General features: G+C 62.0%; 49 protein-coding genes (1 of these 49 running past the window's edge). 18 read left to right on the top strand and 31 right to left on the bottom strand.

The window, feature by feature from the left end; all coding sequences use genetic code 11:
- The 6 genes from araA to QRN53_RS12415 all read right to left on the bottom strand — a co-directional run.
- Positions 1 to 1,036, bottom strand: partial view of an L-arabinose isomerase gene (araA, locus tag QRN53_RS12440; RefSeq protein ID WP_285244154.1) — the 5' portion only. Its footprint begins 485 nt before the window's first position; 1,036 of the gene's 1,521 nt are visible here — the first part of the coding sequence; its start codon is at positions 1,034 to 1,036; the stop codon falls past the left edge of the window.
- 88 nt (positions 1,037 to 1,124) lie between these two features.
- On the bottom strand, positions 1,125 to 2,207 hold the full coding sequence (locus tag QRN53_RS12435) for a LacI family DNA-binding transcriptional regulator (RefSeq protein ID WP_285244153.1): 1,083 nt from the start codon (positions 2,205 to 2,207) through the stop codon (positions 1,125 to 1,127).
- 80 nt (positions 2,208 to 2,287) lie between these two features.
- The gene (locus QRN53_RS12430; RefSeq protein ID WP_285244152.1) at positions 2,288 to 3,025 is read right to left on the bottom strand and encodes an L-ribulose-5-phosphate 4-epimerase; all 738 of its coding nucleotides are present in this window, start codon (positions 3,023 to 3,025) and stop codon (positions 2,288 to 2,290) included.
- Positions 3,022 to 4,644, bottom strand: a complete 1,623-nt coding sequence (locus QRN53_RS12425; protein ID WP_285244151.1) for a xylulokinase — start codon at positions 4,642 to 4,644, stop codon at positions 3,022 to 3,024. The genes QRN53_RS12430 and QRN53_RS12425 overlap by 4 nt, the downstream gene beginning before the upstream one ends.
- Positions 4,645 to 5,025: 381 nt before the next feature.
- A complete protein-coding gene (locus tag QRN53_RS12420) occupies positions 5,026 to 7,242 on the bottom strand; it encodes a beta-glucosidase family protein (protein ID WP_285244150.1) in 2,217 nt (738 codons plus the stop codon).
- A gap of 132 nt (positions 7,243 to 7,374) precedes the next feature.
- Positions 7,375 to 8,820, bottom strand: coding sequence for an MFS transporter (locus QRN53_RS12415; protein ID WP_285244149.1), 1,446 nt, complete (start codon positions 8,818 to 8,820; stop codon positions 7,375 to 7,377).
- 286 nt (positions 8,821 to 9,106) lie between these two features.
- Between QRN53_RS12415 and QRN53_RS12410 the strand changes: the two genes are divergently transcribed.
- Positions 9,107 to 10,054 (top strand): SGNH/GDSL hydrolase family protein, encoded by a 948-nt coding sequence (locus tag QRN53_RS12410; RefSeq protein WP_285244148.1) that lies wholly within the window; start codon positions 9,107 to 9,109, stop codon positions 10,052 to 10,054.
- A gap of 80 nt (positions 10,055 to 10,134) precedes the next feature.
- Here QRN53_RS12410 and QRN53_RS12405 read toward each other — a convergent pair whose 3' ends face one another.
- On the bottom strand, positions 10,135 to 11,355 hold the full coding sequence (locus QRN53_RS12405; RefSeq protein WP_502934844.1) for an ROK family protein: 1,221 nt from the start codon (positions 11,353 to 11,355) through the stop codon (positions 10,135 to 10,137).
- Positions 11,356 to 11,486: 131 nt separating this feature from the next.
- On the opposite strand from QRN53_RS12405, the gene xylA reads away from it, so the two are divergent.
- The 3 genes from xylA to QRN53_RS12390 all read left to right on the top strand — a co-directional run bounded on the left by xylA (position 11,487) and on the right by QRN53_RS12390 (position 15,091).
- Entirely contained in the window at positions 11,487 to 12,674 is a 1,188-nt protein-coding gene (gene xylA, locus QRN53_RS12400) for a xylose isomerase (protein ID WP_285244147.1), read from the top strand.
- Between the two features lie 81 nt (positions 12,675 to 12,755).
- Positions 12,756 to 14,174: a xylulokinase gene (gene xylB / locus QRN53_RS12395; protein ID WP_285244146.1), complete on the top strand. Its 1,419-nt coding sequence runs from the start codon at positions 12,756 to 12,758 to the stop codon at positions 14,172 to 14,174.
- The gene (locus tag QRN53_RS12390; protein WP_285244145.1) at positions 14,174 to 15,091 is read left to right on the top strand and encodes an aldose 1-epimerase family protein; all 918 of its coding nucleotides are present in this window, start codon (positions 14,174 to 14,176) and stop codon (positions 15,089 to 15,091) included. Before xylB ends, QRN53_RS12390 begins: the two co-directional genes overlap by 1 nt.
- 126 nt (positions 15,092 to 15,217) lie before the next feature.
- Here QRN53_RS12390 and QRN53_RS12385 read toward each other — a convergent pair whose 3' ends face one another.
- Together QRN53_RS12385 and QRN53_RS12380 are read right to left on the bottom strand one after the other, a co-directional pair.
- The gene (locus QRN53_RS12385) at positions 15,218 to 15,991 is read right to left on the bottom strand and encodes an SDR family NAD(P)-dependent oxidoreductase (RefSeq protein WP_285244144.1); all 774 of its coding nucleotides are present in this window, start codon (positions 15,989 to 15,991) and stop codon (positions 15,218 to 15,220) included.
- A gap of 47 nt (positions 15,992 to 16,038) precedes the next feature.
- Complete coding sequence (locus QRN53_RS12380; RefSeq protein WP_285244143.1) at positions 16,039 to 17,061, bottom strand: Gfo/Idh/MocA family protein; 1,023 nt, start codon at positions 17,059 to 17,061, stop codon at positions 16,039 to 16,041.
- Between the two features lie 671 nt (positions 17,062 to 17,732).
- On the opposite strand from QRN53_RS12380, the gene QRN53_RS12375 reads away from it, so the two are divergent.
- Positions 17,733 to 18,542, top strand: a complete 810-nt coding sequence (locus tag QRN53_RS12375; protein ID WP_285244142.1) for an SDR family NAD(P)-dependent oxidoreductase — start codon at positions 17,733 to 17,735, stop codon at positions 18,540 to 18,542.
- Positions 18,543 to 18,618: 76 nt separating this feature from the next.
- Positions 18,619 to 19,449, top strand: coding sequence for an SDR family NAD(P)-dependent oxidoreductase (locus QRN53_RS12370; protein ID WP_285244141.1), 831 nt, complete (start codon positions 18,619 to 18,621; stop codon positions 19,447 to 19,449).
- Between the two features lie 225 nt (positions 19,450 to 19,674).
- Here the strand turns inward: QRN53_RS12370 and QRN53_RS12365 are convergent, their stop codons facing one another.
- The 4 genes from QRN53_RS12365 to QRN53_RS12350 all read right to left on the bottom strand — a co-directional run bounded on the left by QRN53_RS12365 (position 19,675) and on the right by QRN53_RS12350 (position 28,086).
- Positions 19,675 to 22,089, bottom strand: coding sequence for a glycoside hydrolase family 2 TIM barrel-domain containing protein (locus tag QRN53_RS12365; RefSeq protein WP_285244140.1), 2,415 nt, complete (start codon positions 22,087 to 22,089; stop codon positions 19,675 to 19,677).
- A 48-nt stretch (positions 22,090 to 22,137) separates the two neighbouring features.
- Positions 22,138 to 24,303: a beta-glucosidase family protein gene (locus QRN53_RS12360; protein ID WP_285244139.1), complete on the bottom strand. Its 2,166-nt coding sequence runs from the start codon at positions 24,301 to 24,303 to the stop codon at positions 22,138 to 22,140.
- A 103-nt stretch (positions 24,304 to 24,406) separates the two neighbouring features.
- Entirely contained in the window at positions 24,407 to 26,824 is a 2,418-nt protein-coding gene (locus QRN53_RS12355) for a glycoside hydrolase family 3 N-terminal domain-containing protein (protein ID WP_285244138.1), read from the bottom strand.
- Positions 26,825 to 27,414: 590 nt separating this feature from the next.
- Positions 27,415 to 28,086, bottom strand: coding sequence for a TetR/AcrR family transcriptional regulator (locus QRN53_RS12350; RefSeq protein ID WP_285244137.1), 672 nt, complete (start codon positions 28,084 to 28,086; stop codon positions 27,415 to 27,417).
- 402 nt (positions 28,087 to 28,488) lie between these two features.
- On the opposite strand from QRN53_RS12350, the gene QRN53_RS12345 reads away from it, so the two are divergent.
- Together QRN53_RS12345 and QRN53_RS12340 are read left to right on the top strand one after the other, a co-directional pair.
- A complete protein-coding gene (locus QRN53_RS12345; RefSeq protein ID WP_285244136.1) occupies positions 28,489 to 28,785 on the top strand; it encodes a hypothetical protein in 297 nt (98 codons plus the stop codon).
- 80 nt (positions 28,786 to 28,865) lie between these two features.
- Positions 28,866 to 29,177, top strand: coding sequence for a hypothetical protein (locus QRN53_RS12340; RefSeq protein ID WP_285244135.1), 312 nt, complete (start codon positions 28,866 to 28,868; stop codon positions 29,175 to 29,177).
- A 64-nt stretch (positions 29,178 to 29,241) separates the two neighbouring features.
- Here QRN53_RS12340 and QRN53_RS12335 read toward each other — a convergent pair whose 3' ends face one another.
- Entirely contained in the window at positions 29,242 to 30,117 is an 876-nt protein-coding gene (locus QRN53_RS12335) for an SDR family NAD(P)-dependent oxidoreductase (RefSeq protein ID WP_285244134.1), read from the bottom strand.
- Between the two features lie 105 nt (positions 30,118 to 30,222).
- On the opposite strand from QRN53_RS12335, the gene QRN53_RS12330 reads away from it, so the two are divergent.
- A complete protein-coding gene (locus QRN53_RS12330; RefSeq protein ID WP_285244133.1) occupies positions 30,223 to 30,819 on the top strand; it encodes a TetR/AcrR family transcriptional regulator in 597 nt (198 codons plus the stop codon).
- Between the two features lie 32 nt (positions 30,820 to 30,851).
- Here QRN53_RS12330 and QRN53_RS12325 read toward each other — a convergent pair whose 3' ends face one another.
- The 5 genes from QRN53_RS12325 to QRN53_RS12305 form a co-directional block, all read right to left on the bottom strand.
- Positions 30,852 to 31,511 carry an SMP-30/gluconolactonase/LRE family protein gene (locus QRN53_RS12325; protein WP_285244132.1) on the bottom strand — a complete coding sequence of 220 codons (660 nt, stop codon included), beginning with the start codon at positions 31,509 to 31,511 and terminating at the stop codon, positions 30,852 to 30,854.
- Positions 31,512 to 31,585: 74 nt separating this feature from the next.
- Positions 31,586 to 32,254, bottom strand: a complete 669-nt coding sequence (locus tag QRN53_RS12320) for an MBL fold metallo-hydrolase (protein WP_285244131.1) — start codon at positions 32,252 to 32,254, stop codon at positions 31,586 to 31,588.
- Between the two features lie 107 nt (positions 32,255 to 32,361).
- Complete coding sequence (locus tag QRN53_RS12315) at positions 32,362 to 33,147, bottom strand: amino acid ABC transporter ATP-binding protein (RefSeq protein WP_285244130.1); 786 nt, start codon at positions 33,145 to 33,147, stop codon at positions 32,362 to 32,364.
- Positions 33,147 to 33,881, bottom strand: coding sequence for an amino acid ABC transporter permease (locus QRN53_RS12310; RefSeq protein WP_285244129.1), 735 nt, complete (start codon positions 33,879 to 33,881; stop codon positions 33,147 to 33,149). The genes QRN53_RS12315 and QRN53_RS12310 overlap by 1 nt, the downstream gene beginning before the upstream one ends.
- On the bottom strand, positions 33,881 to 34,723 hold the full coding sequence (locus QRN53_RS12305) for a transporter substrate-binding domain-containing protein (protein ID WP_285244128.1): 843 nt from the start codon (positions 34,721 to 34,723) through the stop codon (positions 33,881 to 33,883). The genes QRN53_RS12310 and QRN53_RS12305 overlap by 1 nt, the downstream gene beginning before the upstream one ends.
- A gap of 219 nt (positions 34,724 to 34,942) precedes the next feature.
- On the opposite strand from QRN53_RS12305, the gene QRN53_RS12300 reads away from it, so the two are divergent.
- The 3 genes from QRN53_RS12300 (at position 34,943) to QRN53_RS12290 (ending at position 42,337) form a co-directional block, all read left to right on the top strand.
- Positions 34,943 to 35,812 carry an Lrp/AsnC family transcriptional regulator gene (locus QRN53_RS12300; protein WP_285244127.1) on the top strand — a complete coding sequence of 290 codons (870 nt, stop codon included), beginning with the start codon at positions 34,943 to 34,945 and terminating at the stop codon, positions 35,810 to 35,812.
- A 2,195-nt stretch (positions 35,813 to 38,007) separates the two neighbouring features.
- A complete protein-coding gene (locus QRN53_RS12295; protein ID WP_285244126.1) occupies positions 38,008 to 39,192 on the top strand; it encodes a hypothetical protein in 1,185 nt (394 codons plus the stop codon).
- A gap of 106 nt (positions 39,193 to 39,298) precedes the next feature.
- Complete coding sequence (locus QRN53_RS12290; protein WP_285244125.1) at positions 39,299 to 42,337, top strand: CHAT domain-containing protein; 3,039 nt, start codon at positions 39,299 to 39,301, stop codon at positions 42,335 to 42,337.
- A 138-nt stretch (positions 42,338 to 42,475) separates the two neighbouring features.
- Here QRN53_RS12290 and QRN53_RS12285 read toward each other — a convergent pair whose 3' ends face one another.
- Both QRN53_RS12285 and QRN53_RS12280 read right to left on the bottom strand, forming a co-directional pair.
- Positions 42,476 to 43,714, bottom strand: coding sequence for an ABC transporter permease (locus QRN53_RS12285; RefSeq protein WP_285244124.1), 1,239 nt, complete (start codon positions 43,712 to 43,714; stop codon positions 42,476 to 42,478).
- Positions 43,715 to 43,716: 2 nt separating this feature from the next.
- Positions 43,717 to 44,646: an ABC transporter ATP-binding protein gene (locus tag QRN53_RS12280; protein ID WP_285244123.1), complete on the bottom strand. Its 930-nt coding sequence runs from the start codon at positions 44,644 to 44,646 to the stop codon at positions 43,717 to 43,719.
- Positions 44,647 to 45,148: 502 nt separating this feature from the next.
- Between QRN53_RS12280 and QRN53_RS12275 the strand changes: the two genes are divergently transcribed.
- Positions 45,149 to 45,532 (top strand): hypothetical protein, encoded by a 384-nt coding sequence (locus QRN53_RS12275; RefSeq protein ID WP_285244122.1) that lies wholly within the window; start codon positions 45,149 to 45,151, stop codon positions 45,530 to 45,532.
- A 92-nt stretch (positions 45,533 to 45,624) separates the two neighbouring features.
- Positions 45,625 to 46,293, top strand: a complete 669-nt coding sequence (locus QRN53_RS12270; RefSeq protein WP_350224168.1) for a hypothetical protein — start codon at positions 45,625 to 45,627, stop codon at positions 46,291 to 46,293.
- 235 nt (positions 46,294 to 46,528) lie between these two features.
- On the opposite strand, the gene QRN53_RS12265 is transcribed toward QRN53_RS12270, so the two are convergent.
- The 4 genes from QRN53_RS12265 to QRN53_RS12250 all read right to left on the bottom strand — a co-directional run bounded on the left by QRN53_RS12265 (position 46,529) and on the right by QRN53_RS12250 (position 50,096).
- Positions 46,529 to 46,735, bottom strand: coding sequence for a hypothetical protein (locus QRN53_RS12265; protein ID WP_285244120.1), 207 nt, complete (start codon positions 46,733 to 46,735; stop codon positions 46,529 to 46,531).
- A gap of 68 nt (positions 46,736 to 46,803) precedes the next feature.
- A complete protein-coding gene (locus QRN53_RS12260) occupies positions 46,804 to 48,036 on the bottom strand; it encodes a hypothetical protein (protein ID WP_285244119.1) in 1,233 nt (410 codons plus the stop codon).
- 30 nt (positions 48,037 to 48,066) lie between these two features.
- The gene (locus tag QRN53_RS12255) at positions 48,067 to 49,704 is read right to left on the bottom strand and encodes a relaxase/mobilization nuclease domain-containing protein (RefSeq protein WP_285244118.1); all 1,638 of its coding nucleotides are present in this window, start codon (positions 49,702 to 49,704) and stop codon (positions 48,067 to 48,069) included.
- 2 nt (positions 49,705 to 49,706) lie between these two features.
- A complete protein-coding gene (locus QRN53_RS12250) occupies positions 49,707 to 50,096 on the bottom strand; it encodes a MobC family plasmid mobilization relaxosome protein (protein WP_285244117.1) in 390 nt (129 codons plus the stop codon).
- A 460-nt stretch (positions 50,097 to 50,556) separates the two neighbouring features.
- Here QRN53_RS12250 and QRN53_RS12245 point away from each other — a divergent pair, with 460 nt between their 5' ends.
- A complete protein-coding gene (locus QRN53_RS12245; protein ID WP_285244116.1) occupies positions 50,557 to 51,135 on the top strand; it encodes a hypothetical protein in 579 nt (192 codons plus the stop codon).
- A gap of 29 nt (positions 51,136 to 51,164) precedes the next feature.
- Complete coding sequence (locus QRN53_RS12240; RefSeq protein ID WP_285244115.1) at positions 51,165 to 51,467, top strand: hypothetical protein; 303 nt, start codon at positions 51,165 to 51,167, stop codon at positions 51,465 to 51,467.
- Positions 51,468 to 51,988: 521 nt separating this feature from the next.
- Here the strand turns inward: QRN53_RS12240 and QRN53_RS12235 are convergent.
- The 5 genes from QRN53_RS12235 to QRN53_RS12215 all read right to left on the bottom strand — a co-directional run bounded on the left by QRN53_RS12235 (position 51,989) and on the right by QRN53_RS12215 (position 54,260).
- Complete coding sequence (locus QRN53_RS12235; protein ID WP_350224167.1) at positions 51,989 to 52,255, bottom strand: helix-turn-helix domain-containing protein; 267 nt, start codon at positions 52,253 to 52,255, stop codon at positions 51,989 to 51,991.
- A gap of 25 nt (positions 52,256 to 52,280) precedes the next feature.
- Complete coding sequence (locus tag QRN53_RS12230) at positions 52,281 to 52,547, bottom strand: ParB family protein (protein ID WP_285244114.1); 267 nt, start codon at positions 52,545 to 52,547, stop codon at positions 52,281 to 52,283.
- 56 nt (positions 52,548 to 52,603) lie between these two features.
- Positions 52,604 to 52,966 carry a hypothetical protein gene (locus QRN53_RS12225; protein ID WP_285244113.1) on the bottom strand — a complete coding sequence of 121 codons (363 nt, stop codon included), beginning with the start codon at positions 52,964 to 52,966 and terminating at the stop codon, positions 52,604 to 52,606.
- Positions 52,967 to 53,091: 125 nt separating this feature from the next.
- Entirely contained in the window at positions 53,092 to 53,988 is an 897-nt protein-coding gene (locus QRN53_RS12220) for a single-stranded DNA-binding protein (protein WP_285244112.1), read from the bottom strand.
- A 5-nt stretch (positions 53,989 to 53,993) separates the two neighbouring features.
- Positions 53,994 to 54,260 (bottom strand): glutaredoxin family protein, encoded by a 267-nt coding sequence (locus tag QRN53_RS12215; protein WP_285244111.1) that lies wholly within the window; start codon positions 54,258 to 54,260, stop codon positions 53,994 to 53,996.
- 539 nt (positions 54,261 to 54,799) lie between these two features.
- Here QRN53_RS12215 and QRN53_RS12210 point away from each other — a divergent pair.
- Both QRN53_RS12210 and QRN53_RS12205 read left to right on the top strand, forming a co-directional pair.
- A complete protein-coding gene (locus QRN53_RS12210; RefSeq protein ID WP_285244110.1) occupies positions 54,800 to 55,414 on the top strand; it encodes a helicase associated domain-containing protein in 615 nt (204 codons plus the stop codon).
- A 157-nt stretch (positions 55,415 to 55,571) separates the two neighbouring features.
- Entirely contained in the window at positions 55,572 to 55,799 is a 228-nt protein-coding gene (locus QRN53_RS12205) for a DUF2188 domain-containing protein (RefSeq protein WP_285244109.1), read from the top strand.
- A 318-nt stretch (positions 55,800 to 56,117) separates the two neighbouring features.
- Here the strand turns inward: QRN53_RS12205 and QRN53_RS12200 are convergent, their stop codons facing one another.
- Positions 56,118 to 57,470 carry a ParB/RepB/Spo0J family partition protein gene (locus tag QRN53_RS12200; protein ID WP_285244108.1) on the bottom strand — a complete coding sequence of 451 codons (1,353 nt, stop codon included), beginning with the start codon at positions 57,468 to 57,470 and terminating at the stop codon, positions 56,118 to 56,120.
- Positions 57,471 to 57,671 lie beyond the last annotated feature (201 nt).

The following is a 57,671-nucleotide window of genomic DNA, read 5'->3' as shown; positions in this document are numbered from 1 at the left end:
GTTCCAGGTGGTAGGTGTAATCCTCCATCAGGGACGCCCCGCCGGGCAGGCCGGCACCCATCATCTTCGCGGCGCGGACCAGGATGGCGGTCTTCCAGTCGCCTTCGGCGCCGAAGCCGTACCCGGCGGCCATGAGCCGCTGCACGGCGAGGCCGGGGAGTTGGCGGAGGGCCCCGAGGTCTTCGAAGGAGGTGGTGAACGCGGCCGAGCCGTTGGCCTCGAGGAAGGACCGCAGGCCAAGTTCGATCCGGGCGCCGTACCGGAGCGATTCGTGCCGCGCCGCGCCCGCGCGGAGCTCCGGCACCACGTCGTAAAGGTCCTCGTACTCCGCAACCAGGGTGTCGACGTCGGCCTCCGCGGCGCCGTGCACGGCGTCGGCGAGCTCGTTGACGGACCAGGTGTTCACCGCGACGCCGAACCGCAGCTCGGCCTCGGTCTTATCACCTTCGGTGACGGCGACGTTGCGCATGTTGTCCCCGAAACGGGTCAGCTTCAGGCTCCGGACGGCGGCCCACCCGGCGGCGGCGCGCTGCCAGGACCCCACCTGGCGTGCCACCTCGGGGTTGGAGACGTGCCCGACGACGGTCTTCCGGGCGATGCCCAACCGGGACTGGATGTACCCGAACTCGCGGTCGCCGTGCGCGGCCTGGTTCAGGTTCATGAAGTCGAAGTCGATGTCCGCCCACGGCAGGTCGCGGTTGGCCTGGGTGTGCAGGTGCAGCAGCGGCTTGCGCAGCAGGTCCAGGCCGGAGATCCACATCTTGGCCGGACTGAAGGTGTGCATCCAGGCGGTCACGCCGATGACCGAGTCATCCGAGTTCGCCTCCAGCGCGGTCCGGCGGATGGCATCCGAATCGGTCAGGACCGGCTTCCACACAATCCGCACCGGCACGGCGGAGGAGGCGTTCAGCTGGTTCGCGATCTCCTGCGACTGCGCGGCCACCTGCTTGAGGACTTCTTCGCCGTAGAGGTGCTGGCTGCCGGTGAGGAACCAGACCTCGTAGCCGTCCAGGGTGGTGTTTGCTGCGGTACTCATTAGGTTCTCCAATTGAGATTCGATAGTGGATAGTGGGGTCGGCTGCGGACCAATGACTAACCCAACGGACGTTCGGTTGCGCTGCGTGCTATTCGGGGAGCGTCCGGACCGTCGATGGTCTGGGGTTCGGGGAGTGTGAGCTCGATAAGTGGGGTGCCGGTTGGTAGTGTGCCGTGCTTGCGCGGATGTGAAGTGCTGGGGTGATCACCGTTGTGCCCGCGGGCATTCCGGAGTCGAGCTCCTGAAGCATCGAGTCAACGGCATGGCGGCCCAGTTCTTCGAAGTCCTGTCTCACTGTTGTCAGTGGCGGGATGAAGTAGGCGCTCTCCGGCTGATCGTCGAAGCCGACAACGCTGACGTCTTCCGGTACCCGCACCTCTGCTTCAGCAAAGGCTCTCAGGACTCCCAAGGCCATTTGGTCGTTGGCGACGAACACAGCAGTTATCCGAGGGTCCTGGGCAATTTTTCTGCCGATGGTGTATCCACTGCCGGCGCCCCAGTCACCTATAAACAGGTGTTCATCGGGGAGGCCGGCTCCGCGCAGAGCTTCCCGCCAGCCCGCTTTACGTTCGGAGCTGTCGGGCCACCCCGGCGGACCCGAAAGGTGAGCTATCGCGCGGTGGCCCTGCTGGAGAAGATGTTGCACTGCGGCACGTGCGCCCTGTCCCTGGTCCACTATTGTCCCGCTGACATTGCTGTTGGTTGGCGATCCGACAGTTACAACAGGAACGGACAGCTCCATGTCATCCAAAGCTGCAAGAGCTTCCTCGTGGGGTACTACCACGGCAATGCCGTCAACGGACTGGTCCATAAAATGGTTGATGGCCTCGCATATGCTCGCCCTGTTCACTTCACGCAGCGCAGCGATGCTGACGGAATAGCCAGCGTCCCTGGCTGCCTGTTCTATGCCCATCAGCGTGTTGGCTGGACCGTACTGGGACAACTCGCTCGCCAGTACCCCGATCCTCCGCGAACGGCGGGTGACCAAGCTCCTGGCTGCAGTGTTGGGCCGGTACCCGAGCTGGGCGATCGCAGCCTTGACCTTTTCTCTTGTGCCGGTGCGGACGTTCGGGTGACCGTTGACGACCCTTGACACCGTCTGATGTGAAACACCGGCGACGGCAGCGACGTCCTTCAGCCTTGGTGCCTTGCCATCAGAGGTCCTGCCCATGGTTCACCGAGCCACTGTGTCGTGTATGGATACCGGCCGCATGTTTGACTCGCCGTCACGCCCGTGGCGGACGGGCTCCCTCAATTTATGGCCCCTGTGGGTTCTTGCCCGTAAACGTTTTGATAGCGGTTGAACAGGGCATCAACCGCTGCTGGTGCAATTGAGTGCGGTTCTCCTAACTGTCGCGAGAACAGCACTGACCTGGCTACATCTTCAACCATGACGGCTGCCTTGACAGCGTCACGGGCATCTTTGCCGATGGTGAACGGGCCGTGATTCTTCATCAGTACGGCACGGGAGCGGTGGCCACTGAGGGTATCGACGATTCCACGCCCAATGGAATCATCGCCGATGATTGCGAAGGGGCCGATAGGAATCTCGCCGCCGAACTCGTCTGCCATCGCTGTTGTCACGCAGGGTATGGGTTCGCCGTGCGCGGCCCAGGCTACGGCATACGGAGAATGGGTGTGAACCACTCCCCCGACCTCGGGCATATGGCGGTAAACGTACGCGTGTGCAGCCGTGTCGCTTGAAGGTGTCCTTTCTGAACCGGGCACGTCAGGGACGACCCGGCCATCGAGAGTGCAGAGAATCATGTTGTCGGCGGTCAGTTCGTCGTACAGGACGCCGCTGGGTTTGATCACGAAGTAATCAGTCCCTGGAACGCGCCCGGAGACATTGCCACCGGTCCATACAACAAGGTTGTACCGCACAAGTTCCGCATGCAGCTTGGCGACGTTGCTTCGGACTGTTCTAATAGCCTCGGCTATCTCGGTTGGCACTTGGCTTGATGGCTGGCTGGTCGTGCTAGATCTCATGGCTGGCTTCCTTTCGGAGAGATTGAGTCAACGGCTGCGCGCTGGACCGCAAGCCCAGCGGCATATCGGTCCAAGTACGTCGAGAACCCCGTTACGTCGGCAGGGTCAGGATTAGTCGTTTCAAAGGCCGCGCCACCAAAGACGCTGTTGCGGAGAAATTCATTGAGGTCTCCTGAGGGGTGGGTGGCGAAGGCCGCAAGCACGGCGATACCCCAAGCCCCACCTTCGGAAGCGGATTCTGCGACGGAAACGGGCGCGTTTAGAGCGCCGGCAAGAAAGCGTTGAGCGATTCCTGCGGTTCGAAACATGCCGCCGTGCGCGAACATCCGGTCGACCGCAACCCCTTCGTCGGCAAGGACGCGCATGCCAAGTATCAGCGTTGCGAACACGCCGTACACCTGGGAGCGCACGAAGTTTGCAAGGGTGAACGTGCTGTCGGGTGCTCGTACAAGGAGTGGCCGGCCATCGCGCACGCCAGCAAGAGGTTCACCGGCGACGTAGTTGTACGCGATTAATCCGCCGGCATCTGGGTCGCCTTCGAGCGCTTCCTGAAGGAGGGCAGTGAATACGGTGTCCTGGTCGATAGGGGAGTCTGCTTTACGCGCGAATTGGGTGAAGACCTGTACCCAAGCTGCAAGTTCACTTGCGCCGTTATTGCAGTGGACCATTGCTACCGGAGCGCCCGCCGGAGTCGTTACGAGATCGAGCTCGTGGCGGACCTGAGCCAGCGGCCTTTCAAGGACGACCATGGCGAAGATGCTCGTGCCGACACTGACGTTGCCCGTCCGGGGGGCTATGGAGCATGTGGCGACCATTCCAGTACCGGCGTCACCTTCCGGCGGGCAGAAAACTGCCCCGGGCTGCAGGGCACCTGACGAGTCAAGCAACGCTGCGCCGGCATCCGTGAGTGTGCCGGCGTACTCACCCGCCACCAGCACTTCGGGGAGCACCTGGCTGAGGTCGAGCGCGGGAGCGGCATGAGCAACAAGTGCTTTGTAACGTGCCAAAAGGTCCGAGTCGTAGGTGTGGCTCGCAGAATCGATCGGGAACATGCCGGAAGCATCACCGATTCCAATTACTTTCCTTCCAGTCAGACGCCAATGAACATAACCGGCAAGGGTGGTCATGAAATTAATGCGTGGAACGTGGTCTTCGCCGTCGCTCACCGCCTGGTGTAGGTGGGCAATCGACCAGCGGAGGGGGATGTTCAGGTCGAATGCCTTTGTAAGCTCGGCAGACGCCGCGCCCGTAGTGGTGTTCCGCCAGGTCCTGAATGGCACGAGTTGTTGGTCATCGCAATCGAAGACCAGATAGCCGTGCATCATGGCGGAAACACCAATCGCTTGAAGAATGCGTGGTTGCACCCCATAGCGCTCTTCGCAGTTCGCAACGAGATCTGCATAGGCTGCCTGAATACCGGTCCAGACGTCTGTCAGCGAGTAGGTCCACACCGCGTTTTGAAAGCTGCTTTCCCAGCTAAAGCTCCCCAATGCGAGCACGTGCCGGGGATCATCCCCGATAAGGCACGCCTTGATGCGGGTTGAGCCTAGTTCAATCCCCAGACGAGCGCGTCCGGAACGTATGGCATCGGCTGCAGATGACGTGCCGGGAAGATTCACAACAATCCTTCTCTTGCTGGCTCAGGCCAGGTAATTTTTCGACATGTGAGGGGACAACCAAAGGAGCCCTAGGCTTCAGATCTTGGTTAGCGCTAACAATATTGAAGCGCGCAGTCTCAAGGATGGTCACTATTCCTCACCTTGCCGCTTACTTAATCCCGGGCCCAATGACCTGGGCCCTTGAACTGATGCGTTCGCCAAAGATTATTCCCGTCTGGGGAAAAAGGCAAGGCTGGCTTCTATATTTGGGCGAGCACGTCGTTGTTCCGGCTCTGTGCTTCTATTGGTTCTCGGCGTGTACGAGTTCGAGCGGAGCGAGAGGAGCTTCGCACATGCTTGTCATTCGAGAATCATGAGTGCATGCGGTGGTCCGTTCCGGTTCTAAAGCAAGCGAAGGCTTGTTTCTGACGCTTTTGGATCACCGGAGTAGGCGCCCGCTTCCAAGACCACGTCCGCCGCAGCCCACTCGAACCGCCCGTTGGTGCGGCGCTGAAGTGGGCGAAGAGAACCGGCCACCTCCATCGTCTTGGTCTCCCCTGGCGCCAGGTTCACGGGCTTGAAACCCAACAAAACCCGTCGGGGAAAGTCCTCTGCCTCGATCGAACCGTAAAGCTGTACGACGTGACGGCCTGCGCGTTCTCCTGTATTGGTGACTCGTGTTGTCACCGTCACGCTATCTGCGGCGATCTGCGTGACAGTCAGGTCGCTGATGTCGAAGGTGGTGTAGGAGAGGCCGTATCCGAGTGGGAAGGCAGGGTTGTGGCCGTCGCGGTCCAAGAGGCGCTGCCCGAACCAGCGGTCGTACGTGATGCTGGTGGCGTCCCGGTCGAAGTAGGGTAAGTGTTCCTCTGTTGTTGGGATGGAGTAGGGAAGCCGCCCGCTGGCATCGGCTTTCCCGTAAAGGACGTCCGTAAGGGCATTTCCCCCCTCGGATCCTGAATACCATCCCACGAGCATCGCCGGGACGGTGTCGCGCCAGGATTCTGTGATGACGGCTCCTGCGGTGACCACAACGACCACGGTTTTGGGGTTGGCAGCCGCGGTTGCCCGGATGATTTCCTCGTCGACAGGCCTTAGCCGCAGGCTGGCCCGGTCGCCGCCAACGGTGCTGCCCATGGCGCCTGCGGCTCCCATGAGGTTGCTTGGGTCCATGCCTTCGGGGAAAGGAGGGAACAGGGCAAGAATGTCCGGTTCCAGCATGCTGTCCCCGCCGATGTATTCGCCTTCATCTTCTGCGGTGTAGCCAACGACGACGATGGCTACCTCCGCCTTTTTCGCTGTGGCGGCGGCTGCTTTGGGGTCGTCTTCGAATGAGGTGAAGAGCTGTGCTTCTGGAACGTTGTTCCGGAGTCCTTCGAGTGCAGTAACTACCTCCGGGGAGCGGACTGATGACGATCCGTGGTCGCCCGTATTGGGTAGATTGGCCAGCCTGCCGATCAGCGCGACCGAATTCGTCTTCTCCGGACCGAGAGGCAGTACCGGTGTGCCGTCAACTGCATCGTTTTTCAGCAGGACCATGGACGTGGCCGCTGCTTCCCGCGCCAGATTCCGGTGTTCGCTGCAGAAAATGACTTCCTTTGCGGGCTCTTCCTCACGTGCGGAGGCATAGTGTCGAAGCTGGGTGCGCAGGACCCGCTTTGCTGCCCGGTCGACGTGCTCCCAAGTGACCCGGCCGGATTCAAGGTCTTCGGGTAGTTGCTGGGCGCGCTGCTGACGCATGGGCGCTTCAACGTCGAGACCTGCGCGCAGCGACAGGCCGGCGTCCCGGAAGCCGGACACAAAATCGGTGATGGTGACGCCCTCGAAACCCCATTCACTGCGGAGGGTGCCTTCCAGGAGGGTTTCGTTCTGGCCGGCCCATTCGCCGTTGACGGAGTTATAGGACGTCATGATGCCGTCCACACCTTCCTCGACGACCCGGCGGAAGTGCGGGAGGAAGGCTTCGTGGAGCGTCTGTTCGTCGGCCAGCACGTCGACTTTGAAGCGTGCATTTTCCATGGAGTTAAGGGCGTAGTGCTTTGCGACGGCCATGGCGTTGCGTTGGACGCCACGGACGAGCGCTGCGCCGAACTCGCCCAGGAGAATGGGGTCTTCGCCGTAGGTTTCCTGTGCCCGGCCCCATGCGGGGTGCCTCGGAAGATTGATGCATACGCCACCGAAGAAGTTCCCTCCCTGGACTCTCAGTTCACGGCCAATGGCGACGCCGATGCGCTCTTCCATCTCAACATCCCACGTCGCGCCACGCGCCATGGACACTGGAAACGCTGTGGACGCGCCCATCACTACTCCACGGGGACCATCACTGAAACGGAGGCCGGGAATCCCAAGTCGCTTGATCTCGCCCATCACGATGGGTTTCAGGTTGTAGCCGGCGCTCATCTCTGCGATCCCGACCCAAAAATCCGAGTCACCATCGAGCAGCCACAGCTTTTCATCCTGTGTGAGCTGGCCGAGAAGCTGCTCTGTGGCCGCGTCCAGGTCAGCTCCTTGCCGAATGATGTTGACCGCTTCGTAGAAGCTATTGGTTGTTTTGTGGAAGCTATCGGTCTGGCTGGTCGGCATGATGCTGGTCTTTCTGGTGATGATGGGAGATGACATGCCTCCGTCCGAAGGAGAGCCGGGTGGGCGTTCTACGGGTGGGAGGGGTACGTAGCGGACGCGTAATTGGGCAAAAGTGCTTGTGCTCCGGCCGTCAGGGTTGGGGGTGACGGCCGGAGCGGTGGGTGGTGTTTAGCGGGCGCGGCGGATTGGCAGGACCAGGAGGCCTGAGATGATGACGATGATGAAGGCGATTGGCCAGACGATGCCGTAGGAGCCGCCGACGAGGGCGACTGCGGTGCCGGCGGTGACGGGGGCGATGGCGTTGCCGAGGTTTTGTCCGACTGAGGACATTCCGAGGTCGCGGCCTGCTGCTTCGGGGTCGGGGAGCAGGTCGATGAACAGGGCCTGGTCAACGACGAGGAAGACGCCAAGGCCGAGTCCGCCCATGGCTGCCTGGATGAACATGGCAGGAAGAGACGGCCAAACCCAGGGAACGATGAAGCCCAGTGCGATGATCACGGCAGCTGCGATCACGAAAGGCTTCCGACGGTGCAGTTTGTCGGAAAGCTTTCCCGAAACGGCCATTCCGAGCATTGTGGCAGGTAGTGCGACGACCTGCAGGAGGGGACTCATCTGGGCTGCTTCTGCCGCGCTGAGTGCCGGGGTGATGTAGCTCTGGAGCATGTAGATGCTGTAGGTGGTGCCGATGCCGAACCCGGTCCAGAGCAAGACCTTCGAGATCCAGGCCCACCGGTAGTCCCGGTCGCGCAGGGCGACGATGAACGAAGCAAAGATGGTGCCAATCCGGATTTTTCCGTGGGGCAGGTGCTTGGATGACCGGTCCCGGGCAAGGAAAAGCAACGGTACGGTGAGCAGCAGAAGCGTCACGGCGAACGGGTAGTAGCTGGCAAGGCCGATGGCAGCAAAAAGCGCTCCGGCCACCACTGCGCCGAGGATGGCCGCGAAGTACACCACAACTCCGGTGACCGCCGATACCGACCCCAGGCGCTCTTTGGGCACCCGGTCCGCTACCGTGGCCACGAGGGGGCCCTGGGCATTTCCGGCGACCTGGATGACAGACCAGGCAAGAACCAGGAAAAACAGGTTCGGCGCCAGCGGCATCAGCGTGATGCCGGCTGCTCCGACGACAGCGCCGGCAGCGATATAAGGGGCGCGCCGGCCCCACTTTGTCCGGGTCAGATCTGAAAGCGTCCCGATGATCGGGGACAAGACCATGCCCACGACCACGCCTACCGACGTCACCAACGACAGGCCGGCAGCACGTGAAGAGTTGAACTGCGCCAAAAGATCGAGCTGCTGCTGCTGCTCTGAGGTCGGCGTCACGGCGCCGGAAGCAACCTGGCCGCTCAAATTATTCAGTGCGGTCAGGTCAACACCACTGTCGGGCCCGAAGATCCGGGCGAACTCCAGGTTTTGAACCTGCAGCGGGAGCAGGACCGTGAGCACCGCTCCCCACAGCAGGGAAAAGGCCACGCTTGCCAGCGCGTACGTGCTGACATAGCGGCGGTAGGGCCGCGTTTTCGGTTCATAGACGGGGGACAAATCATCCTTCGCCGGCCGGGGCTCCACCGGCGGAGCACCGGCCGCTCCCTGGGCTGCATCAACAGATCCCATGTACAACTCCTTCGTTGATCGCCGCGGGCATCCACCCGCGGAAGCATTCGCAAAACAATATTCCCGCACCGGGAAAAATGGCAATAGCCCGACCAATAAATGTTTAAATGCTTCCTCGAATGAAGTTCTGCCCGCGCCAGCGGCCGTTGGGTTCGACGCCCATGGCCACCGGGGCGGCCGGCTCTTGACGAAGCCGCAAGCGAAAGCTAAATTTTTCCCACCCGGGAACAATCTGGATCGCGAAGTAGCGACTGGAGCCCGGCAAAACCCCCAAGGAGATTGATCTATGCCCGCATGCCTCGGTGCTGTCCGCAAGGTGGCGGCAGCTTGCGCCGTCACCGCCCTTACAGCGTTTTGCACAGCTCTGCCCGCCAACGCCGCGCCTCTTCCTGCACCCGAGCCTGGTGCCCACTACGTTGCCCTTGGCAGCTCCTACGCCGCCGGAGGTGGTCTCGGACCCGCGGATCCAGCGGACCCCGGTGGCCGATGCGGGCGGACCACCATTGCCTATCCATACCTTGTGGCCAGTCAGCTTCATTTGAACCTGACGAACGCGACATGCGGCGGCGCCTCGATCCCCAACATCGCGACGACGCCCCAGCAGATCTGGAGCTGGGATGGCTCCAGCCAGACCGGCGAGCTGCAGATCAACGCCGTCACCGCGGACACGGATCTGGTAACCATCACCATTGGCGGCAATGACGTCAACTATGTCGGCAACCTCATGGCCGAAGCCTGTCGAGGAGACCTTGCGGCAAACCCGCTGAGCGTGATCAGCAACCAGCTGAAGCTGTACGGGTTGTGCACTCCTGTGCCGGACTCGGTCGTGCAGGCCCGCCTCGCCGGCATCAAGGATGCCTTAGCAGCGACCGTGAACGCTGTCCAGGAGAAGGCTCCACACGCGCGGGTGGTCCTGGTTGATTACCTGTCAGTCCTCCCGGACAATGGCAAGCCCTGTGCATCGGTTCCCATCCCGCAGCAGCGTCAGAAGTTTCTTCTTGACGTTGCCCGCGGGATGAGCCTTGCCACCAAGCACGCCGCCCAGCAAACGGGAGCCGAACTTGTCACCGCGTCCAAGGACAGCCAGGGACACGATGCCTGCTCAGCTGATCCGTGGGTCACTGGGTATGACTTTTCCCGCGGTTTTGTCATGATGCACCCGAACGAAGCCGGCCATGCAGCAGTAGCGAAAGCCCTGGTGGAACAGCTGACGCACCCCGGCGCCAGCTCCTGACCGAATCACTCCAAAGACGGTGGCGCCACGAAAATCAGGCGTCACCGTCTTGATCATGTACACGAAAGAAGGCCTGGGGATCACCGTCGCAGTGTATGCGGTGCCTCCAGCACTGACCTAAGCGCGAGGCCCGCCGCACCCAACAAAGCCCCTGTACTCCCCAAAGCCGATACCAGCACGTTTCCGGAAGGGAATCTTCCCGCGGAATACCTCTGGAGGCTATCCATAAGCGAAATTCTCAGCCACGGATCAAGAACGGCAAGGTGCCCGCCAAGGACCACCAACGTAAAAGGTACGATCCGCGCCGAGGACGCCAGGGCCAAGCCAAGACAGAAACCTGCGCGCTCAACCGCCGACAGGGCCCGTGCGTCGCCTTCCTTCAACAACCCCAGCAGCACGGACAACGTTAGTGAGCGGCTGCTTCGGGCTGGATGTCCTGTGAGCCCGGCGGCGTCGGCGATCGCGTCCTGGCCGGCCACCGTTTCCAGGCAGCCCCTCCCACCGCACAAGCAGTCAGAACCGTAAGGATCAACCACGACGTGGCCCACCTCCCCCGCATGACCATCAGCGCCAGTGAAAAGTTCACGGCCGACAACGAGCCCGCCGCCGACACCCACCTCACCTGAAACAAACATGAAATCGGTGTCGGATTGATGGTCCATTTCGGCCAAGGCTGCGGCGTTGGCCTCGTTGCAAAGGACTACACCCAGCGGAGAGCCCGGAAGCAGTACGCGTAGATCCGGCCTGGCATTTTTCCAGCCCAAGTTAGGGGCGCTCACCACAACCTGGCCGGCAGCATCGATCAGTCCCGGCACCGCAAGGCCACCCCCAAGAACATCGATGCCCTTCTTCTCCGCCGCCACGGCTGTCACAGCACACTGCTGACTCAGGGCGGCCATCACTCGTTCCACCCCATCGGAGCGGTTGTCGCGCTCCCGAACCTCGTGCATGAGCAGGGTCCCGGCCAGACTGACCACACCAACGGCAAGGTAGTCAACGTTGATTTCCGCGCCGAGGACCGCTTTGTTGGGGTTCAACTCCAGCTCCACTCCCGGTCGGCCCCTCGACTGTTGATTCAGCCCCACCTCAGTGACCAGGCCGCTCGAGATGAGGTCGAGCACAAGGCTTGATACCGACGCCTTTGTCAGCCCGGTCAGTGCGGAAATCTGAGCCCGGCTGCGACGACCGGCAGGTGAGGTTTCAGCGATTCTGCCCAGCACCAGCGCCAAGTTCCCCCTCCGTACAGCCTCCATATGTCCAGCCCCGGTGACACCTTGGATGTAGGGAGGCACGGCCGTCATCACCACATCTACTCCTTCACGTCACGGGGGCTTTGCCCGGACTGATGTTGACCCGCACCGGGGTCATCCTTATAGTTCAGAGCATAAACTATTTGGCTGCCGCAGCAGCCCCTTTACTGCAAGGACGCATCATGACTCTCTCCCCCACCCCCGCGGATAAGTTCACTTTCGGCCTCTGGACCGTGGGTTGGACGGGTGCCGACCCGTTCGGTGTCGCCACCCGCGCCGCCCTCGACCCCGTGGAAGCAGTGCACAAGCTCAGCGAGCTGGGCGCATATGGCATCACCTTCCATGACAATGACCTGGTTCCGTTCGGCGCCTCCGCCTCGGAGCGGGAGCTGATCCTGAAGAACTTCCGTGCAGCCCTCGCCGAGACCGGCCTAAAGGTTCCCATGGTGACCACCAACCTGTTCAGCCACCCTGTCTTCAAGGACGGCGGCTTCACCTCCAACGACCGCTCGATCCGCCGCTTCGCCCTGTCCAAGGTCCTGCGCAACATCGACCTCGCCGCCGAACTCGGTGCCGAAACGTTCGTCATGTGGGGCGGCCGCGAAGGCAGCGAATACGACGGCTCCAAGGATCTCTCCGCGGCGCTGGACCGCATGAAGGAAGGCGTGGACACCGCCGCCGGCTACATCAAGGACAAGGGCTACAACCTCCGCATCGCCCTGGAGCCCAAGCCAAATGAACCCCGCGGCGACATCTTCCTGCCCACCGTCGGCCACGGCCTGGCCTTCATCGCCCAGCTCGAACACGGCGACATCGTGGGCCTGAACCCCGAAACCGGCCACGAGCAGATGGCAGGGTTGAACTTCACCCACGGCATCGCCCAGGCCCTGTGGGCGGGCAAGCTCTTCCACATCGACCTCAACGGCCAGCGCGGCATCAAGTACGACCAGGACCTGGTCTTCGGCCACGGCGACCTCACCAGCGCCTTCTTCACCGTCGACCTGCTGGAGAACGGCTTCCCGAACGGCGGCCCCAAGTACGACGGCCCGCGGCACTTCGACTACAAGCCCTCCCGCACCGACGGCTACGACGGCGTGTGGGAGTCCGCCAAGGCCAACATGGCCATGTACCTCCTGCTCAAGGAGCGTGCCCTGGCCTTCCGCGCAGACCCGCAGGTACAGGAAGCCCTCAAGACCTCAGGCGTCTTCGAACTCGGCGAGTCCACCCTCGCCGCTGGTGAAAGCACCGCGGACCTGATCGCAGACGCCGCAGCGTTTGAGGACTTCGACGCCGACAAGGCCGCCGAACGCTCCTTCGCGTTCGTCCGGCTCAACCAGCTGGCCATCGAGCACCTCCTGGGCGCCCACTAGCCACTTAGTACCCGCTGCGGGGCCTTGGAGATAATCCAGGCCCCGCAGCGTTTCCATTCCTGCACAAAGAAAAGAACAGCCATGCCGCTCGTAGCCGGAGTCGACAGCTCCACCCAGTCCTGCAAAGTAGTCATCCGCGACGCGGACACCGGAGAACTCGTCCGCCAGGGCCGCGCCACCCACCCCGAAGGCACCGAAGTCCACCCGGACCACTGGTGGACTGCCCTCCAGGAGGCCATCGCGCAGGCGGGCGGCCTCGACGACGTCGCCGCCGTCTCCGTCGCCGGGCAACAGCACGGCATGGTCTGCCTCGACGCCGATGGTGCCGTGGTCCGGCCCGCGCTGCTGTGGAATGACACCCGCAGCGCTGGAGCCGCATCGGAACTGATTAAGGCCGCCGGTGGAGGTGACCCGATTGCCGGAGCGGGATACTGGGCCGGTGCCACCGGAACAGTCCCCGTCGCATCCCTCACACTCACCAAACTGCACTGGCTGACCCAGAACGAACCGGAGAATGCTGCGAAAGTTGCCGCTGTGTGTTTGCCGCACGACTGGCTGACGTGGAGGCTGGCTGGTTACGGTCCGGGTTCCGGTGCCGAAGGTCTTCAGGCCCTCGTGACAGACCGTTCCGATGCGTCAGGCACCGGCTACTATTCGACTGCTGCCGGTCAGTATCTTCCTGCAGTCATCTCGGGTTCGGTCGGCCACCTGCCCGTCTTGCCGCGAGTACTTGGTCCCCTTGAAGCGGCGGGAAAGACCCCGGACGGGGTCCTCCTGGCTGCAGGAGCTGGAGACAACGCCGCCGCCGCCATGGGAGCCGGCGCCCGGCTGGGGGACGTCGTCATGTCACTGGGGACCTCCGGCACGGTCTTCGCGGTCTCCGAAGCACCATCCTCCGACCCCTCCGGTCTGGTGGCCGGATTTGCCGACGCAACCGGCCATTACCTCCCCCTCGTATGCACTTTGAATGCCACCCGGGTTTTCGACGCCACCGCGGCGCTTTTGGGGGTCACCCTGCAGGAATTTAATACCCTGGCGCTCTCTGCGGCCTCCGGTTCAGGCGGTTTGACCCTAGTCCCCTACTTCGACGGCGAACGCACCCCAAACCTGCCGGCCGCGACAGGCTCCTTGCATGGCATCACCCGAGCCAATTACACCCCCGAGAACCTGGCCCGTGCCGCCGTCGAAGGAGTCGTGTGCTCACTCGCGGACGGATTGGCCGCCCTGCAGGCCCAGGGCGTCAAGGCTCGAAGAATTATCCTGGTAGGCGGTGGCGCCCAGTCACCTGCTGTTCAGGACGTGGCAGTTCAACTCCTGGGTATCGACATCACCGTCCCCCAACCCGGCGAATACGTCGCGGACGGGGCCGCCCGCCAGGCTGCCGCCGCCCTGACGGGGAGCTTTCCTGACTGGCCACTGAATGCCGTGGAACGTCCCGCGGCTGCAGACACTGCGCAGGTGCTCTCCAGGTACCGCAGCTATGCAGGCCTTTACGCCTGATGGATGCGTTGGACGCACCGGTGAGCGAGTACGCGATCAGGTCCGGCAGCTACACTGCCACCGTCAGTGCAACAGGAGCTATCCTGCTGAACTTGCAGTTCGGTGAAAGGGATTTGGTCCTTCCGTCGCGCACGGGACATCCCACTCCGGACTACAGGGGCATCATCGCAGCGCCCTGGCCAAACCGCATCGCGGACGGGCGCTACACCTTTGAGGGCAGCGCCCTGGAGCTGCCGCGCAACGAGCTGGCCCGCGGCAATGCACTGCATGGCCTGGTGTTCGACAAGGGTTGGGAGCCGGTGCTCCACGAGGACACGACGGTGATCCTCGAGACGACTGTTTCAGCCTCTAAGGGATATCCGTTCAGCCTGCAGTTGACTGCCGAGTACCGGCTGACACCGGAGGGCCTGAGCATCACGCTGGCCGCCAGGAACACGGGTACATCGGCAGCTCCCTACGGCGCATGTCCCCACCCATACCTGGTGGCCGGCCCGACTCCCTTGGACCAGTGGATCCTTCAGTTCGGTGCCGAGCGGTTCCTCGCCGTTACCGCAGACCGGTTACTTCCGACCGGGGAGCGCGACGTGCACGGCCATGCCTTTGATTATAGGGATCCCCGGCCCATCGGTTCGACGGCCATGGACCACGCGTTTACAGGACTTGCCTTCGACGATTCCGGCCGGGCCGGGCTGACGCTCTGGGACCCTACCGGTGTTGGGGTAGGAATGTCCTGGGACTGCAGCTGCCCTTGGCTTCAATTGCACACGGCCGACCGCACGCCACCCCTGCCCACCAGGTTGGGTCTCGCTGTGGAACCAATGAGCTGCCCTCCGGATGCCTTCAACAGCGGTAAGGACCTCATCCGCCTCTTGGCTGGGGAGGAACATCGGCTCAGCTGCAGTATTTTCGCCCTATGACTGAGCGAGTAATGCTCCTCAGCCCCCGGCTGCGCGGTACGCCACGTTTTGGTGCCGACCAGGCATTCCAGCGGCCCCGGGCCTACCCCGTCCGGGGCCGGTGGTTTCCGCGCACCAGCGCCTCATTTATATCGTTCTCCAGGCGCCATCGGTGTGGACGAGGGCTCCATTCACCTCACAGCTTTCGTCGCTGAGCAGGAAGCTGATGCACTCGGCAACCTGCACGGCGGTTGGAGCCAGCGACGGAGTGGCCGTCCTTGATGCGCCAAGTCCTTCCAGAAGGCCAGGTGACCGCCACTTTGAATCCCCTGGGAGGGAAGGTCTGGGCACTACTGCGTTGAAGCGCAAGCCCCGGGCGCCAAAAGCCAAGGCCGAGTTCTTAGTCAACCCGAGCACAGCGTATTTCGAGGCGGTGTAGGCAGCCCCCGCCGCGGATTCGATCGATCCTGCCTCGGAAGCGAGGTTTACGACGGACCCCCGGCCACGAGCGAGCATCATCGGCAGAACTGCACGGGTGAGATGCATCGGAGCTGTGACGTTCACATGAAAGACGCGTTCCCACAGCTCATCGTCGATGGCGTGAATGGGGGCGAAGTTATCGACAGCACCGGCGATGTTCGCCAGCCCGTCCACCTGCCCGGCACTAGCAACGGCCGCAGTGACGGTTTCAGTGCTGGCTACATCGCCCGGGACGGGCACCAGGTCCAGGCCGGGATTCTGTGCCACCAGGTAGTCGAGACGTTCCTCGTTGATATCCACGGCTATGACGCGTCCCCCCTGGCTGGCTATATGCAGTGCGGTTGCCTGACCGGTCCCCGCTGCAGCGCCAGTGACGATGATGGTCTTGCCTGCAAACTGTCCCTTGCCGCATGGCTTTGCGCGATCAGCTGGCGTGTCCACGGTGGCCTCCTGCTGTGGGCTAAGGGTGCTTCGGGCAGCCATGGGGGCTACTTGAGTGCCCTGACAGGGCTGGACGGTCTTACTGGAAGTCCCGCTGCCTCGTAAAGGGCGTCGATTGCCCGCAGCTGGGCAACAGCTTCGCGGGCGCCCGTCTGAACCGCCCCGCCCCGTATTGCATCTCTAAAGGCTTCCAACTGGTAGTCGTATGTGGAACGCCGGTCCGGACGTTCCGTACGTGAGCCGCAAATACCTTCTATACGGATTTTTCCGCCCAATTGCGGGTGGGTGGGGGTGCCGACACGCATGCGGCCCTTGGAGCCTTGAACTTCGAGTCGCGAGGCCAGCAGGGTCTTGGACCAGATCGAGGACATCAACGTTGACGTGACTCCCCCGACATGGGTCAGCTGCGCTTCCAGCCGGGCGTCGATGGCTCCCCGCGTCCTTGCAGTGGCCTGTACCTCGCCGGTCTCGCCAAACAAGTCGCGAAGCAGCCTCAACGGGTAGTAGCCGAGGTCGAGCAGGCCGCCACCGCCTAAAGCGAAGTTCCACCGTATGTCCCGCCCAGGCGGAATGGGGGCACAGGCGTAGGCATTTGCACCCCAAATTTCCCCCAACTCGCCTGATTCAAGAATCTCGTGCAGTCTTTTCCGCAGCGGGTGGTAGTGCGAGTGGTAAGCCTCCATCAGGACGAAGGAAGACGTGGCAGCAACTGATGCCACTTCCTCCGCAGCCGTTGCGTTGCTTGTAAACGGCTTCTCGCAGAGCACATGTTTTCCCGCATTTAGGGCTTCTACGATCCATTGAGCGTGCAGAGCAGAGGGAAGAGGGATATATACGGCATCGATGTCCGGATCATCCAACAGTTGCGCATATGAAGAATGCACCCTGGCAATGTGGTGTTTGGCCGCGTAACGGGCCGCCCGTTCCGGGACCCGCGCCGCTATGGCAGTTACCTGGATCCCGTCGACCCGTGAACTTGGGCGGAGGAGTGCCTCCTTCACGATGGTGGCCGCTCCCAGCACACCGACGCGGATCGGGTCCTGCGATGCATTCCGCGACTCTGTCGTCATGTCCGCTCCTTTGGGGGTTTGAGTAGAGGCAGGTGTTAGCGCTTCAGTAATGCCGGACAATCCGCAACACGGGTCGGCCTCGTCCGTGTGGTCCCTACATGAGTGACCTTCGTTGATGGAGGTTCACCCGCAGAGTGTCCGACCGACCCCGGCGGCTATGTCACGCCGCCTTGGGAACCAGTTCCCCACACCGGTCCCGGTCACGGAGGCGGAGCCATCAAAGGGCGCATTGGCTCCAGGCGCATCCCAGTCGCTCTGAGTTACTCATGCCCAGTTGGTAATTACTCTCTTAGGAATCGCCCGGCAAGTTTTTCCCATGCGGGAAAAACAGTAGACCCGCCCCCTGATTTCGTCAAGGCCCAGCAGCCCCGGCGGCGTGGGCTCCGCGGCGCCCCGTCGGTTCACCGCGTCGGGGGTTGACTTGCACGGTCAGCACGGCTAAATTTTCCCCAGCCCGGGAAATATCCGCGTTCCGTCCTGGCGCTGCACCCACTGCTTCAAAAAAGGTAAGCGCGATCTCGGCAACTTCAAGCCAAACCGGCAGCGGCTAGGCTGCGGAAGGCTCAGCACAATCGTCCTGGCAGCGATCTCGAAACCGGGCGCTACGCGACTCAGAAGCGACCACCCGGTCGAAGTGACATGCCCGGGAATCTTCAAAGGGGATTTGATCAATGGAACTAAAGAACAAGGTTTTCGCGGTTACCGGTGGCGGCAACGGCATCGGGCGCGAAGTCGTTCTCGAGCTGCTGCGGCGGGGAGCGCGCGTCGCGGCTGTGGATCTCAATCAGTCCGCTTTGACCGAAACTGCCTCGCGTGCCGGCGCACCCGTCGGCGCACTGTCGCTGCACACCCTGAACATCACGGACCGAGCAGCCGTGCAGACACTCCCGGAAGACATTCTCAAGGAGCACAACCAGATAGATGGCCTGATTAACGTCGCCGGGATCATCCACCGGTTTGTTCCCCTCCTGGAACTCTCGATCGAGGAGATTGAACGGGTCATGTCCGTCAACTTCTGGGGCACCGTGTACATGGTCAAGGCGTTCCTCCCCGCGTTGCTCGAACGTCCGACCGCGAGTCTTGTCGACGTCTCCAGCATGGGAGGACTCGTTCCCTCCCCGGGCCAAGGCGCCTATGGGGCAAGTAAGGCTGCCGTGAAGTTGTTCACCGAGACGCTCTACGCGGAACTGCGAGATACCAACATCAACGTCACCGTCGTCTTTCCCGGCGGTGTCGGAACGGACATTCTGGGGAACTCAGGAGTCACCCTCGACACCTCAAAACTGACGCTACCGAATGGGAAACCACCGAAAACTACGTCACCCCAGGATGCCGGACGGCAGATCGTCGACGCGGTGGCGTCCGAATCGTTCCGTGTGCTCATAGGTGCCGACGCCCGCGGTGTTGACCGCCTCGGACGTCTTTCCCCAACCCGGACCATTGACATGGTCGCTGACCGGGTCAAGACACTGATCGGTTGATAACGGCTCGAACGGGCGGTGGCGGGTCCGCTGAAAGGGTCGGCCGGGTCCATAACTACTTTAAAAGGAGCTTTGGATGAATACAGCAGCAACCACCGGTTTGGACCTTGCTGGCAAGGTCGCCGTCGTTACGGGTGCGACGTTGCGGCAGCTTGGGGTAGGCATTGGTGGAGCCACCGCGCGCATGATGGCCGGGAGGGGGGCAAAGGTGGTTGTCGCGGACCTCGAAGAAGATGCTGCGCAGGCGTTGGCGGAAGAGATTGGCGCCGCAGGAGGCGAAGCGATCGCACAGCGTCTGGACCTTAGTGATCCGGGCAGTATCAAGGCTTTGTTTGAGCGTGCGGTTTCTGCCTACGGTACGGTCGATATCCTGCACAACAATGCCGCCGCCGTTCTATCGAAAGACACCACCCTTATCGATCTGGAGATCGACGTGTGGGATGCAATGTTCGACATCAATGTCCGGGGTTATGCCCTTGCCTCCCAGCACGCCGTGAAGCTCATGCTGCAGAACGGAGGAGGGGCGATTGTCAACACTTCCTCCGTGTCCGCCCTTGGCGGTGACATCACCCGGGTGGCCTACGGCGCCTGCAAAGCGGCAATCAATGCACTCACCATTTACACCGCAACCCAGTACGGCCGACAGGGAATCCGATGCAATGCCGTGTGCCCGGGCTTTACACTGAGCGCATCAGCCAAGGGTGGAATTACCGACAACGCACTCGAGATTCTGGGCCGGCATACCCTGACCCCGTATCTGGGCACACCGGAGCACTTGGCCGAGGTTGTCACATTCCTTGCCTCCCCCGCCGCTGCCTACATCACCGGCCAGATCATTTCTGTCGATGGCGGCCTTTTGAGCCACCACCCCCAAACGCACGACCAGCTTGTAGCCGCCGGCGCCTGAGGAGAACCCTGCAGCCAATAGGAAGATATTGATTGTGCAAGGGGCCTGGGATCCGGCTGTACCGGATCCCAGGCCCTTTTGTTTGAGGCTTTGGGTCAGAACCCCTGGTCCTGGCAGGCGGGTGGCGGAGTCCAGGGCATAAGGTCCCGGATCTTCCCGTGCGTCAACGCTAGCGGCGCTGCCTGGTCCTGTTTCCCTGGCCCAGGCAATGCCGCCCGCTGCAGCTTAGATGGCCTTGATGACTGTTTCCACCGTCGCGAATTTTTCAGACTCGATGCTGACCTTGATCTCTCCGGGACCGGTCGGGCGGATGACGGCAAGCGCCTGACCGAGGAAGGTTGTGCAGACCGATGACGCGTAGTCGTCTTCTGATTTTGGATCGGCACTGCCAAGACCCTGGAGGACGCCGTTGCCGCTGACTGTCACTGTCACTGCCGTATTGTTCAGAACATCAATGATGCCGGCATTGTCGGCAATACTGATGGTCACGAAAGCGAGGTCGTTGTCGTCGGCGCGGATTTCGGTCCGGTCCGGGGTTGCTGTCAGCCCGGTAGTGGCCGCAGCGGACCGCAGAACTTCGCGGGCTGTCTCCTGACCGTTGCGGTAGGCGACAGCGACGAGCTCACCGGGCTGGTAGTCCACCTCGAAAACTGCCATGAACCGGTTTGTCTCCCCGGCCGGGGCGCGGCCTACGGTCTGACCGTTGAGGAGCAGTTCGATTTCCTCGGCGTCGGAGTACACCTCGATGGTCATCGGGGTGCCTTCGTAGCCTCCCCAGGTCCAGCTGCTGACGCTGTCACTCCAGGTGTAGAGGGAGGCTTTGAGGCTTTCCTTGTCGGTGATGTCGGGGCGGTGGACTGCGATGTACGGGGTGGTCCGCAACCCCCAGACCACTTCACGCCAGTAGGAGAGCGTACGGCGCTGGCCGGTGACGCCGTGGTCGGCGGTCATGGACAGGCGCCAGGGGTAGTTCCCGAAGAAGGCTTCTTCGGCGGGCTTGTCCGCCCCGAGGCCGGCTTCGCCGATGTATTCCCAGGCAGTCCAGCTGAACTCTCCGATGACCTGCGGGTGGCGTTTGACGTAGTCCCATACTTCATCGAGTTTGTTGGGCAGGCCTTCCGTGCCGACCAGCAGCCGCTGAGGGTGCTGTTTCATGTCCAGCTCGTACCTGCCGTAGGCGTAGTTGTAGCCGGGGACGTCCACCTGGGACATCGCTTCTTCAAGCCGCTCTGTGGCGAGGTCGGATGCGACCAGGTCTTTTGTCAGTTCTCCGAAGTCGCGCATGAAGGAGTTGACTCCGCCGGCATCGTCGGCCTGCTGGCCAACCTGGGCTTTGAGGTCGTGGAGGACGGTCATCATGGGGTTGATGGCGTTGGTGACGGGGCGGGTGTCATCGAGGGTCTTGATGAAGTCGACCATGTCCCGACCGTGGATGGCGCCCCAGGTGTTGCCGGTATCGGAGACCTCGTTGCCGATGGAATACATGATGACGCTTGGGTGGTTGTAGTCCCGCTCCAGCATTTCTGTGAGGTCGCGGCGCCACCATTCATTCATGTCTACGCCGTAGCCGAAACCGAGTCCGGAGGAGGTCCAGCCGTCGGTGAACTCGTCGAGGACCAGCATGCCAAGCCTGTCGCAGGCATCGAGCATTGCAGCGCTGATGGGGTTGTGGGCGGAGCGGATGGCGTTGTAGCCCGCCTCTTTGAGGAGTTCAACGCGGCGTTCTTCCGCGCGGGCGATGGTGGCAGCGCCAATCAAGCCATTGTCGTGGTGGATGCAGCCGCCGCGCAATTTCACTGTTTCACCGTTGATTCGCATGCCGTGCCGCACGTCCCACTCCAGCGTTCTGATACCGAAGCTGGTTTCAACGGTTTCGCCAGCGCTGTTGCTGGGTTCCAAACGGGTCCGGCAGGTGTACAGCGACGGGGAGTCGACGCTCCAGCGCTGAGGGGCATCTACGGTGAACTGCTGGCGCAGCCGCGCGGACTCCAGCGGGCGTACCGCAAGGGAAGCCGATTCGGCCGCAACGATCGTGCCGGTCTTGTCCACGAGTTCGGTGACGACCTTGACGGTGTGCAGTTCTTTGGAGTCGTTTTGGAGCTCGGTGATGACCCCGACGACCGCTGTTTCTGCGTCGGCGCTGATGGTGCGGATTTTGACGCCGTTCCGTGCCACGTGGAGGGGCGGGCCGACAAGCAGGTGGGTGTCCCGGTAAATTCCCAGGCCGGAGTACCAGCGGGCGTCGAAGTGGTTGCGGCACTCCACCCGGATTTCGTTGTCGCCGTCGTGCAGGTAGGGGTCGATCCGGACCGAGAAGGGGATGTATCCGTACGGACGCTGGCCGACGAAGGCGTCGTTGACGAAAATCATCGCCCCACGGTAGACGCCGTCGAACTGGATCTCGACCCGCCCTTCCCGGAAGCCCTCCGGCGCGTGGAAGGTCTTGACGTATTCGATGACGTCTTCGCCGTAGTATCCGGTGAGGCCCCCCGGCTGGTTGTCGGCGGAGCGGGGCTGGGAAATCAGCCAGTCGTGGGGCAGCGTGACAGGAACCGGCGCCTGTGCCTGGCCCATGATCTCGAGGAAAGGGCTGGTTTGGCGGCGGACACCCCAGCCGTGATTAAAGGATGTTTTCTGCATCGTTGTTTTCCTTGCGTGTCGTTGTTCCGTCGGTCGTTGACGGGTTGGTCAGGGCAGGTGAAGTGCAGCAGTCGAAGCGTTCGGGTCGCCGGAGAAGGCGCCGGCTTCCAGGGTCGCTTCGGCAGCGGCCCAGGAGAAACCCCCGTCTGCCCAGCGCTGCAGGGGGCGCAGGGAACCTTCCAGCGTGACGGTGGCGGTTTGGCCTGGTTCCAGGTGGACGGGCGTGAAACCGATCAGAACCCTTGTGGGGAAATCTTCCGCCTTGGTCGTGGCGTAGAGCTGGACGACAGGACGGCCGGCGCGGCTGCCGGTGTTGGTAACGCGGACGGAGGCTGCCAAAGACTCCCCGGATACACCAGTCACGGACAGTTCAGTGGTCTCGAAGCTTGTGTAGGAGAGTCCGTAGCCGAGGGGGAAAGCGGCGAGGTGCCCGTCGCGGTCCAGCAGCCGCTGGCCGAACCAGCGGTCATACGTGATGCTGCTGGCATCACGGTCGAAGTACGGCAGGTGCTCCTCTGTGGTGGGGATCGAGTAAGGCAGGCGGCCGCTGGCATCCACTGTGCCGGTCAGTACGTCGGCAAGGGCGTGTCCTCCCTCCACGCCGCTGTACCAGCCGATCAGCAGGGTGGGTACCTGTGAGCGCCAGGCCTCGGTGATGACAGCGCCGGCAGTGACGACGACGACGATGGTGCGCGGATTAGCCTGTGCCGTCGCCTTGATGATGGCCTCGTCGATGGGGCGAAGCCGAAGGCTTGCGCGGTCGCCGCCCTCGGCGGTGCCCATGGCCCCGGCTGCTCCTGACAGGTCTGACGGATCTACACCCTCGGGCAGGGGGGGGAACACGGCGAGGATGGCGGGGTCAGACATGCCTTCCGAACCGATGAACTCGCCTTCGTCCTGAGCCGTGTAGCCGACGACAACGACGGCGATATCAGCTTGGGCTGCAGCTGCTGCGGCTGCGTCGGCATCATCGTCCAGAACGGATAGGATGCTGGCTGCCGGGAGCGCAGTTCTGATGCCGTCCAGGGCAGTCACAACCTCGGGCGAGCGGACGTTTGAGGATCCTTGGTCCCCGGTGTTGGGCAGGTTGGTGAGCCGCCCGATCAGGGCCACGGACGCAATCTCGTCTGCCTTCAGGGGCAGCAGGGGTGTTCCGTCGACGGGCTCGTTCTTTAGTAGCACCATCGATGTGGCGGCGACTTTTCGGGCCAGGGCGCGGTGTTCCTCGCTGAGGATGACGTCGAGGCCAGGTTCCTCGGTGTTCCTGGCCGCGTAATGGGCGAGCTGGGTACGGAGGATGCGTCGCGCTGCCCGGTCCACCTGGTCCCAGGTGACGCGGCCGGATTCCAGGTCTGCGGGCAGCCGGTGGGCGCGTTGTTGACGCATGGGCGCCTCGACGTCCAGGCCGGCCTGCAGCGACAGTGCGGCGTCGCGGAGCCCGAAGACGAAGTCGGACAGGGTCACGCCTTCGAAGCCCCACTGGCGCCGGAGGATGTCCTCCATGAGGGTTTCGTTTTGGCCGGCCCATTCGCCGTTCACGGAGTTGTAGGAGGTCATGATGCCGTCGACGCCTTCTTCGACGACCCGGCGGAAGTGCGGAAGGAAGACCTCGTGCAGTGTCGCGTCATCGGCCTTGACATCGACCTTGAAGCGGGCGTTCTCCATCGAGTTCAGGGCATAGTGCTTGGCAATGGCCATCGCGTTCGGGTGGATACCCCGGACGAGGGCGGCGCCGAATTCACCCAACAGGTAAGGGTCTTCACCATAGGTTTCCTGCGCCCGGCCCCAGGCTGGGTGGCGGGGAAGGTTGATGCAAACCCCGCCGAAGAAGTTGGCGCCCTGTGCGCGCATTTCCCGGCCGATGGCGGTGCCGATTTCCTCCTCCAGCTCCGGGTCCCAGGTCGCTCCGCGGGCCATGGAAACGGGAAAAGCGGTGGACTCGCCCATCACGACGCCGCGGGGGCCATCGCTGAACCGCAGCCCGGGGATTCCGAGCCGGGCGATTTCGCCCATGACAATGGGCCTGCGGTTATATCCCGCGCTCATCTCTGCCATGCCGGACCAGAACTCGGCGTCGCCGTCGAGGAGCCATAGTTTCTCGTCCTGCGTCAGTTGTCCCAGAAGCTGGTCAGCCTCTTCCGACAGGTGGCCGCCGTTGCGGATGCGTGCGACGGCCTCATTGAATGTTTCCGTTTGGGTTGCTGTTGTTGGCATGTTTAGTCCTTGGGTTTCTTATCTGCCCCCGGTCTTGTGGTGGCGGGCGGACGAGTGCGGGACACGCGGGCGTCCTGCCCGGCGTGTCCCGCACAGTGTGGAGTCAGGAGACGGTGGTTGTGGCGTAGAAGCCGCGGTTTTTTCCATCAATGACGGCGGAGTTCTCGATGTCGAACGATCCCGTCAAGCGGATATCAGCTGAGGAAGCCCCGACGTTGACGGTCATCTGGCCGGCTTCAACAACCCAGCGCATGTCGACGTCAAGGAAGGCGAACTGGTCAGCCCGCATCGAAAAGTGAACGGTTTTTGTTTCCCCGGCTTTGACGAACACCCGGTTGAAGCCTGCCAGTTCCTGCACCGGACGGACCATGCTGGACAGCTCGTCACGGACGTACACCTGGACGACCTCTTCGCCGTCCTGCTGCCCGGTGTTGGTGATATCGCAGGACAGCTGCACCGCGCCGTCGGCTGTAACCGTCGGGGTCAGGTTGAGGTTGGAGTACTCAAAGGTGGTGTAGCTCTTTCCCTCCCCGAAGTGGAACAGGGGGACCTTGGAACCGTCCACGTACCGGTTCATGATCATGGTCCCGGCGCTGCTGAAGCTGTTGCTGCGGCGGTGGGCTGCGTAAAGGGGGATCTGGCCGGCGTCCCTGACCGCCGTCATCGGCAGACGTCCCGCAGGGTTGTAGTCGCCGAAAAGTACGTCAGCCAGTGCCTGGCCTCCGGTTTCACCCGGGAACCAGTTTTCGATGATGGCCGGGAAGTGTTCGGCGACGTAGACGCTGGAGAGCGGCTTGGCGTCCATGTGCACCATGACAGCGGGTGTGCCGGTCTCGAAGATGCGCTGGGCAAGTTCTTCCTGGATCCCGGGAAGGCCGACGTTGGCCGTGTCGATGCCTTCCCCGGAGGTGCAGGAACTGCCCCAGCCGTACTTACCGCCGAGGGTCAGAATGACAACGTCCGCCTCCTTGGCGGCGGCAACAGCAGCATCGAAACCCGTGCGGTTGGTGCCGGCAATGTCGCAGCCCTTTTCGTACACGACTTCGGCTTCGGGGCACTTGTCCTGGATGGAGGCAACGATGGTCGGGGTTTTGTGCCCCAGCGCACCTTGAAGCGCCTGCTCGACCGCTGCGGGCTCCGAGCGGACGTCGCTGCCCTCAAAGAGCGGCGCCAGCGGGGGCTGTTCATATGAGGCGGTCAATTCAGGAAGGTCGAGCATTCCCGCCATTTCCGACATGGTCCCGCTCATTGCCAGATCGATTGAAGCCGGGTAGGTGTAGCAGCCGAAGAACAGCCGCAAAGAGTTGGCGTGGGGGCCGATGACGGCGATCTTCTTCGTAGCCTTGCTTAGCGGAAGAAGCCCTTCATTTTTCAGCAGAACGATCGATTCGCGCGCCGCCTTCAGGCTGTGTGCCTTGGTGGATTCCGGCTCGTAGGCGGCTGCGATCATTTCTTTGCGTGCTGCGTTGTCTTCAAGGAGGCCGAGCTTAGCTTTAAGGGTCAGCATGCGGCGTACCGCGCGGTCGATGAAACGCCCTTCGAGCTCTCCGCGCCTGACTGCCTCGACCAAGCCGTCAGTGAAGCCGTAGGGCGTGGGCAATTCAACATCGAGCCCGGCTTTGAGTGCCTTAATGCCACCGTCGGTGGGGTCTGCTCCGACGTTCAGGTCGACGGCGAGGTTGATGGACATGTAGTCGGAAACGACCAGGCCTTCGAAGCCCATTTCTTCGCGCAGCAGATCATCGAGGATGTGCCTTGAGGCGATAATGAGTTCACCATCGATGGTGCCGTAGGAATTCATGATGCCAGCGAGGTTGGCCTCGGTGATGGCAGCCTGAAACGGCTTGGCGTAGACCTCGCGTAGCTCGCGCGGGGAAATCGGGTTGGATGTCATGTTCAGACCGCCTTCCCCGAGGCCGAAGCCGAGAAAGTGCTTTCCGGTGGCGGCCACGCCGTCGGCAAGGTTCTGCCCCTGCAGGCCCTTCACGAAGGCAACGCTCATGGCAGCGCACAACGTGGGGTCCTCGCCGTAGGTCTCGCCTACGCGGCCCCAGCGGGGATCCCGGGCGACGTCCATGATGGGGGACAGTGCCTGTCGCACCCCAACGGAGAGCATCTGCTCACGGACGATGTCGGTCATGCCTTCGACCGTGTCCGGTTGCCACGTGGCCCCCAGCCCGATCGCCGAGGGAAATACTGTCCCTCCAAGTCCCGTCCAGCCTGAGACAGCCTCGCCATGGAGCAACGGCGGCACGGACAGGTCGGTTTTGGCCATCACGGCGTCCTGGACCTGGTCGTAGTGGTCGGCGTCGGCCTCGATGGATACCCCGGTGCTGATGCTTCCCGAAGCGCCCAGACCGTTGGGGAACTTGGCCAAGCCTCTGTCGAGGTGGCCTGTGATGGGGATGGTGCACTGGAGCTGGGCGACCTTTTGCTCCAGGGTCATGCGCGAGATGAGGTCTTCGACCTGGTCTGCGACGGGAACCGCCACATCAGGGGTGGACAGTACTTGGTTTTTCACTGGGTCTCCTATTCCGCCAGCCCGCGACACCGCGGGCGTGGCAAGAGGGGGGTCAGTCCCTCAACGCTTTACTGGTGTGCCTGACGACGCCGGAACAAAGCTGGTCTGCGGTGCAGACCCGTGGGTCTGCAGGCTGTCCTCGCCACGGTTGTCCTTCACCGTTGAAGCAGGCCGCTGGTGTTCCCACTGCGGCGCCCGTTTTTTCCCGGGGTGGGAAAAACCCTAGATGGCCCAGCAGCGTGAGTCAAGTCGCACGCCAAAGTCAGCTTGCGGCATCGCATGGCGGGAGCTTGGCCTGGCAGTTGGGCCGGGCGGCCAGAAGCAGTGCTTGGGTCGGCGAAGGGGCCGACATGTCCAGCGATGCACGATGGGGTGACCGGAGGGAGCGCGGGCAGGAAACGGACTTGACCTTGGAGAACCCCGCAGCGCTGGCGCAGTCAGGAGAAGGCGGAGGTCGACAAAAGTCACGCGTGGAACCAGCAGTCAACCGGCATGCAGCTGTGGCAGTCCCTCCCGGCCTGTCACCCGAGGGAGGTGCCTAAGTGGTGCGCCGTTGACCCTAATGGTGCAAATCGTGACGAAGCTCCGCCTCACGGCCGTTCGAGCAGGCGCTCCACGCCAAGAGTCACAATGTCGAGATTGAAGGCAAACTGCTCTTCGGTGCCGAGTTCCGTTGACCGGCCTCCAACCAGCTTGCGGAGAAGTGTGAACTCCTCTTGCGGGGCCTTCTCAAGCAGGTGTTCAAGGACGGGTTCCTGAGGGTGTCGGCCAGCGGTTTTTGGGATGGAGCGGTCCGTGGCGGACGTGAAGGCAAGGCCTGCCAGCATTGCGATCAACCGTCCGGCTTCAGCTTCGGCCAGACCCGCGGCAACGAGCGCCTCCGCAGCCGCCTCGGCCGGTCGGATAGCCTCAAGATCGGCCTCGGTTTCGTAGCCGACATAACTTGCCCATGCACCGGCAGCCATGACGGCATCCCTGGTGATATGGGCAAATGCGCGTATGGCCTTCCTCCAGTCCTTCTCGGGAGTGAAATCGTGGGCCGCAACTGCCTCACGGAATGCATCGGCAGCAACCATCCGCAGCAGCGAGTCGCGGTTGTCTACGTGGTAATGCAGAGTCTTCCGGTCCACGCCAATCTCCTCAGCGAGGGCCTGCATTGTCAAAGTTGCTGGGTCAAGTACCTTGGCGGCCTCGATGATTCGTTCGCGATCAACCCGCCGCGGCCGGCCCCGGCGTGGCTTCACGCTCTCCACGCTTGTCATAGCCACTCCTTTTCGCGTCCGACCGCACTCGCCTTAGTCCACTTCTGCTCGCGAAGGGCCGGCCTGGAGCAGTGACTTGACCTTACGGGTATCCCCGCATATCTTTTTTACCACGCCGGGAAAAAATCCCGAAAAGAGAGGTCTCACAGACTCTACCTGAGTCCCTGAGGCCTTACCAGCCTGCAAGATCTCGAAATGTGAGACCGATTGTTGAGGCACGGCGAATGCCAAGCGTGGCCTCCGCACCGCTGGCCCAAGCCGGGAAGCCGCCACACTCTGAAGCCCGTAGCCCCGAGCTCCCCTGCCCTTGGAATAACAAGTTCCCACGCAAGGACGCCGTGGCCGTCCTGCTATCAACGCGGTGCCCCTGCATTTGCCCAACCGCTAAAAGGAAAAGTTGACATGGAAGTACCTAGCAATGGAATTGGCCGCCTGCGGCTGACCATAGACAGCCGCAGGCAGCTGGAGGAGGCGTTGGACTCCGCCGTCGCCGAACTCATGTCCAGGCAAAACTCGAACGCCCGGGACGGGATCCTGGTGACCCGCCACGACCACAGGACGTTCACCGTCCAATTCTCCAGTGACGTCCAGCGCGGGATCGTGCTGGAACAGGACTTGCGCCTTCGGGCAGCCCCGGAAGGCGGCCCTCGTAGGCGCGAAGACGCTAACCTCGCCCCGGCGCTATCGGCCCTGTGTTGAAACGTGCAGCTCAGGGCACGCATGCTCCACCCGCCGCACTCTCCTGCCACCTACCCCCCCGGTTTCGTAAAGGCCTTCATATGAGCATTCACGCCGCAGGCTTTTCTGATCGGACGGTGCCGTCCGCAGTCGACGATTGGACGGCGGCCGCAGGACGGCACGTCGCAATATATCGAAACGGTGTGCAGGTTGACCGTGGCCAGGTCGAGGCGATAACTGCCGACGGAAAGATCCTGTGGCTCATGCAGGACGGTGCTCAGTACAGGCGCATCATTGAGAAGGTTCCGGGAATTGAGTTGTGCTTTCTAGAGGAAGCGGGCGCCTGCCAGCTGTGCATCGAGGGGTGGGCGGGCGTCCCAGCATCGAAGGCTGCCCTGCTCCCTGAACCGTGAGGTCAGCAGGAGGATGGTGACCTCCTGCTGACCTCACACCCCCTATGGAGTGGGCCTGGGGGCGTCACCCCATCCACTGCCCGCCCGCTACATCGATTGTCTGGCCGCACATATAGTCAGCGGCCTCTGTGCTGAGGTAGGCGACCATGTTCGCAACCTCTTCCGGGATGGATACCCGACCGAGCTGGATATAGCGGTCAACCGCTTCCAGCATCGAACCTTTCGCGGCCAGAGCCTGCTCGTCGGAGGCATTGGCCAGGATGTCCCTCAGGAGGGGGTTGATCATGAGCCCGGGAGCTACCCCCAGGACATTGATCCCCCGTGAGGCGAACTCATGGGCAAGATTGCGGGTGAAGCCAATAACACCCGACTTTGCCGCGTTGTAGACGGTAAGTCCGCGGTGCTGTATCCGTCCACCAACAGACGCGATGTTGATAATGCGGCCGTGGCCCTGGGGCAGGAAGTGCTCGACCGCGGCATGTGCGCCGTAAATCAGCATCGTCAAGCTCCCGTGGACTGTGTAGTCGATGTCCGCCTTGGTGTGGTTTTCGAACCTGTCGGAGACCACCTGAACGGGGTTATTGATCATGATGTCCAGGCCCCCGAGAGCCTGCGTGCTTTCCGAGACAACAGAATGCACCTGATCCCAATCGGACAGGTCTGCCTGGAACGGGATGGCTCGCGTGCCCCATCGGCGTTCGATGGTCTCTGCGTTAGCGACGGCGCCGTCCTTATTCAAATCAATGACAGCGACGTCGGCCCCCAGGCCGGCAAGCCGGTTGGCGATGGCCTGGCCCAGACCGCCTCCCCCTGCTCCGGTGACTACTGCCTTTTTTCCTGTGAGATCCATCAGGTCGGTGACCCGCTTTTCGACAATGTGCGTCGGCAGTCGGTCGAAGCCCATCGTCTCGGCGAAATCAACGTTTTGTGTGCTCATCATGCTCCTCGTTGGTTATGGAGGGCGCCGGGCTCCCGGACGACGGGGCTCCATTGCCTAAAGGCAACATACTGTTGCCTTTTCTAAAGGTCAATAGAATGCTGTTCCATGGCCGATTCAATGCGCAGAACACGGGGAGTCCAGAAAGGTGCGCGCAGTTCGCAGGTAGTTGATGCCGTTCTAAGTGCTACCACCGCGGAACTGTCACGGGGAGGTTATGCCGGCCTCACGATTGAGGCCGTAGCCAAGCTTGCAGGCGTAAACCGCACGACGGTATACCGGCGTTGGCCTACGCGGGCGGCCTTGCTGGCTGCCGTCCTGGAGCCACTCCTGGCCCGCTATGACGTTGTTCCTGACACCGGCTCGAGCTGTCATGATTTGTCCGTGCTGTTACAAACTGTGCGCGACAATGCAGAGCTGCCCGAGGGTCAGGCCTTCACGGAGGCGGCAAGATCCACGTCCGCCGAGCTGCAGGATTTGATGTCAGCGGCGCTGCACAGAGCCCTCGCCCCCTTCCACGCCGTGCTCACTCGCGCAGTCGAGCGGGCCGAGATCGAACCGGAGCAGCGTGACCTCATAGCCCAGCTCGCTTTCTTTGGCGCCGTTATGTGGACGCAAACGCATCCCGTGCCTTTAACGGACGCGGAGTGCGACGACATGGCTAAGCTGCTCTTGCCTGCCGCAGCCGATGCCGGAACAAGATGAGATCCTGGTGCCCTTACGCTCCATCGGGCCTTCTATCCACCGTTGGATTGCCGCACTCCATCGGCGAGGGCCGTGAAGCCGTATATGAATCCTCCATCCTTGCCACTGACGGTCATATAACCTTCCGTGGTATCTGGCCTGATGGCGATGTTGGTTGCTGATGAAACGCCGTCCTTCCCAGGTGCGGCGATGGTGGCAGTCAGTTCGCCATCGGGCCGATAGACGAGGACAGTCGCCCGGTTGTGCAGCCCGACGTACGTGTTCCCTGCTGCGTCGACGGCCAAGGAATCCACTTGGCCGACGCCTGCGCTTACATGTACGGCAGGATGAGCTGTCTGCACCTTTCGGCCGTCAGCGCTGAGGCTCAGGTAGTCAATCTGATTGCCGGTATTGTGGCTCACCCCTAGCCCGTCATAAGCGGCGGTGAAGGCAATAGCGTTCGGCGCCGGCAAGTCTCCGGCAAGAACGATCCCTTCAGCGGTGTCCCTGTCGATCCTGACCAGGCGGCCGGTAGGTTTCCAGTAAGGATCCTGCGACCCGGCGGCATCCGTGACGTAGCACGCGGCCTCTGCCCTCGTCCAGCCAGCCCCAGAAATAGGACGCGTTGTGTGCAGAGGTCTATCGCGCCTTCGCGGGGCACTTCTCGCGGCCGTTGTACTCTGACCCTGTTTCCGGGCTTCAGGTCCGTCCACTCTTCATAGGTCAAACGGCAGGGGGCCGGGGGTGTGGATTGGGAAGTGTCAGCAGCAGCATGTTTTCCTTACTGCTACGAGCGGGAGAGGTAGTTATCCGCGATGGTTTTCAACGAGCCGGGACCCAGACCGGGTCCGTGTCCTGGGAAGACCGCACTTACTTCGAGGCGTGATAAAAGGTTCATGGTGCGCCGGTAATCGGCTTGGTCAGCTCCGTGGATTGTGTCAAGGAGTTGGCCCTGGTAAATGGTGTCTCCGGTGAAGAGCCATCGGCGCTGGTGATCGTACAGACAGATGCTTCCGGGGGAATGTCCTGGGGTTGCGAGGACCTCCATGGGGGTTCCCAAAGTAGTGATCTCATCTCCGTCTTTGAGTCGTCGTGTTGGGGTGGCCGGCACCAGCCCGTATTGGGTTGGGTCGTATCCAGGGTTCGGGACGCGGCGGAGCATTGAGGGCTCTTCGTTCGGTAGAACGTCTATACCGAGGATGCCGTACAAGGTGTGGGTGTCCAGCGAGACGGGTCCCGGTGTTATGAGGATGTGGGCTTCCTCATCGTGGACTGCGATGTCTTTAAACTCATGTGCTCCTCCGACGTGGTCCAGGTGGGTATGGGTGATGATCAGGAGTGGATCCCGTTCGAACATTTGGGGAATCTCGCGGTGCAAGGGGACGATGCCGAGGCCCGCGTCGATGACCACGTCCCGGTCCTGGCCCTGAAGCCACCAGATGTTCGATCGGAGCATCGGATGGACATGGGGTTCGGTAATCTTTGTCAGTCCTGGGAGGACTTGTTCAATGGCATACCACTGCAGGGATGTGCGGGGTGCGGCTTGTTGGGGGGCGGGTGCGCTCAATGTATGTGCCTCAGGAAGTTGCGGGTGCGTTCCTGCTGGGGGTTGGTAAAGAACTCCTCCGGCGGTGCCTGTTCAACGAGCACGCCCTGGTCGAAAAGGGCGACGTCCGTCCCGACTCGCCGAGCGAAACCCATTTCGTGGGTGACCACGACCATCGTCATGCCATCTGCCGCAAGTTGTTCCATGACGGCCAGCACGTCGTTGACCAGCTCGGGGTCCAACGCCGAGGTCGGTTCATCGAAGAGCATCACGGAGGGGTTCAGGACCAGTGCCCGGGCGATGGCGACCCGTTGTTGCTGGCCGCCGGAAAGCTCGCTGGGAAAGTGGTGAAGGTGGGAACCGAGCCCGACGCGGTCGAGCATTTCAGCTGCCCGGGCTTTGGCCTCGGCAGCGCCGGCTTTCCTGGTCAGGCGTTGGGCCAAGGTGACGTTTTGCATGACGGTGAGGTGGGAGAAGAGGTTGAAGCGCTGAAAGACCATGCCGATCTCGGAACGCTGGCGGGCCAGGGCACGTTCGCGTACGGGCCGGTTGTTGGCGTCGACGCCGATCCTTTTGCCCTTGAAAATAACCTCTCCGGCGTCGAGGGGTTCCAGCAGGGCCATCAGACGCAGCATCGTTGATTTCCCTGATCCGGACCGGCCAAGGACTACTTTGACTTCACCCGAGCCCACGGTGAAATCGACACCTTTTAGGACTTCTTGATTCCCGTACGTTTTGTGGAGGTTCCTCACTTCGAGCACGGTCTTTACGGTTTGACGAGGAGTTGTGGTGGTCTCGGACATCAGAGTCCCTTCAGGGTTGCGGGGACGCGCTCGACGCGGGGCCGGGTTTTGGCGGGTAGGGAAACCCACCGGTATCGCTTTTCGACCTGGTGCTGGAGCACCATGACGGCGCTGACAATGACCAGGTAATAGACGAGCGCGGCCGTATAAAATTCGGCATATCGGAAGGTGGTCGCTACCTGGACCTGGGCTGTTGTCATCAGCTCTTGCAGTGAGATCACAGAGGCCAGCGACGTGTATTTGATCATTCCGATGAACTCGTTGCCCGTGGGAGGCAGGGCGACCTTGATGGCTTGTGGCAGTTCGACCCGAAGGAAGGTTTGCGCGGGGGTCAGCCCCAAGGCCCGGGCGGCGAGTTTCTGTCCGCTGTCTACGCTCAGCAGGGCTGAACGGAGAATTTCTGCCATGAAAGCGCCTTCGACGACTGAGAGACCAACAAACCCGGCAAGGAAGGGTGAGTACCAGTTGTCCCGGAGCGCGGGAATTATCTGCGGTGCTGCGTTCCAGACAATGAGGAGCAGCAGCAGTGTTGGCACGGAACGGAAGAACCATACATAAGCCCAGGCCAAGCTACGAAGAGTCTTGCTCTTCGATATGCCTGCCAGGGCAACAAAGAGGCCTATCAGCGTAGCGGCCACTTGGGAAACGGCAGCCAATTCAAGGGAAAGCACCGCCCCCGATAGGAATTCTTTGGAAGTCAGGGCCTGCAGGAAGATGCTCTGATCAAAATCCATTACTTCGCCGAATCAGTCAGCCGGCTGGCGTCCAACGCGTAGTTCTTGGCGATCTCGGCCAGTTTTCCCTCGGTGGCGAGTTTCTTCAGTCCGTCACGGACCTCCGCGGTCAGGGGTGAACCTTTCTTGACGTAAACGCCGAATACAGCGTCGGCCTCGAAGATTCCAGGGACCGGCTGCAAGTTCCCGCCTGTCTTCTCAACGATCTCACCAACAGAGACGTCGGTATCGATCAAGGCGTCAGCCTTGCCGTTCGTCACCGCCGCAGAGGTCTGGGTGTTCTGCGGGTATGACTGCTGGATCAGATCAGGAAGGCCTTTGCTCTTCAGCGCCGTTGACAGTTCCTTCAAATTGGACTCATACGCGCCTCCGGCAAGTACAGCTACTGTCTTTCCCGCCAAGTCCTCAGCGCTCTTGATGTTCGAGTCCTTTGGGGCGATGATCACCGATCCGGTTTTCAGGTACGGCACGGCGTCGGCGACCTGCTGGCGGGCTTCATTGACATATAGGCCCGACCACACCACATCGCAGCGCCCAGCCTGAAGCGCCGGCATCAGCCCGTCGAAAGCCACGTCAGAGAAGCGGGCCTTCACACCCCACGAGTCCGCTAGTGCAACCGCCGCGTCGGCATCAAAACCGATGGGCTGGGTCCCCGTGTTGCCGTCCTTATAGAACTCCATGGGCTTGTACTGCGGCGTCATACATACACTGAGCTCACCGGATTTCAGCAAACCATTGGGGCCAGAGGCACTTTCCGATGAGGAAGCGCCGGCTCCCCCTGAACATGCGGTCAGCGCCACCACTGCGGCAGCAGCTACGGAACCAAAGACAAATTTCTTCATGACAATCCTTCTCGTCGACCAGCCCACGGGTGTGGCGCTCCTCACATGCTAAGACGCAATAAATTTCGGAATGTCAGCCTCTAAGTGTGTGAAAGCAGATATGTAAACGCTCACTACGTAAAATGATGACAATCGGCTAGAACGACGGCTTTCTTTTATAAATCTGTAGGACCTAAGGGCACAGAAAATTTCTCGTAACGAATCCGGGAAGGATGACATATGGATGAGCTCGACGAGCAGATACTGCAGGAACTGCTCGCCAACGGCCGCATCACCGTGACAGAGCTTGCCGACAAAGTCGGCCTTACCCGCATCTCGGCCTCTCGTCGAATGACCACGCTCTTGACTGAGTCCGGTGTCAGAGTGATCGGATTGGCACACCCCGCCGTCGTGGGGCTGCCTGTCATGGCCCACGTTTCGATTGACGCTGCGACCCCGGTTCAGGGGCTTGCCGAAAAAATCGCGCAGGATCACCGTGTTCTCTTCGTTTCCATCACTGCCGGGATCATGTCTCTGATAGCAGAAGTCAGGGCCCAAAACCATGAGGAACTTCAGGCATGCATCGAGGACATCCGTAACATTCCCGGAGTGACCTACATGCGCACCAGCATCTATACCGATCTCCTCATTGACATCCTGCATCCGGCTCAAATCAAGGACCTCGTCCTCGACAGACTTGATCTAGCTCTCATCGAGATTCTGCGCCAGGACGGCCGTGCTAGCTACACAACCATGGCCTCTGTCCTTGGAATATCAACCGGAACCGCAAGAACCCGCGTCCTGCGTCTCTTGGACAGCGGAATCGTAAAAATCGGACTCACTTGGCGGCCCGCCTCCCAAGAACGAGTGACCCGCATGGGGCTTGGACTGCGCATCCAAGGGACAGCTGCGGAACTAGTCAAATCACTCGAGGCCATCCCGGGCTTTACCTTCTTGGCCTCCAGCATCGGCCAGCACGACATCATCGCCACCGTTCACGGAACGGACGCAAGCTCAGCACTCCGCACCGTTGACCAAGTCCGGGCGATACCTGAAGTTATTCACGTCGAGACATGGATTCACCTCAAAGTCGTAAAAGAAGAACACTAGCGACAGGGCGCGAGCCTCCACCGTCTACCAGACAAATCAGGGTGAGCCACACCCCAACCTGACGTCAGGGAAAAAGCTCAGCAGCGTCAGAATAGGCTCCGAAACTTGCATTTTAGGCATCCCCTGGTGGACTTCAGAGACCCAAGCCTGACAGTTGGGAAGTATCCGCTCACGGACGCAACGAGGGCCCTCCAGAAGTGACTTCTGGAGGGCCCCGTTGCGTCATGCTTGCCTAGCGTTGGTTAGGTCCGTTAGGTCCGCAGGCCCGCGTGTCCACGCCGACCCGCGACCCTGGTTGGTTACCGCAGGGCGTATCCGCAGCTGCTCTTGATCCAGCCGAGATACCGGGCGGCAGTTCCTCCTACGGAAGCGGGAAGCGCTCCGCCTTTAGCCACCCAGGACCAAACGGCCGGGTTGAAAGCAACTTCCCATGCGACTCCAATGGGTACTCCGACAAGGAAGATGCAGCGGGCAAAGGCTGCTGTCTTCGAGGCCGTGTAGGTCCATGCAGACGTCGTTACCCTGGCCGCTGGGGCAACCTTTGCCGGAGCGGACGCGGTAACGGGAGAGATAGCTGCCACGTTTGCTGCAGCCGAAGTGCTGTGGAGTGCAGCCAGCGAAGCGGTAGCGGGGACTGCGGCCGAAGCTGCGGGGACGGAACCGAATGCGAAAGCCGATGCGATCGCAAGGGCCGGGATGACTGCGGTCAGTCGGCGCACTCGGGAAGGGCCAGAGGAGCTGGACCTTCCTTCTGGACGAGAAGGCCGGCTGCCCGTGCCCAATTCAACGCTTTCGCCCGTCGGAGCCGCCTTGCCCTTGAGGTTGGTGTTCATTTTGGAGCCTCCCTAGTTGTTGTGTGGTTGCCGTGTTCCTCGCTCGGCGTGGAAACAGGTTCGCATAGTTTCTTATAGCTGTCTATAGAAAAATCATGCAAAAAGATTTTATTCATCTGCTAAGAGTTTCTATTGCTGTTCTTACGCTGATGTGAAACGCTTCACTAGTTACGCCCCTGCAAAGAAAGTGGCCTCATGGAGTTCTTGATGCCCGTTGTTGTTCCTGAGCGCGCTGGAACTAGAAGTCAGATCATCTCTGTTCGACTTGCTCAGAAGGTTGCGGCTCTTTTCGGGGTGCGGCCTCACTGGCAAAAGGACAGCCGAGTTTGGTTCTGCAACTTCAGTGCATTAACGCTTGCAGAAGTTGGTCGAGGAGCGCCCTTACCCTCGAGGGCGTGGCACGCAAAGGAGCGCGCCCATGGCGGCCCCATCGCGTTGGGCCAGTCGAAGCGGATTGCCGCAGGTACCTGGCGGATTGTAAATGAAGCACTGATTGAAGGCGTCGGTCCTGCAGACGCCGGTCTGCCGCCAGGAGAAGCTGTCGCAGGAGTAGACGAACTTGCACCAGCGACACTTAACCGGTTTGGCCCTGATCGGAAGGCCGCCGCAGTCCTCCTCGGCGCGAACGAGTTGTTCGAATCGCTTATGCCCGTATTCCGGGACGTGATGGGGACTATCGGAACGTTGGACAGCGGAGAGCCGCTTGCTGATCACACCAAAGTCATCATTTGGGCAACGTTGGTCCAGGAGACCTTCCGGTCCCAGCCTGCCCTGTTCGCGGCAGCCGTTCAGGGACGTGCAATTCAGCGGGCTCTAACCCAGACATGGGTGCCGCTCCCTGCTTTAGGCCTCCCGGTCGCCCGCAGCGAATTCGGATCGACGGAAGCCACTGACTGGTCGAAGATGGAGGAAACTCTCGCCCCTAGGCGCATCAACGTCCTGGATCAGACTCTGACGGAGTTTCCTCTGGCGACGATCTCACGGGCCACGCAGGGATATGTGGACACCATCATTGACGGATGGTGCTCCCACTTGCTCGGAGACGCGCCCTCGATCAGCTGGCTAACCGACAAAGGCCCCCAAGGGCGTCGAGTTGAAGTGTATGCGCCGTTAGCCCGGAGCCTGGCTGGCTTCCTTGCCACAAAAGGCGAAATCTTGGCTCCCGCTCATCTTGGAAAAGACGCAGCCCAAGGTGCGGCCGTGTTGCCACGCATCCCGAGTGAAGGTGAACTGCGTAAGCTGTCCCCAAGCTCCCAGGCCGCTCTGATATGGACCCTTTTACAGACGTACCGAGGCCTGCGACGAGAACCGGGACTCATATTCTCAGTCAGTCATGGGTCGGTTCGGGAAGAAGCTGCCAGAGTGGCGAGCCTGGCACAAGCGGTCCTGGGTCCCGGAAATATGCTGACGCTATGGGCACGCAACCGCCTGGGCAACATGACGTACTGGGACTTCCAGCGTTCCGATCCGCAAGCTTCATCGGAAGGTGCGGCGCTTGTTCGCGCCACCCTGCTACGTCTCAGCGACCAACATCAGTCAGGCTACATAGCGGACGGTACGTTTTTGGAGTTCCTAATCAGCTCGGGGTCCTGCCTACACGGACACATCATGGAGCAGCGCACCACAAATCCGTCATCCGAAACCGCCGAGCAACTTCGCCGGGAGCTTCTCCTCCTATGGAGGAAAACGTTCACGACTATTGGCTTCGATCTCGACGCAGAGCTAAACCAAGCGACAACTACGTCGAAGCTTTCTCCACTCGCCCAGGCTATGGTTCCGCTGCTCCACCACTACGCGGCACTGCTCACCATGGGCAAAAGCGAAGCTGACATATTGCAAGGGATCCACCTGTTGGAGGACTTCCTCATCCCCTACGTTGATCGTCCCGACGAACTCCACGAGAGCAAACAGACCCTTGGCGGGGCCCTGCGTGCTGCGATCGTTGGATACAAGGAACTCACGTCCTTGCTGCAAAGCGCCGGTCGTCACAAAGAGGCTGAACTCTGGTCAAGAAGGAATGGTGAAGCTACCAGTCGTCTGCTGGAACTTGAACCAGCGCACCCGGTCTTAGGTCTGGAAGTCCCTGCACTAATGAGTGAAGCGGACCCAGGTGCCGACCGTTTGCTTATGCACGCCCACTTCGACTTGATTGTTGAAAGACTCCAGAAAGAGGAACTTGTCCGCGCCGAAACGCCGAAGGCTGCGACAAACACGGCCATCAAACCGCTTGAACACGCAGCTCTATTTCAAATGCTGCGGGGACATGAGCGCGTAGACAATCAGGGCTGGCCGGAACTCCGCTTTTCTAGGGGTACCGCTGATGGTGAATCGGCGTTGAACGCCTCTATCGTCCTTCCGGAGAGAAACCCTAGTGCTGCAGATATCATCCTGCTGGTCGTCACCCCTACTCAAAAATTCAAAATGGTTATGGTCTGGGAAGAAGTTCCCGGAGACGTAGCCAGATTGGTAGGCCGGATTTCACCATTTCCGTTCTCCGTTGAGGACATCCAATCAGTAGAGGTAGAGGTACATGGGCGAAAAGACTGAAGATCTCTCTGCTACGACCACGTGGTCCAGTTGGTATGAGAACGCGGTGCGAAATATGAGTGCCCGCCTCCTAGCAGAACTCCTCCTAGCGGAGGAGTCACATTTCATGGCGACAGGGACTTTGGTTCACCAAGACCTGGCAGGGCGGCTTCCCGCAGGTCAGCCTCCTAAAGCGATGCTCCGACGGTCTGCCGAAAAACTCCTGGCCTGGGCGGACAGCGAGACGGACGCGGATGCAGCGAGAGTTTGGCGAATTCTAGGGCTGTTGTGGCGGTGGAGTTACCCTCAGCACGGTGACGATAACCACGACGGAGAACTTCGCCTGTCGCTTGAGGACACCTCGAAGGCTGCTGATCTTGCCGAAGGCTTTGATGAATTCCTTGGATTGCTCGCACTGGTAAAGCTCACGGTGCGGCACCGAGATATGTTCAATTCCGCCGATGCGCTGGCCGCGGCAGACCGAATGATCAACATTGCTCGCGGCCCGGTCCCGACTGCTGAATCGTCCAAGTTGCACCAGATGCTGCCGGATGCGTCGTGGATGGTCGAACCTGGGGTTTTGATGGCACGGTTCAAGGTGCGTTCTCACCAAAGGGCAGCCGCCATTGCTCGCTTTTCACGGCAGTACGAAAGGGCCGTCCAGGAGCGCGACCTGCAAATTGTTGCAGCCGAGCAGTTGTCTGACGTCCAGCCCGGACTTCTTGCCGATGCTCTCGGCCAACGCGCCAGCCTGGCTCGCTCGTTGGGTGATGTTCGGTCCAGCCTTGCCCTCTTGGCACGCCAGGCAGATTTCACGAATAATGCACATTCGAATGTCGCTGAAAGCATTGCTCTCAGGAGCATCGCAGCCAATGCCGGTTTCTTCGCCGATTGGGGTGAGATGAGGGCTGCCAACTTGGCCCGGCTGGCGAACCGTCTCTCTGCAGGCGGTCATGACGGTACTAACGAGCGGGACCCGGATCAGGTCCGCCTCGCCGTTGAGGACATTTATGCCAAGAACCAGCAACGCCTCAATACAGCCATCGGAAACATAGCTGACGACTTAGCGCGCAACCTACTCGATTCCGGCGCCGCAGCGGCTTCCACGGACGCTGCTGTCGAGGCCCGGAAATGGCTCGACGTGGCAGACGCTGCATGGCGAGATATAGCCATGAACGGCAAAGTTGCCATCTCCTTCCGTCGTCTGCAACTCGACGTTATCGAAGGAAGAGCGCCAAAACCTCTTGACGTAGGCCGCACGATGGTCGGGCTCAGCCGCGAATGGCGCCGAGCGGTGGGTCAGCGTAGAGCGGCGCTCGAAGCAGGACGCTGTGGTTCTCCGGGCGACCATACGGTACTCGAGCGGCTGATGGAGCTGCGTAGTTCTGCGCCGGCATTGGATGCTGCGCATCTGGATGCAGGGATTGCCCAATGGTATTTAAATGCAGGAGACCAACATCATGAAGATGCCCAAAAGGAGCAGGCAATAAGTGCTTGGACCCTTGCCTGGCGTACGGCTGAAAGCGCTGCAGAAGGCTTAGTCCTGACGCCATCGGAGGGTGCCCCGTTCATTCTCGACCCCAAGCGCTACATTGAGGCTATTCAGACGGAAGTTTCTGCCCTTGAGAGTCTCTACGAATTGGGTGGGAAAGACTTCCCCGGGCCGAGGGAAGCGCTGTCAGTTCGCATTCGCTCTCTGCCGGCCATAGCACGTCTATATTCCTCATCCGTCTCCCGTGAGCAACGCGAACTGGTAACAAGCCGTTACAGCAACTGGCTGAATGCGACCGCAGAAACAGCAGCGAATCTGGGCGCCCCCGCTGAAGCTGATTTCGTAGCTGAGGTGGCACGACGTGACCTTGTCGGAACGGTGCTGTCCGCCCTCTCCAATGACGCCGACATACCAGAGCACCTTGCAGCCCTTGCGAAGCAGTTTACGGCCACCCTAAAGGTAGCCATCAGCGAAGTCGATGACGAAGGAGAAGACAGCAAAGCTGACCTGGAAAACCGGGCGGTCGAAGTCAACTCCCAAATGGAGGAAACTCTCGATGTGATTGGCGCCGTGCTCGGCCCAGTTGCCCAACGGCTGTTCGATCCGACCGATGTCATCAAAGTTACTGCGGAAGACGTACTCAACCGTCTGCATGGGGATGAACCAGGAGCAGTTCTATCCCTGTGGCTAACCGGGCCCGAAAAGCGCCGACGAATAGTCCGCAGGCTCGCCTACCGAACGCACCAAAAGTCGGCAGCGCTCAACCACATCGACGTCGTCGATGCCCCAGATTGGCTCGCGGGCTTCGACCCCAGTATCGACTCGGACTTGTTCAATTCCCGGTTGGAACTTCTAACCACTCGGCTGCTGCCCCAGCCGCTCCTGGAATTTGTTTTGACCAGAGACCCCGAAAATCCCGTCGACATCACCATCGTGCCGACGGGCTTGCTAGGGATCCCTTTCAGTGCCCTGGCCCTTGACAGGCAACACCTGCTTCTAGATCTGGCCTCCGTCACCGTCGTGCAATCCCTGAACACGGCGATGGCGCTCTCCTCAGCCGGAGTTCAAACCGAGGAAGAAACATCGCCTGCAAAGCTGCCGTTCGCGCTAGCCGTCTTTGACACGGAGGAACTAACCCACACTAAAGCCGAAATGGAGGAACTCATCCTCCATCACCCCCAAATCAAGGAGGTCAAAACCCTCGAAGAAATAGGGGAAGCCTGCGGGGACGCCTCCCTGCAAGGCGCCGCTGGACTGCTAGCTCTAGCGGTACACGGCTTACGTGGACTCGACGGGTGGTCTCAACGGAAAAAGCTGCCCAGCGGCCAATACCTAACGACGGCTCACATCCTCGAGTGGTACTTTCCGAAACTCATCGTCGCGGGCTCGTGCAACACTGACATCCGCGCAAATGATCTAGGTGAGCTCGGAGGTTTTCCTATGGCCTTCCAACTCAGGGGTGCGGCCACGATTATCGGGAGTCTTCATGCAATACCCGACGAAGCCACGGCCCAAATCATGGGTCTGCTCTACGCCTCACTCGCCGCCGGTTCACCGCCGAGTCAAGCGCTCAGACAGGCCCAAAGGAGCTGGATCGCAGCCGACCGCGAGAATCGCCGCTCGAAGATACATCGATGGTCCTACCTGATTGCATACGGCCTCGCCGCCAGGTAAAGACCCGATCGCAGAAGGACAACAGCTCCTGCCCACTCCCCCGGTATCCGCGACGACTTCACCCAATTGTGCAGACACTGTCTGCACAATTGGGTGCTGCTGCCTACTCCTCGTTTAGGTCCAAGGCGGTCACTATGGTCACTTGGCGGCGAGTTCGCTCTGGCGGAAGGTCCCGGCGATGTTAAGTTTGCGGCCGTATTCGATGGACCCGTAGCGGAACAGGTGGACGGCGAGGCGCAGGATGAGGACACCGACGACGAAGAGTTCGACGATGACGATGATGGCTTCGATGGGGTTCAGGGTGCCGAAGCCGTTGCGTAGCAGCGCGGTGACCGGGGCAGTCAGCGGGAAGTAAGTGAAGATCTGCACGATCAGCGCTTCGGGGTTGGAGATGACCAGGCTGAATGTGTAGAAGGGGATGAACATCATCGCCATCAGCGGGCCGAAGATCGTCCCGGCTTCCTTGGCGGTCGGCATGATCGCCCCGATGGCGACCAGCACGCCTGTGAAGACAGTGAACCCGCCCAGCAGCAGCAGGGCTCCGGTGATCATGGCCCCGGGTTCGAAGACCAGGGAGGACAGGTCCATCTCCGGCAGCGCGAGCCTGTCGCGGAAGAACAGGTACGCGAGCCCGACCGGTGCCAGGAACACCAGTACCTGGACCAGTCCGACCATGAACAGCGAGATGATCTTGCCGGTGATCAGCGTGGTCGGGTTCAGGGTGGTCAGGATCATCTCGGTGACCCGGTTCTCCTTCTCCTCCAGCGTGGAGTTCAGCATCAGGTTCGAGAGCAGGATCATCGAGATGTAGAACACCACCAGGAACAGCAGCGGCGGGATCACTCCCCCGACGCCCGCGGCGGTTTTGCCGTCCTTGAAGGTTTCGGAGTCGAACTTCACGGCTCCGGTGAGGGCGGCGGTGAGTTGGGGTGAGGCGACCTGGTGCTGGGCTGAGGCTTCGAGCAGCTGCTTGGCCACGGCCTCGTACTTGCCGTTCTCGAACATGCCCTTGTCGGCGCCGTAGACCTTCACGGGTTCCTTTGTGGGGTCGGCGGGGTATTGGAAATACGCAGCGGATGTCCCGTTCTTGACCGCTTCGATGGCGGCGGCCGGGTCGGTGGCACGCGTACCGCCGGCTGCCTGCGCCCCGGCCGGTGCGATGATCCCGGAGGCGTCGCTGTAGGTGAAGGAGAACTGGGCGTTCTTCTGCGCCTCGGCGCTGTTCTTGGTCGTGGTGTTCGACGCGTACAGAAGGCCGAAAACCACGATCAACAGCACCGGGATCGCCAGGGTCGCGATAGCGAAACCGCGCTTCTTGATCGTCCTGATGAACTCGAACGCGATCACGGTGCCGAGGTTGTGCTGTGCCAGTGCCATCTCTAGCCTTCTCCCAGTTCGTGCTCTTCGCCGTAAACCTTGATGAAGATCTCATCCAGGGAAATCCTCGCCGGGGTGAAGGACCGGATTCCGGCGCCGGCCTCCACGAGCTCGCGCAGGACTTTGTCTTCACTGGCTCCCTGCCGTGGGGCGAGCTCCGCCCGCCCGTCGTCGTCGGAGACAACGTCGAACAAGTGGGATGCGGGCAGGACGCCGTCGTAGGTGACCCGGTAGAGGGTGCCGCCGAACTCTTCCTGGACGTCCTCGACGGTGCCGTAGGCGCGGGAGACGCCGTCCTTAAGCAGGATCACCCGGTCGCAGAGCCGTTCGACCTCCTCCATCTGGTGGGTGACCATGATGACGGTCGCGCCGGCGCGTTTGTGTTCTTCGATGATGTCCATCAGGAGCCGCCGGTTCACCGGGTCAAAGCCCTTCGTTGGCTCGTCCAGGATCAGCAGTTCCGGGTTGTTCATGATGGTCACGCCGAGCTGGACCTTCTGCTGCTGGCCGCTGGAGAGCTTGTCCAGCCGGGACTTGGCCTTCCCGCCCAGCCCGACCCGCTCCAGATAGGCCTCAGACCAGGACCTGGCCGCAGCCTTGGACAGGCCCTTGAGCCGGCCGAAGTAGACCATCACGTCCAGGACGGCTTCCTTCTTGTACAGGCCGCGTTCCTCCGGCAGGTACCCCAGGCGTGCCCCGTCGCTGGGCTCAAAGACCTTCCCGTCGATGTGCATGATACCGGCCGTGGGCTTGTATATCCCCAGCAGCGCCCGCAGCGTGGTGGTCTTTCCCGACCCGTTGCTGCCCAGGAATCCGAAGGTCTCCCCGGCATGGACGTCGAACGACAGGTCCCGGATGACTGTCGTCTCGCCGAAATCCATGCGGAAGTCCTGAATGTGCACAAGCGGCTCCGCCGCGTCCCCCAACGTCATGGCTTCACCCTATCGCTGAGCCGTACGGTCATTCCTGAGGCTTAGGGCCCGGCTTGAGCTGGGGGACCAGCCCAGCCTTGAGCCAACCTTGTGTAGATCGTGGGTTGGCGTTGGGCTACGGGCCCTACCCTTGTGCCCAAGGTCCCGCTTGTTGGGGGCAGGTCCTTACGCACGAGGCAGGGCCGGCGGCCAACGGCATCTCTGAGACTGGATGCCACACTCCCGGTCGCCGGCCCAGCCCGCACAAACATCCACTCCGGCGGCAGCCGACACCGCCTTATCCGAAGGCTCTGCACCCGATCAGCCGCGACAGCTTCCGGCCAGCCTTCCGGGCCATCCCTCCCCTGAGCTGAATGCGACGGGTGCCACCAGGGCATGGCCGGGTGCCAGTCCGGAGGAATCCATACCCCGCAGCACCAAGAGCCTTGTCGATACCTTGAAGCAGTGTGTTTATGGTGGATTTTTAGTAGAGTAGTAGTTCCACGATAGGAGGTGAGGCGCCATGAGCATTTCCATTGATGTTGGTGCTGCCCACGGTGGCACGGCCCGTCTGGGCATCCGGGAAATTGTCCGGCAGCTCAACAGCGCACTCGGAGCGACCCTGGTGGCCGCGTTGGCGGGCAGCAAGGACCCCAAGATCAGTTACCGGTGGGCGAGGACTGACGGTCCGGAACCCCGGCCCGAAGCGCAGGCCCGGCTACAGCTGGCCCACCGCGCGTGGACCGCGGTCTCCAGCGTGGAAGGCGAGCACGTGGCCAGGCTGTGGTTCGTCGGCGCCAATCCCTGGCTGGAGGAGATCTCACCCATCGAGGCCATCAAGGACATGCGCGCCAAGGACGTCATCGCCGCCGCGGCAGCCATGACTGAAGACAGGTTCCCGGGTTGACGGGAGTGTGCGCGAGTACCGGGCTGGCCTACGTGGCCGGCCCGGTCCGGGGCTACCGCATTGCAAAATCGTCTTACGGACCGCTGAATCCCTTGCCCCGAAGCTCGGGGACGATTGACCGTTCCTCCTGGTCGCGCTTCGATACCCCCGGCAGCACCGTATATCTGGCCGGGGACCGGCGCACCGCGTACGCGGAGACCCTGGCCATGGCCAGGGTCGGGAAGGACTTCCGGGACGCCGTCGCCTTCGCCGCCGGCCAGTTCGGCATCACCGTCGAGACGGCGCGGAAGATGATCCAGGATGACTGGACCAGGAACGGGAACATGGTCCCCGGCTGGCTGCCGGCCAACTGGCGCGACGGGCGCCTCATGTACACGCTGCAAATCCCCATCCCGACACGGTGGGTTGACCTGACGGCAGCCGAATCGATCGCCGCCCTGAACCGCCACCTTGGGCAGCAGCTGGACGATGCCTTCGGCATCGGCACGATCACACTGGGAACCCTCGCGGGGGAGAACCGCGACGCGACCACGGCGATTGCCGAATGGCTGCGTGAACAGGTTCTTGATGACGGGAACTACGCCGCCGGCGTCCGGGCACATTCGAAGTATGGCGGTGGCCTCTGCTGGGCCTATTGGCTGCGGCGGCAGGACGACCGGCTCGGCCCCGACCCGGTGCAGATTGAAGCCGAAACCGAGATCCACCGCAACGACGCTGATCTGAACTATGTACTGTCCCTCTACGGGCTGGAATGCCGGTAACGGCCACGCCCTCTCAATCGGTCCCACTCCTGGACGGTTCTCCCGACACCTCCATCGAACAAGACTCCCCGAACAACGGGCATTCACTCCGGTCCTCCGCCGAGCTGCGCCGCGCAGTCCAAAAACCTCACGGTGGGTCGCGAAAGCCGCGGCAAGGCAGCATCCTCCCCAAGCCGTCCTGGTTGGGGTGCGTGCCACGGCTTGGGCGCCCGCTGATCTCAGCCCCTGCCTTGACTCAGCCGTCAGGGTTGTGTCCGAGGATCCGCAGGAGATCGCCGACCACCATCCGTAACTCCTCGAACCCGTGCTGGTAATACAGGGCAGTCATCTGGTGCAGCGGGGTGTCATCCAGCTCGGCCAGCAACCTGATGGCCTCGTCAATGATCTCCTGATCGCTGCCGTAGACCGGTTGGCGCCCGGGATTGTCGGGTTCTTCAGTCACGCGATCCTCGCTTGCCGGGTAGGGTTCCACGGATCCGGCTGTGCCGGCCCTTTACGTAGGCGCTGGTGTCAGCGGCTCAGACCGTTTCTTGCCCTCTCCGCGCCGACGGCTGCACCTGCACGGGACTTACGGGCCTTCACCGCCCCCTTGCCCGTGGTGACCGCGGCGCTGGGGTGGGTGCCCTCGCTGCGGGCTGCGGTGAGGCGGCCGCGGATCTGGCTCTCATTGGCATCGGTGTTTTCCAGGGACTCCGCGAATTTCTGGTGATGTTCGGCTGATCCGTAGCCGCTGGCTGATGCTGTTTCTGCTTTGAGGCCTTGGTCATTGAGTCTGCTGCTGTCGTTGCCAGTGACGCGCTGCTCGATGTCACGGCCGACAACTTCCAGCCGGGCGAAGAGTTCCTTCTCGGCCCGCTCGTACCGCGCTTCCAGCGGTGACGACTCTGGGCCGCTGAAGCCACCCTCGGCAAGGAGCTTTGCTTCATGCATCTCCTTGGCGGCTTTCACAAATTCGGGATCTTTGAAGTGGGCTTCGTCTACGCCGTTGATGTTCGCGGTGGTTTCCTTGCGCAGTTGCTCGATGTCTGGGCCGTCGACGCCGTCCTTGGTAATGAGGAACAGGCGTTCTTTGATGGCGGTGTCAGCGGCAGCAACGGCTGCGGGCGTCTTTGCGTTGTGCGCACGCTGCAGGGCTTGGGCCAGCTCGGGGTTTGCCAGGTACTCCACGGGTACTTGGTGGCGCTCCATAATAGGTGCCAGCTTCGCCGCCTGGGCACGTCGTTCTTCTGCTTGCGCCGCCGCGATCAGGTGCATGGCTTTCTCATGTTCGGCGGTGGCTTTCCGTGCTTCTTCCTGGCTGCGTGCCAGCTCGTCCAGCGGGGCCTTCTCGGTTGCGATGCTCGCGATTCCTGATTCGAGGTAGGCGGTGTCCTGGCCGACATCGTGTGTGTCGATGCCGTACCGGGCGAGGACTTCTTCGCGGATTCTTGTGGAGGCTTCCAGGGCGGTTGGGTAGTGGTCTTTCCAGCCTTCAGCGACGGCGTGTGCCGTGGCGATGTCGGCTGGCTGCGCGTTGTCCCACCACTGGTCCTTGTGTATGGGTGCGAGGACGGCACGTGCTGAGCTGCGTTCAGCATTAAGGCGCGTCTCGGCTTCGTGCGCCGCCTGGGAGTCGAGGTGTTCCTGTTGTCGCTGGGCTTCCTGCCGGCGCCGGGCCAGCGTCTCGGCGATGCGTGAGGCGACCATCAGGGCTTGCCGCATGCCGTTGTCGAGAAAGTCGTCGATGCCGTCTGATTCACTCATGGTGTTCCCCTTGCACTGGTGGTGTGATTCTTATCGGTCGAGTCCCGGCCCGGTGTCACGGCTGGGCTGGTAGGTCTTAGTTGGTGTTGCCGGTCTGGGTGTCGTGGGAACCACCGAACCCGGGCGGATGGGTGCCATGCCGCGGCGTGCAATATCAACTGCCCTTGGCGGCACCGCAGCCTCTTCGGCAGGCTGCCGTTCCGCTCCTACGGGAACGGTCCTGGGCATCGTTGCGGTGAACGGGGCCAGCTGGTTCTCAACCACGGCTCGGATGCGCTGGGCTTCCCGGGCACGCCCGGACTGTTGGTGCATTTCGTACACGGCGAAGGCGGTGTTGATCAGCTGCACCATGAGGGCTGTCTGCGCTGCTGTCTTGTTCTTGCTGGACGCTGCCATGAACAACATGGCGGTACCGGCAATGGATGGCAGGGCGACGGGTTTGCCATGCTGCCGCGGGGCTCGAAGCTGGGCGGTGCGGGACAGCTCAGCGGCCGTAGCGGCTAAGGGTCCGGGGGTCGGTTCAAGCCTGTAGGACCATGCTGCGAAGGCGCCGGAAACATCGCGGGCTGCCTTGGCCCAGGTGGCGTGATCGTCCCGCGGGATCTTGCGAAGTTCGTCCGCCAGGGCGGTGGCGTTCCGGGTGTAGTCAACCCAGAGCTGCGGGTCCGGTGTCGCCTTCTCCGGACCGCGGGGGTTGGCTTTGCGTTTGTTCCGGGCGGCGGCGTTCCACTCGGCCGCCGCCTCAATCGAGGTCTGCGGGCTGTCTGGCCATTCCTGCCGCAGCTGGCCGATGCGGAGGTCGGTGGCGAGGGTGCCGCCGCCGAACCAGATCGGCCGCTCCCCCGGCTTCGGTCGCTCGGCTACGGAGTAGCCGACGATGACGTCGGTGGTGTTCTTCGCATACCGGGGACGCACCAGCAGGCCGGTGTCTCTGGCGCGGCGGATGAACTCCGCTTCAGTTCCCGATGCTGTGGCGCTGGCACGCACCTTCCTGGCCAGGGAGGCACGGTGCATTTCCCGGTCATTGCGTGCCGCGGTGGCCTTCTCGGCCCGGTCATACCCTCGGGTGGCGTGCACGTTGGAGAGCTCTTCGAGCCCGTACTTGGTTTCCAGTTCCCGGCAGGTCTGCTGTGCGCGTTTGTAGTCGCCGTGGGTGGAGGCTTTGGTGCCGTCTGCCCGGACCAGGGACACGGCGATGTGGATGTGGTGGTTCCCGTTCTCGCTCGTGCCGTGGTTGATCGCGACCCATCGGCATTGCGCTTTTCCGCTGGCTTCGGTGAAGCCCATCGCGTCCACGAAGTCGTTGGCGATGTCGCCCCACTGCTGGTCCGTCAGGGCGCCTTCTTCGGCCCGAAGGCTCAGCGAGCAGTGCCACACGTCCGCGTGCTTGTGGCCGTTCGGCACCCGTTCCTTCTTCACCGGGTCCCAGCGGTAATCCTTTTGCAGCACCTCGACACCGAAGGCCTTGCGGGGCTGGTCCAGGTGCTTGGCGATCGCGACAGCATCATCGGCATCCAGGACGCCGTCGTCGTACCAAGCCATGATCGCCGCGTCCCCGGCAACCAGGTGCGGGTCGGTGTGCGCGTTCTTCGTCTTATCCGCATCCGTCGACGCCAGGTACAGGATCAGCCCGGCCATCCGGGACCCGCGGGTAATGTTCGGAATCATCGCTACATCAGCCCCTCGATCGCCCGGTCGATCCGCATCGCGACCTCGCGCACATACGCCAATGCGGCCCTGGCATCCTGGGGGAACTCGTCCCCGGCGTTCGCGTGCCGGGCGATCTGGTTCACGTTGTTCGACACCCTCGCCAGCAACGTATGGATCGCCATCAGCTCCGCCATCGCAGCTTTCCGCTGCGTCGGCGTCTCCGACCCCTCCGACAAGGCGGCCGTGAGCAGCAGGTTCGGGACCGTGACCTTCTCCCGCGCCGCCCGGGCAACCAGGGCCGCTTCCTCCTCCGCCGTCACCCACACATCCCGGCGCTTCTTCGTCCCCGCCGGCGAATTCGCACGCCGCCGACGAGACAACGGGGAACGCGGCACATCCTCTTCAGACACGCACTCCCCCAATCCCCTCAAAAGCCCAGCGCAGCGACCCCGAAACCCGGGGACCACACGACCAGTGTGCCAAGCGAACAACCGCAGGGCCGTGAGCGACACGCCCATTTACACCCGTGTAAATGTATAGCTTGCTCCGCCTCACTCCGCCTCAGAAAGTTAGGCGGTCAGCGGCGTGTTTGGCTGTAATGGACGCGGCCGTCGGCCTAGGGTGGAGGTACAGCACGACACGCTTTCTCAGGGGGAGACAATGCGTCCAAACGAAACGTCCACCGACCGATTGCGATCAGGCAGCCTGACCTACGAACCCGAAAACGCGGCCATCTTGGGCGGGAAAATCACGATCGACCTACAGGTCGATCCGCCGGCCCCACGCAAGCATCTCGTCAATGCAGCATCCGACCAGCTATTGATCGGAAGACATCATGAGAGCGGCGACGAAGGGGCCGACGCCCCGCCCGTGACAATCCAGAGCTGCATCGACACGGTCGCTAACGTGCACCTCGAGGACGCCACCGGATCACGTGCGCACATCTGGCCCGGGGCCGAACGCCTAACAGCGTGGGTTATCCTGCCAACTCCCCTTGCCGAGCGTCCCGAAACCCAACTGCCCGGGCCCCTCTTCAAGGAGTACGCGCCGGAACCTGAGACCTATCTGCGCCACATCGAGCGCAGGGCGCTGACGCCCGTCCAAGAAGCCATTCTCCCGGCGGTCCTCGAATCAGTCCACGACGTTCTCCCACCGGCACTGCAGCCCCACGTCGACGACATCGCCCACCTCATCGCCCAGGAGATCCCCGCCGCGGAAGACCTGCTGCGCGCCTACCAGCGCACCTCCGTCCCGGAAGTTCTCGCCGAATACGACCGGGCAGGCAGGCCCGAACCACTCGCGCCCCAATACCAGCAAGCGGTGAAAACCGCTCAGCTCTCCTTCCCACGCCACGCCACAGAAGCACTCACGACCGCCGCCCATGCCGTGGCGGCATTACCCTCAAAGACTGCTGCCGGCGTCGCCGCCGGCCCCGCCCTCGACCGCTGACCACCACACGAAAGAGACCAAGAAAGACCATGGCCGCACTGAACATCGAAGCCACGAAAAACCAGGCACGTGAACTCCTCAACTCCCGCATTAAATCCGTCGAGCAACTCGTCCACGCGCGCCAGCGCGTCACCGACCTGAAAGAGCAGCTCGCCGCCGCCGAGCGCGACGACAAGCGCGCCTACGTCAAGGCAACCCGCGACGGCTGGAGCCCGGAAGAACTGAAGAAACTCGGCCTCGAACCGGCTGCCGCCGGGCGCCGACGCAAAGCCCAGGCCAAGCCATCTGAGAACCCGATCACGTACGACTCAAACGGCTCACAGGCCAACTAGCCTCTCGCGCACGACAAAAGCTAAAACCCTTCGGGCTTTTCCCGCACCCAGGTGCACGAGGGGACCCACCTGACCGGCTGCACACAGACGCCAGGTCACTGCAGGCGGGATTCTCACCACCGGGACCGGCGAATGTGCACAGTCTGGAAAGTGCCAGCTCACCAACGGATACGTTCCCCATGGTTCAACACCGGCGCGGCCGTCGCACCCGAAGGGGACGGTTGGGTTTCTTTCAGCAGGGACAACACAGGACTGCACAGCGGGGCGCCGCTGTGCATACGGAACCATCCCCGAGGGCTGGCTTCTAAGGCACAGGGGGACTTCCCGGGCCGGTACAGGGCGGGGACAACCACAAGCTGCAGGGCGGCGCGAATCACCACCAACTTCCGCAGGCCCGCGTGATCCAAACAATGGCACCAGCCGCAGCAAGAAGCTTCACAAGAAGTGAGCCCTGACTAAGAACTGAGGAAGGCCGGCACCCGTCATTGGGCGCCGGCCTTCACTGTCTCAGACCTTCGGCATCAGTCGTCCGCGGGGGTCTCGCCCTCGGGCACCTGGTCGGACGCAATCCGTTCCGCTGTCTTCTCGTAGGCGGCATCAATGTACGCTGCCAGGTCATCCTCCCGAACGCGCCAAATACCCCTCGGTCCGAACTGCGCGCCCCTCAGCTCGCCGCTTCTCAGCAGCGCGTAAACCATCGGTTTTCCGAGGTTCAAAATCTCCTGAACCTCGGCCATCGTCAGCATCTTCGGGAACGGCAGGGACGTCCGGACGCCGATCTTGTTCACCTTCTTCAGTCCCCTGACCCATCGTCTACGCTTCCTCGTTTCGGTGCTGCATTTCATCCATCGTCCGCTGACCTCGCCGCAGCTCGCCGGCCGGCACCGGAGGCCACGCCTTGCCGCCGTTGTACTTGCGCTGCAGACGCTTCACCTCACGCATCGTCGCCCTGACGATAAGGTCCGAGACGCTGGCGTCGCCCTCCTGTAAGCCGGTTGCCTTGAACGCAGCCCGCACCTGCCCGGCCTGGTCCTCGGTGTAGTACGGGGTGAATGCCGGAACTTTCTTTGGTTTCGCCATCAAGAGCCTCTGCTTTCATGCGGGCAGTGTACTCTGACAGGTCCCCGGGTTGCTGATCATGAGTCCCCCTCCGTCTTGTATCCCTGCCCCGCGATGGCGTTCTGCGCCTCGGCCAGTTGCTCCCCGAGCTGTGCAGCCAAGCCAGCGGCAGCACGCATATGCTCAGCGGCCACGGCGGCAGACTGAGCCGGATCCCGGCCGTCATCCTCATAGACGTTGTACTCGGTAACTGACCTCTCGAGGCCTGCCGCGAGTTGTTGTAGGGCCTGGGCCAACATGTGCCCCGTGGCTCCTTTCAGATTTCCCAGCACCTTGTACACCGTGGGCGCCGGATGAGTCTGGCTCATGTGGCAGATCGCGCGTACCGCGTCATAGATGGCATCGGCTTCCTGGACAACGGCAGGCGTTTCATCACTCATGGAGGGCTCCTAGCTTCTTGCGGGAAGTGCGGCTTCAGGCCACGCGTCCCTGGTGTTCTTGACCGGGATTCGGGCAGTAGTGCGTCGGGGTCAGCGTATCGGCTGCCCCCGACGCTTGGGCTGTTTTAGAAGGGGGGTTCGGAATCGGGGCCGTTGCCCCATTGCCCGGCTGTGTTGCTGGTCGCCGGCACGGCCCAGGGATCATCCTGCGGCCCGGTCTGCGGCGGGGTGCTACCGTTGCCCTGGTAGCCGCTCCCCTGGCCGCCTTGGGTGCCGCGCTGGGTGCGGTTGATCTTGGCGTTGGCGTAGCGGAGTGAGGGGCCGATCTCGTCTACCTCGAGCTCTATGACGGTGCGCTTCTCTCCTTCCTTGGTTTCGTAGGATCGGGACTTCAGCCGGCCCGTGACGATGACGCGCATGCCCTTGGTCAGGGACTCGGCCACGTTCTCAGCAGCCTCCCGCCACACACTGGCGCGGAGGAAAAGCGTCTCCCCGTCTTTCCACTCATTAGACTGACGGTCGAACGTCCTGGGCGTCGAAGCGATGGTGAAGTTCGCTACCGCGGATCCCGACGGGGTGAAGCGCAGCTCTGGATCTGATGTCAGGTTTCCAATGACAGTAATCGTGGTTTCGCCGGCCATGATGGTTCCTTTTCCTCGTGTGCTGGTGATGGTCTCGGTGCCTGTTGTGGTTTCGTTCGCTGGTTCGGTCCCGCCCGGTTCGTCGTGGGTGCGGTCGTTGGGTTGGTACTGGTTCGCGGTGTGTTCATCCCAGAGGCCGCCGTCCCCGAGCGGGGCGCGGTTGATCGCGTTAAGGTACCGGTCGTCCCCTGCGTTGCCCTGGATGGCGTAGCCCTCGTACAGGTCCTCATTGAACGGTTCCACGATCGCGGGTTCCACAAGGTACGGGTCCACAACGTCGGGGGTGATCCTGCCGCTGGGGTTGACCCGCCGGAACAGGTCCACCTCCAACGGGATCCGTGGGCTCAGGTTGAACCCGACAACCGGGCGCTGCCTCGTCATGGTACTCACGCCGCCTTGTGGCTCATCGCCGCCTGGACGAGCTTGTCGCGGCGCAGGCCGGACCAGTGGTCCTGGTCATCGGAGTTGTTCACGACGACGGGTGCCTGGGAGTAGCCGAGTTCGGCGGTGATGTACTCCAGCGCTGCCGGGACTTTGGTGATGTCCACGGCCGTGTAGGTGATGCCCTTGGAGTCGAAGTAGTCTTTCGTCTTCTCGCAGTTCGGGCAGTTGGGCTTGGTGTAGACCGTGTAAGCGGCCGGTGTTGCAGTCATTTTCAGCACCTGGGTTCGTATCAAATAAGTTTCGTTCGTCTGGCTGACTTGCTACCTCAATTTTAGCAGTCATTCAACTGAATGAATAGGGCTTTTACCGCTTATTGTTAGGCTTTTTTGGAGAAGATCTTTTCGCGCAAATGTGCAATTTCCCCTGCCGCCGATTTCCGTTACGGATGGCGAGTCCCGCCGCTGGCGACTGTGGTCATCCCCGGAGGCTCCGACGGCGGCAGCCCCCATGCGCCTTGGAAGGTTCGTGTCGGCTGTGGTGACGTACGGGTCCTTGGGTAATGGGCGATGTGAATAGGTGTCGTCCCGGCTGGAGGAATGTCTGCCCTGGTGTTTGGGTTCACCCGGAGGCGTCGGTGGTGGACCATGGGGAAGGTGTCCGGCCGGGCGGGGTGCCCGGCTGTGGGTAGCCTACCGGTGAGGTGTGTGTGAGGGCCGGAGGTCCGGGCAGGGAAATCGGGGGTTGATGTATGGGCGGGGCGCGGCGTTCTGCACCGGATGCGGAGTGGGTGCAGATGTACCGGGCAGGGGTGCCTGCTTCCAGGATCGCTTCGTTGTCGGCGGCCGCGGAATCTACGGTTCGGTATCACCTGCAGATCGCTGCCCGGGAAGAACCGTCCCTCCGGGCCGAGCATCGACGTGCGGTGCCGCGCCCTCCGGCGAAGATGGACAGCCGGAGCCTGCAAAACCTCGAGGACATTATTGCCCTGTATCGGGCCGAAGGCCGGCTGCCCAGTCCACGGGCGAGGTCCGCGCGGGAACGCGCCCTGAGCACCTGGCTTGGGCGCAGGCGCCAGGACGCCGACAACGGCACCCTCTCCCCCACTGTCAAAGCCCGACTCGGGGAAATCCCGGGCTGGGACGCGCCGCGCCGGCAAAAAGAAAAACGCGAAGCGCTGTGGAATCAGCGCCTGGTCGAACTCATCGCCTACCGGGCCGAGGGCAAGGACTGGCCGCTGCAAAAGAAAGCCGCTACCGAGCAGGAGCGTGTCCTTGGGGTGTGGATCCACGGCCAAAGAATCACCTACCGCCAAGGCACACTGGCCCCGGCCAGGCAGGCACGACTGGACGCCGAGTTGCCGGGCTGGCGGCAGGGCCGGCCCCGACGGGGCGGCCGCCCAAAACCTCCCCCGCTTGAAAACTAAGCATGCTTTCTATTAGTTTGGTGTCAGCTTCTCCGCCTGTCCCACATCAGGCGGAGTGGTTGCCAGGAAGGCCCCGCACGACGAACGTCCTGCGGGGTTTTCGCTATCCGCGCTTGCGCAGCAGGTGTCTTGAACCAAACGGCAGAGGGAGTGTGCAATGGCTCAGGGTGATATCGAGACGTACTACGAAGACGGCCAGTGGAAGAACAAGCGCGAAGGCGCTGACCGCGCGTTCGGTGCCGGCTACGGCACCAAGGACGAAGCGGTAGCTGCGGGCCGGGCAGCGGCCCAGGCGGACAAGGTGGAGCACGTCATCAAGAACCAGGACGGCCAGATCAGTTCCAAGAACAGCTACGGCAATGATCCGAGAAACGTCCCGGGCTGAGTCGCCGGCGGGGACTCGGGTTCCTGGTTAACCCGAAAGGAGCCGGCATGTGCCGGCTCCTTTCGGGTTTCCCTGCAAAGAAATCTGTTGTTCAGCCTAGCTGAATTGGTGGCCGCGGGCTGCTCAACTCCATTGCTGCAGCGCGGCTCCTGCTCTGTTCCTGGGTGTGTTGCGGAAAACGGCGGTCCGCCGCTGGTGAGTGGTTGCTGTGGTTCGCTCTGGGCGGCGGACCGCCCGACTTCTGGAAGGTTCCGTCCCTGCCTGTGGCGATCGGCTGGGGCCTTGCCGGGCGGTGGCGGTCCGCCCGGCAAGGGGTTCTCATGCCGCTGGTTCGTCCTCGACCGGCTTGCCGCTGTCGATGATGATCTGCTCGGTCTCACTTGCCGTGTATCCCCAGAGGACCAGCTGGTTCAGGTAGTCCCGGTGGGTCTGGGACGGTGAGCGCCACGAGTCTTTTTGGATGGTCTTTTCATACCCTGCGCAGACCAGAGCAATCAGTCCAAACTCCGGGCGGGCGGTGGATTTGGCGACGTGATCACGGAGCGGGTTCCACGCCCACTGGTTGGATTCCTCGACCTTGCCTCCAACCATTTCAGCGGCCACCTGTCCCTCGTACCCGCTGGCGGTTTCCGGGTGGTGGGTGATCGCGTGGAGGGTAAAGTACTGCCAGCCCTTGGGGGCCTGCTTCTTGGCCAGCAGGTTCTTGACCCATTCGCGGCGGACGGTGGTCGCTGACTGCATCAGCTTGTTGTTCTCGATCAGGGTTTTCCGCTCGGCCTTCTGCTCGTCGGTCATGGGGCCTTTCGGGGCTGATGATGTGCCGTAGCCGCTGTAGTAGCGGAGCGTGAAGCCCAGGTTTTTCCAGCCGGTGACGACGGCGACGGTGGAGGGTTCGCCGCGATAGTCCGTCTCGATGTAGACGGCGTTTGCGTCCTCGTCGGTGGCCGGTTCTCCGTCGGCCCTTTTCAGCGAGGTAACGCGGAGGGTTTCGCTGTCCTCCCCGTATCCGCATTCGGGAACAACGATGGTTCCTGCTGCTTCCAGCTCTGCGGTGAGTGCGGCCAGCGCGGCGGCGCGGTCGCGCTTGTCGCGCAGCTGCTGGGTGACGTGCAGGAGCATGTCGGGTTCGTCCATGATGACGGACTCGAGTTCGGCGGTCGCTTCTTCGTCGTCCTCAAACTCGGCCAGAATGAGGGCTTCTTCGATGGTGTATCCCTTGCCCAGGGCGGCGGCTCCGGTCTCGGTGGACTTGGCTTTGAGGGCGGATTCGACGGTGGTCTTGGTCCGCCCGGTCTTCTTGGCGATCGCGGCCGCCGAAACGCCGATCAGGGACAGCTGGTGGTAAGCGTCAGCTTCGTCGGCTTCGGTCAGTTCAGCGCGCTGGATGTTCTCCACTACCTGCGTGACGATGCGTTCTGCTTCCTCGGGGCTTTCGATGATCATGACCGGGATCAGTGGGCGTCCGGCTTCGACGGCGGCGCGGGTGCGGCGCTGGCCCATCAGGACGTGCACGGTTCCGTCGTCCTTGCGGTGGGCGATTACGGGTTCCATCACGCCGTGTTCCTTGATGCTGGCAATGAAATCCGAGGTCAGGGCGGCGTCTTTCCGCACGTTGATGTCAACGGTCAGGGCCGCCGGGTCGAGCATTTCAAGCGTGGGTGTTGCGTTCATGGTTTTGCCTTTGCAGAGACGTGGGGGGGGTCGGGCGATCAATGGTGACCGGCCAGCTCCCCCTTTCCCCCCGACGCTTCTATGTCTGTCAAGCGGGTGGGAACGGGTGCCGACGCGGTCCGTGGTGACCGGCCAGCGTCCCTTCTCCCCCTTGTTGTTTTGGCTGCTGGCGAAGCTTGCGGAGCTGTGGCCGACGGAGGC

The organism is Pseudarthrobacter sp. fls2-241-R2A-127 (assembly GCF_030209355.1).
Classification (GTDB): Bacteria; Actinomycetota; Actinomycetes; order Actinomycetales; family Micrococcaceae; genus Arthrobacter.
Note: the sequence above shows the minus strand (reverse complement) of the source record. Positions and strands in the feature narration are given on the sequence as shown.

Bases quoted from the DNA above. Each gene is read 5' to 3' on its own strand.
- QRN53_RS12435 (WP_285244153.1), bottom strand. From the start codon at position 2,207: ATGGGCAGGACCTCTGATGGCAAGGCACCAAGGCTGAAGGACGTCGCT.
- QRN53_RS12430 (WP_285244152.1), bottom strand. From the start codon at position 3,025: ATGAGATCTAGCACGACCAGCCAGCCATCAAGCCAAGTGCCAACCGAG.
- QRN53_RS12420 (WP_285244150.1), bottom strand. From the start codon at position 7,242: ATGTCATCTCCCATCATCACCAGAAAGACCAGCATCATGCCGACCAGC.
- QRN53_RS12415 (WP_285244149.1), bottom strand. From the start codon at position 8,820: ATGGGATCTGTTGATGCAGCCCAGGGAGCGGCCGGTGCTCCGCCGGTG.
- QRN53_RS12410 (WP_285244148.1), top strand. From the start codon at position 9,107: ATGCCCGCATGCCTCGGTGCTGTCCGCAAGGTGGCGGCAGCTTGCGCC.
- QRN53_RS12405 (WP_502934844.1), bottom strand. From the start codon at position 11,355: ATGACGGCCGTGCCTCCCTACATCCAAGGTGTCACCGGGGCTGGACAT.
- xylA (WP_285244147.1), top strand. From the start codon at position 11,487: ATGACTCTCTCCCCCACCCCCGCGGATAAGTTCACTTTCGGCCTCTGG.
- xylB (WP_285244146.1), top strand. From the start codon at position 12,756: ATGCCGCTCGTAGCCGGAGTCGACAGCTCCACCCAGTCCTGCAAAGTA.
- QRN53_RS12390 (WP_285244145.1), top strand. From the start codon at position 14,174: ATGGATGCGTTGGACGCACCGGTGAGCGAGTACGCGATCAGGTCCGGC.
- QRN53_RS12380 (WP_285244143.1), bottom strand. From the start codon at position 17,061: ATGACGACAGAGTCGCGGAATGCATCGCAGGACCCGATCCGCGTCGGT.
- QRN53_RS12375 (WP_285244142.1), top strand. From the start codon at position 17,733: ATGGAACTAAAGAACAAGGTTTTCGCGGTTACCGGTGGCGGCAACGGC.
- QRN53_RS12370 (WP_285244141.1), top strand. From the start codon at position 18,619: ATGAATACAGCAGCAACCACCGGTTTGGACCTTGCTGGCAAGGTCGCC.
- QRN53_RS12365 (WP_285244140.1), bottom strand. From the start codon at position 22,089: ATGCAGAAAACATCCTTTAATCACGGCTGGGGTGTCCGCCGCCAAACC.
- QRN53_RS12360 (WP_285244139.1), bottom strand. From the start codon at position 24,303: ATGCCAACAACAGCAACCCAAACGGAAACATTCAATGAGGCCGTCGCA.
- QRN53_RS12350 (WP_285244137.1), bottom strand. From the start codon at position 28,086: ATGACAAGCGTGGAGAGCGTGAAGCCACGCCGGGGCCGGCCGCGGCGG.
- QRN53_RS12345 (WP_285244136.1), top strand. From the start codon at position 28,489: ATGGAAGTACCTAGCAATGGAATTGGCCGCCTGCGGCTGACCATAGAC.
- QRN53_RS12340 (WP_285244135.1), top strand. From the start codon at position 28,866: ATGAGCATTCACGCCGCAGGCTTTTCTGATCGGACGGTGCCGTCCGCA.
- QRN53_RS12335 (WP_285244134.1), bottom strand. From the start codon at position 30,117: ATGATGAGCACACAAAACGTTGATTTCGCCGAGACGATGGGCTTCGAC.
- QRN53_RS12330 (WP_285244133.1), top strand. From the start codon at position 30,223: ATGGCCGATTCAATGCGCAGAACACGGGGAGTCCAGAAAGGTGCGCGC.
- QRN53_RS12320 (WP_285244131.1), bottom strand. From the start codon at position 32,254: ATGCTCCGATCGAACATCTGGTGGCTTCAGGGCCAGGACCGGGACGTG.
- QRN53_RS12315 (WP_285244130.1), bottom strand. From the start codon at position 33,147: ATGTCCGAGACCACCACAACTCCTCGTCAAACCGTAAAGACCGTGCTC.
- QRN53_RS12310 (WP_285244129.1), bottom strand. From the start codon at position 33,881: ATGGATTTTGATCAGAGCATCTTCCTGCAGGCCCTGACTTCCAAAGAA.
- QRN53_RS12305 (WP_285244128.1), bottom strand. From the start codon at position 34,723: ATGAAGAAATTTGTCTTTGGTTCCGTAGCTGCTGCCGCAGTGGTGGCG.
- QRN53_RS12300 (WP_285244127.1), top strand. From the start codon at position 34,943: ATGGATGAGCTCGACGAGCAGATACTGCAGGAACTGCTCGCCAACGGC.
- QRN53_RS12290 (WP_285244125.1), top strand. From the start codon at position 39,299: ATGGCGACAGGGACTTTGGTTCACCAAGACCTGGCAGGGCGGCTTCCC.
- QRN53_RS12285 (WP_285244124.1), bottom strand. From the start codon at position 43,714: ATGGCACTGGCACAGCACAACCTCGGCACCGTGATCGCGTTCGAGTTC.
- QRN53_RS12280 (WP_285244123.1), bottom strand. From the start codon at position 44,646: ATGACGTTGGGGGACGCGGCGGAGCCGCTTGTGCACATTCAGGACTTC.
- QRN53_RS12275 (WP_285244122.1), top strand. From the start codon at position 45,149: ATGAGCATTTCCATTGATGTTGGTGCTGCCCACGGTGGCACGGCCCGT.
- QRN53_RS12260 (WP_285244119.1), bottom strand. From the start codon at position 48,036: ATGAGTGAATCAGACGGCATCGACGACTTTCTCGACAACGGCATGCGG.
- QRN53_RS12255 (WP_285244118.1), bottom strand. From the start codon at position 49,704: ATGATTCCGAACATTACCCGCGGGTCCCGGATGGCCGGGCTGATCCTG.
- QRN53_RS12240 (WP_285244115.1), top strand. From the start codon at position 51,165: ATGGCCGCACTGAACATCGAAGCCACGAAAAACCAGGCACGTGAACTC.
- QRN53_RS12230 (WP_285244114.1), bottom strand. From the start codon at position 52,547: ATGGCGAAACCAAAGAAAGTTCCGGCATTCACCCCGTACTACACCGAG.
- QRN53_RS12225 (WP_285244113.1), bottom strand. From the start codon at position 52,966: ATGAGTGATGAAACGCCTGCCGTTGTCCAGGAAGCCGATGCCATCTAT.
- QRN53_RS12220 (WP_285244112.1), bottom strand. From the start codon at position 53,988: ATGACGAGGCAGCGCCCGGTTGTCGGGTTCAACCTGAGCCCACGGATC.
- QRN53_RS12215 (WP_285244111.1), bottom strand. From the start codon at position 54,260: ATGACTGCAACACCGGCCGCTTACACGGTCTACACCAAGCCCAACTGC.
- QRN53_RS12205 (WP_285244109.1), top strand. From the start codon at position 55,572: ATGGCTCAGGGTGATATCGAGACGTACTACGAAGACGGCCAGTGGAAG.
- QRN53_RS12200 (WP_285244108.1), bottom strand. From the start codon at position 57,470: ATGAACGCAACACCCACGCTTGAAATGCTCGACCCGGCGGCCCTGACC.